This window comes from Alteromonas salexigens, from assembly GCF_025628895.1.
Taxonomy (GTDB): domain Bacteria; phylum Pseudomonadota; class Gammaproteobacteria; order Enterobacterales; family Alteromonadaceae; genus Alteromonas; species Alteromonas salexigens.
Map to the genome: position 1 here is coordinate 57,672 of NZ_JAOTJC010000008.1, position 57,671 is coordinate 115,342.

Annotated in this window: 59 protein-coding genes (2 of these 59 cut by a window edge); 37 read left to right on the forward strand and 22 right to left on the reverse strand. The window is 50.7% G+C overall.

The features are described 5' to 3' along the window. Positions 1-1,556 carry the 5' portion of a flagellar hook-length control protein FliK gene (locus tag OCL06_RS09755; RefSeq protein ID WP_262993996.1) on the reverse strand. 496 nt of this gene lie to the left of the window's left edge, so 1,556 of the gene's 2,052 nt are visible here — the first part of the coding sequence; it begins with the start codon at positions 1,554-1,556; its stop codon lies off the left edge, out of view. Positions 1,557-1,727: 171 nt separating this feature from the next. On the opposite strand from OCL06_RS09755, the gene ccmA reads away from it, so the two are divergent. The 10 genes from ccmA to OCL06_RS09805 are packed head-to-tail and all read left to right on the forward strand — an operon-like array spanning position 1,728 to position 9,630. Next, the gene (gene ccmA / locus OCL06_RS09760) at positions 1,728-2,345 is read left to right on the forward strand and encodes a cytochrome c biogenesis heme-transporting ATPase CcmA (protein ID WP_373318479.1); all 618 of its coding nucleotides are present in this window, start codon (positions 1,728-1,730) and stop codon (positions 2,343-2,345) included. Then, positions 2,342-3,010: a heme exporter protein CcmB gene (gene ccmB, locus OCL06_RS09765; RefSeq protein ID WP_262994000.1), complete on the forward strand. Its 669-nt coding sequence runs from the start codon at positions 2,342-2,344 to the stop codon at positions 3,008-3,010. Before ccmA ends, ccmB begins: the two co-directional genes overlap by 4 nt. Then, a complete protein-coding gene (locus tag OCL06_RS09770; RefSeq protein WP_262994002.1) occupies positions 3,010-3,768 on the forward strand; it encodes a heme ABC transporter permease in 759 nt (252 codons plus the stop codon). The genes ccmB and OCL06_RS09770 overlap by 1 nt, the downstream gene beginning before the upstream one ends. Then, the gene (gene ccmD / locus OCL06_RS09775; protein WP_262994004.1) at positions 3,758-3,982 is read left to right on the forward strand and encodes a heme exporter protein CcmD; all 225 of its coding nucleotides are present in this window, start codon (positions 3,758-3,760) and stop codon (positions 3,980-3,982) included. Before OCL06_RS09770 ends, ccmD begins: the two co-directional genes overlap by 11 nt. A 25-nt stretch (positions 3,983-4,007) precedes the next feature. Beyond that, entirely contained in the window at positions 4,008-4,478 is a 471-nt protein-coding gene (gene ccmE / locus OCL06_RS09780; RefSeq protein WP_262994006.1) for a cytochrome c maturation protein CcmE, read from the forward strand. After that, positions 4,475-6,478, forward strand: a complete 2,004-nt coding sequence (locus OCL06_RS09785; RefSeq protein WP_262994008.1) for a heme lyase CcmF/NrfE family subunit — start codon at positions 4,475-4,477, stop codon at positions 6,476-6,478. The genes ccmE and OCL06_RS09785 overlap by 4 nt, the downstream gene beginning before the upstream one ends. Then, positions 6,475-7,083, forward strand: coding sequence for a redoxin family protein (locus tag OCL06_RS09790; protein ID WP_262994010.1), 609 nt, complete (start codon positions 6,475-6,477; stop codon positions 7,081-7,083). The genes OCL06_RS09785 and OCL06_RS09790 overlap by 4 nt, the downstream gene beginning before the upstream one ends. Beyond that, the gene (locus tag OCL06_RS09795) at positions 7,080-7,529 is read left to right on the forward strand and encodes a cytochrome c-type biogenesis protein (RefSeq protein WP_262994012.1); all 450 of its coding nucleotides are present in this window, start codon (positions 7,080-7,082) and stop codon (positions 7,527-7,529) included. Before OCL06_RS09790 ends, OCL06_RS09795 begins: the two co-directional genes overlap by 4 nt. Next, entirely contained in the window at positions 7,526-8,782 is a 1,257-nt protein-coding gene (gene ccmI / locus OCL06_RS09800) for a c-type cytochrome biogenesis protein CcmI (RefSeq protein ID WP_262994014.1), read from the forward strand. The genes OCL06_RS09795 and ccmI overlap by 4 nt, the downstream gene beginning before the upstream one ends. Then, complete coding sequence (locus OCL06_RS09805; protein WP_262994852.1) at positions 8,782-9,630, forward strand: MlaA family lipoprotein; 849 nt, start codon at positions 8,782-8,784, stop codon at positions 9,628-9,630. Before ccmI ends, OCL06_RS09805 begins: the two co-directional genes overlap by 1 nt. 67 nt (positions 9,631-9,697) lie before the next feature. Here the strand turns inward: OCL06_RS09805 and galE are convergent, their stop codons facing one another. From galE to OCL06_RS09845, 8 genes are all read right to left on the reverse strand, one after another. Beyond that, complete coding sequence (gene galE, locus OCL06_RS09810) at positions 9,698-10,717, reverse strand: UDP-glucose 4-epimerase GalE (protein ID WP_262994016.1); 1,020 nt, start codon at positions 10,715-10,717, stop codon at positions 9,698-9,700. Further along, complete coding sequence (locus OCL06_RS09815) at positions 10,714-11,013, reverse strand: DUF6170 family protein (protein WP_262994018.1); 300 nt, start codon at positions 11,011-11,013, stop codon at positions 10,714-10,716. Before OCL06_RS09815 ends, galE begins: the two co-directional genes overlap by 4 nt. An 87-nt stretch (positions 11,014-11,100) precedes the next feature. Next, entirely contained in the window at positions 11,101-12,627 is a 1,527-nt protein-coding gene (locus OCL06_RS09820) for a peptide MFS transporter (RefSeq protein ID WP_262994020.1), read from the reverse strand. A gap of 217 nt (positions 12,628-12,844) precedes the next feature. Beyond that, on the reverse strand, positions 12,845-13,957 hold the full coding sequence (locus tag OCL06_RS09825) for a KpsE/RkpR family capsule polysaccharide export protein (RefSeq protein WP_262994021.1): 1,113 nt from the start codon (positions 13,955-13,957) through the stop codon (positions 12,845-12,847). 22 nt (positions 13,958-13,979) lie between these two features. Then, a complete protein-coding gene (locus tag OCL06_RS09830) occupies positions 13,980-14,636 on the reverse strand; it encodes an ABC transporter ATP-binding protein (RefSeq protein WP_262994023.1) in 657 nt (218 codons plus the stop codon). Further along, the gene (locus OCL06_RS09835) at positions 14,633-15,412 is read right to left on the reverse strand and encodes an ABC transporter permease (RefSeq protein WP_262994025.1); all 780 of its coding nucleotides are present in this window, start codon (positions 15,410-15,412) and stop codon (positions 14,633-14,635) included. Before OCL06_RS09835 ends, OCL06_RS09830 begins: the two co-directional genes overlap by 4 nt. Positions 15,413-15,420: 8 nt before the next feature. After that, positions 15,421-17,175, reverse strand: a complete 1,755-nt coding sequence (locus OCL06_RS09840) for a polysaccharide biosynthesis/export family protein (RefSeq protein ID WP_262994854.1) — start codon at positions 17,173-17,175, stop codon at positions 15,421-15,423. Between the two features lie 56 nt (positions 17,176-17,231). Next, complete coding sequence (locus tag OCL06_RS09845; RefSeq protein WP_262994027.1) at positions 17,232-17,594, reverse strand: hypothetical protein; 363 nt, start codon at positions 17,592-17,594, stop codon at positions 17,232-17,234. A gap of 356 nt (positions 17,595-17,950) precedes the next feature. Here OCL06_RS09845 and wecA point away from each other — a divergent pair, with 356 nt between their 5' ends. From wecA to galU, 4 genes are all read left to right on the forward strand, one after another. After that, positions 17,951-19,015 (forward strand): UDP-N-acetylglucosamine--undecaprenyl-phosphate N-acetylglucosaminephosphotransferase, encoded by a 1,065-nt coding sequence (wecA, locus tag OCL06_RS09850; RefSeq protein WP_262994029.1) that lies wholly within the window; start codon positions 17,951-17,953, stop codon positions 19,013-19,015. Positions 19,016-19,091: 76 nt separating this feature from the next. After that, positions 19,092-19,994, forward strand: coding sequence for a glycosyltransferase (locus tag OCL06_RS09855; protein ID WP_262994031.1), 903 nt, complete (start codon positions 19,092-19,094; stop codon positions 19,992-19,994). Beyond that, positions 19,994-20,851: a glycosyltransferase family 2 protein gene (locus tag OCL06_RS09860; protein ID WP_262994032.1), complete on the forward strand. Its 858-nt coding sequence runs from the start codon at positions 19,994-19,996 to the stop codon at positions 20,849-20,851. The genes OCL06_RS09855 and OCL06_RS09860 overlap by 1 nt, the downstream gene beginning before the upstream one ends. Before the next feature lie 332 nt (positions 20,852-21,183). After that, the gene (galU, locus tag OCL06_RS09865) at positions 21,184-22,077 is read left to right on the forward strand and encodes a UTP--glucose-1-phosphate uridylyltransferase GalU (protein ID WP_262994034.1); all 894 of its coding nucleotides are present in this window, start codon (positions 21,184-21,186) and stop codon (positions 22,075-22,077) included. Between the two features lie 58 nt (positions 22,078-22,135). Here the strand turns inward: galU and OCL06_RS09870 are convergent, their stop codons facing one another. The 7 genes from OCL06_RS09870 to queF form a co-directional block, all read right to left on the reverse strand. Next, the gene (locus tag OCL06_RS09870; protein WP_262994036.1) at positions 22,136-22,441 is read right to left on the reverse strand and encodes a ComEA family DNA-binding protein; all 306 of its coding nucleotides are present in this window, start codon (positions 22,439-22,441) and stop codon (positions 22,136-22,138) included. 168 nt (positions 22,442-22,609) lie between these two features. Then, the gene (locus tag OCL06_RS09875; protein WP_262994038.1) at positions 22,610-23,617 is read right to left on the reverse strand and encodes an isocitrate dehydrogenase; all 1,008 of its coding nucleotides are present in this window, start codon (positions 23,615-23,617) and stop codon (positions 22,610-22,612) included. Between the two features lie 243 nt (positions 23,618-23,860). Then, positions 23,861-25,522: an HDOD domain-containing protein gene (locus OCL06_RS09880; RefSeq protein WP_262994040.1), complete on the reverse strand. Its 1,662-nt coding sequence runs from the start codon at positions 25,520-25,522 to the stop codon at positions 23,861-23,863. Positions 25,523-25,525: 3 nt separating this feature from the next. Next, positions 25,526-25,900: a DUF3192 domain-containing protein gene (locus OCL06_RS09885; protein WP_262994042.1), complete on the reverse strand. Its 375-nt coding sequence runs from the start codon at positions 25,898-25,900 to the stop codon at positions 25,526-25,528. Positions 25,901-25,983: 83 nt separating this feature from the next. After that, entirely contained in the window at positions 25,984-27,348 is a 1,365-nt protein-coding gene (gene ppnN, locus OCL06_RS09890; RefSeq protein WP_262994044.1) for a nucleotide 5'-monophosphate nucleosidase PpnN, read from the reverse strand. Next, positions 27,345-28,859 carry a GGDEF domain-containing protein gene (locus OCL06_RS09895; protein WP_262994046.1) on the reverse strand — a complete coding sequence of 505 codons (1,515 nt, stop codon included), beginning with the start codon at positions 28,857-28,859 and terminating at the stop codon, positions 27,345-27,347. The genes ppnN and OCL06_RS09895 overlap by 4 nt, the downstream gene beginning before the upstream one ends. 70 nt (positions 28,860-28,929) lie before the next feature. Beyond that, positions 28,930-29,778, reverse strand: coding sequence for an NADPH-dependent 7-cyano-7-deazaguanine reductase QueF (queF, locus tag OCL06_RS09900; RefSeq protein WP_262994049.1), 849 nt, complete (start codon positions 29,776-29,778; stop codon positions 28,930-28,932). An 87-nt stretch (positions 29,779-29,865) separates the two neighbouring features. Between queF and syd the strand changes: the two genes are divergently transcribed. Further along, positions 29,866-30,420, forward strand: coding sequence for a SecY-interacting protein (syd, locus tag OCL06_RS09905; protein WP_262994051.1), 555 nt, complete (start codon positions 29,866-29,868; stop codon positions 30,418-30,420). Here syd and OCL06_RS09910 read toward each other — a convergent pair. Beyond that, positions 30,407-30,706 (reverse strand): hypothetical protein, encoded by a 300-nt coding sequence (locus OCL06_RS09910; RefSeq protein WP_262994053.1) that lies wholly within the window; start codon positions 30,704-30,706, stop codon positions 30,407-30,409. The genes syd and OCL06_RS09910 overlap by 14 nt on opposite strands. 245 nt (positions 30,707-30,951) lie before the next feature. Here OCL06_RS09910 and OCL06_RS09915 point away from each other — a divergent pair, with 245 nt between their 5' ends. From OCL06_RS09915 to OCL06_RS09935, 5 genes are all read left to right on the forward strand, one after another. Beyond that, entirely contained in the window at positions 30,952-31,314 is a 363-nt protein-coding gene (locus OCL06_RS09915) for a DUF3192 domain-containing protein (protein WP_262994056.1), read from the forward strand. Between the two features lie 146 nt (positions 31,315-31,460). Beyond that, positions 31,461-32,105 (forward strand): GNAT family N-acetyltransferase, encoded by a 645-nt coding sequence (locus tag OCL06_RS09920; protein ID WP_262994058.1) that lies wholly within the window; start codon positions 31,461-31,463, stop codon positions 32,103-32,105. Between the two features lie 247 nt (positions 32,106-32,352). Then, entirely contained in the window at positions 32,353-32,919 is a 567-nt protein-coding gene (locus tag OCL06_RS09925; protein WP_262994060.1) for a DUF3015 family protein, read from the forward strand. A 111-nt stretch (positions 32,920-33,030) separates the two neighbouring features. Then, positions 33,031-34,830: an Lnb N-terminal periplasmic domain-containing protein gene (locus OCL06_RS09930; protein WP_262994062.1), complete on the forward strand. Its 1,800-nt coding sequence runs from the start codon at positions 33,031-33,033 to the stop codon at positions 34,828-34,830. 143 nt (positions 34,831-34,973) lie between these two features. Then, on the forward strand, positions 34,974-35,912 hold the full coding sequence (locus OCL06_RS09935) for an alpha/beta hydrolase (protein WP_262994064.1): 939 nt from the start codon (positions 34,974-34,976) through the stop codon (positions 35,910-35,912). Positions 35,913-36,793: 881 nt separating this feature from the next. Here the strand turns inward: OCL06_RS09935 and OCL06_RS09940 are convergent. Then, positions 36,794-37,099, reverse strand: a complete 306-nt coding sequence (locus OCL06_RS09940) for a DUF3301 domain-containing protein (protein WP_262994067.1) — start codon at positions 37,097-37,099, stop codon at positions 36,794-36,796. Between the two features lie 3 nt (positions 37,100-37,102). After that, positions 37,103-38,140, reverse strand: coding sequence for a DUF3549 family protein (locus OCL06_RS09945; RefSeq protein ID WP_262994069.1), 1,038 nt, complete (start codon positions 38,138-38,140; stop codon positions 37,103-37,105). Between the two features lie 137 nt (positions 38,141-38,277). On the opposite strand from OCL06_RS09945, the gene OCL06_RS09950 reads away from it, so the two are divergent. From OCL06_RS09950 to OCL06_RS09960, 3 genes are read left to right on the forward strand one after another with little or no spacing between them, the layout of a single operon-like run. Continuing rightward, positions 38,278-38,583 (forward strand): YqcC family protein, encoded by a 306-nt coding sequence (locus OCL06_RS09950; RefSeq protein ID WP_262994071.1) that lies wholly within the window; start codon positions 38,278-38,280, stop codon positions 38,581-38,583. Beyond that, complete coding sequence (locus tag OCL06_RS09955; protein WP_262994073.1) at positions 38,576-39,304, forward strand: pseudouridine synthase; 729 nt, start codon at positions 38,576-38,578, stop codon at positions 39,302-39,304. Before OCL06_RS09950 ends, OCL06_RS09955 begins: the two co-directional genes overlap by 8 nt. Positions 39,305-39,327: 23 nt before the next feature. Then, positions 39,328-39,777 (forward strand): flavodoxin, encoded by a 450-nt coding sequence (locus tag OCL06_RS09960; protein WP_262994075.1) that lies wholly within the window; start codon positions 39,328-39,330, stop codon positions 39,775-39,777. 80 nt (positions 39,778-39,857) lie between these two features. Here the strand turns inward: OCL06_RS09960 and dapD are convergent, their stop codons facing one another. From dapD to map, 3 genes are all read right to left on the reverse strand, one after another. After that, positions 39,858-40,682, reverse strand: a complete 825-nt coding sequence (gene dapD / locus OCL06_RS09965) for a 2,3,4,5-tetrahydropyridine-2,6-dicarboxylate N-succinyltransferase (RefSeq protein ID WP_262994077.1) — start codon at positions 40,680-40,682, stop codon at positions 39,858-39,860. Next, on the reverse strand, positions 40,679-43,327 hold the full coding sequence (gene glnD, locus OCL06_RS09970; protein ID WP_262994079.1) for a [protein-PII] uridylyltransferase: 2,649 nt from the start codon (positions 43,325-43,327) through the stop codon (positions 40,679-40,681). The genes dapD and glnD overlap by 4 nt, the downstream gene beginning before the upstream one ends. Before the next feature lie 171 nt (positions 43,328-43,498). After that, the gene (gene map / locus OCL06_RS09975) at positions 43,499-44,293 is read right to left on the reverse strand and encodes a type I methionyl aminopeptidase (protein WP_262994081.1); all 795 of its coding nucleotides are present in this window, start codon (positions 44,291-44,293) and stop codon (positions 43,499-43,501) included. Between map and OCL06_RS09980 the strand changes: the two genes are divergently transcribed. From OCL06_RS09980 to lpxB, 14 genes are all read left to right on the forward strand, one after another. Then, positions 44,283-44,459 (forward strand): hypothetical protein, encoded by a 177-nt coding sequence (locus tag OCL06_RS09980; protein ID WP_262994083.1) that lies wholly within the window; start codon positions 44,283-44,285, stop codon positions 44,457-44,459. The genes map and OCL06_RS09980 overlap by 11 nt on opposite strands. A 165-nt stretch (positions 44,460-44,624) precedes the next feature. Then, complete coding sequence (gene rpsB, locus OCL06_RS09985; protein ID WP_262994085.1) at positions 44,625-45,356, forward strand: 30S ribosomal protein S2; 732 nt, start codon at positions 44,625-44,627, stop codon at positions 45,354-45,356. Between the two features lie 124 nt (positions 45,357-45,480). Continuing rightward, a complete protein-coding gene (tsf, locus tag OCL06_RS09990) occupies positions 45,481-46,353 on the forward strand; it encodes a translation elongation factor Ts (RefSeq protein ID WP_262994087.1) in 873 nt (290 codons plus the stop codon). Between the two features lie 188 nt (positions 46,354-46,541). Then, positions 46,542-47,282, forward strand: a complete 741-nt coding sequence (gene pyrH, locus OCL06_RS09995; RefSeq protein WP_262994089.1) for a UMP kinase — start codon at positions 46,542-46,544, stop codon at positions 47,280-47,282. A 17-nt stretch (positions 47,283-47,299) separates the two neighbouring features. After that, the gene (gene frr, locus OCL06_RS10000) at positions 47,300-47,857 is read left to right on the forward strand and encodes a ribosome recycling factor (protein WP_262994091.1); all 558 of its coding nucleotides are present in this window, start codon (positions 47,300-47,302) and stop codon (positions 47,855-47,857) included. An 8-nt stretch (positions 47,858-47,865) separates the two neighbouring features. Continuing rightward, positions 47,866-48,645, forward strand: a complete 780-nt coding sequence (gene uppS / locus OCL06_RS10005; protein ID WP_262994093.1) for a polyprenyl diphosphate synthase — start codon at positions 47,866-47,868, stop codon at positions 48,643-48,645. Positions 48,646-48,697: 52 nt separating this feature from the next. After that, complete coding sequence (locus tag OCL06_RS10010) at positions 48,698-49,561, forward strand: phosphatidate cytidylyltransferase (protein ID WP_262994096.1); 864 nt, start codon at positions 48,698-48,700, stop codon at positions 49,559-49,561. Further along, complete coding sequence (gene ispC, locus OCL06_RS10015; protein ID WP_262994098.1) at positions 49,562-50,743, forward strand: 1-deoxy-D-xylulose-5-phosphate reductoisomerase; 1,182 nt, start codon at positions 49,562-49,564, stop codon at positions 50,741-50,743. Beyond that, complete coding sequence (gene rseP, locus OCL06_RS10020) at positions 50,743-52,095, forward strand: sigma E protease regulator RseP (RefSeq protein ID WP_262994100.1); 1,353 nt, start codon at positions 50,743-50,745, stop codon at positions 52,093-52,095. Before ispC ends, rseP begins: the two co-directional genes overlap by 1 nt. 57 nt (positions 52,096-52,152) lie before the next feature. Beyond that, positions 52,153-54,630, forward strand: coding sequence for an outer membrane protein assembly factor BamA (gene bamA, locus OCL06_RS10025; RefSeq protein WP_262994102.1), 2,478 nt, complete (start codon positions 52,153-52,155; stop codon positions 54,628-54,630). A 50-nt stretch (positions 54,631-54,680) separates the two neighbouring features. Continuing rightward, entirely contained in the window at positions 54,681-55,196 is a 516-nt protein-coding gene (locus OCL06_RS10030; protein ID WP_262994104.1) for an OmpH/Skp family outer membrane protein, read from the forward strand. A gap of 177 nt (positions 55,197-55,373) precedes the next feature. Next, complete coding sequence (gene fabZ, locus OCL06_RS10035; protein ID WP_262994106.1) at positions 55,374-55,823, forward strand: 3-hydroxyacyl-ACP dehydratase FabZ; 450 nt, start codon at positions 55,374-55,376, stop codon at positions 55,821-55,823. A 1-nt stretch (position 55,824) separates the two neighbouring features. Beyond that, a complete protein-coding gene (gene lpxA / locus OCL06_RS10040; RefSeq protein WP_262994108.1) occupies positions 55,825-56,595 on the forward strand; it encodes an acyl-ACP--UDP-N-acetylglucosamine O-acyltransferase in 771 nt (256 codons plus the stop codon). A 1-nt stretch (position 56,596) separates the two neighbouring features. Continuing rightward, positions 56,597-57,671, forward strand: partial view of a lipid-A-disaccharide synthase gene (gene lpxB / locus OCL06_RS10045; RefSeq protein ID WP_262994110.1) — the 5' portion only. The gene runs 80 nt beyond the window's last position; 1,075 of the gene's 1,155 nt are visible here — the first part of the coding sequence; its start codon is at positions 56,597-56,599; the stop codon falls past the right edge of the window.

Consider the following 57,671-nt stretch of genomic DNA (forward strand, 5'->3'; position numbering starts at 1 on the left):
ACGCGGCCGGCCGCGGGTTTACCCTGGGCACCCCCGCCACCGCCCACCAATTTATGCAGCATTTGATCTGGCGCGTCGGCCTGGGTCTGCAAACCTGGCTGGCGGTTAATCGCCCGGCCTGCCAGGGTGACATGAAGTAGCGCTACCAGTCCGGCTACCATGCTGTTCGAAGTGGCCGGGTTCATTAACTGGGTGGCGGTCAACGGCAGCGTCGGGGACGCGAACAACGCCTGCAATTGCTGCGGAAGCGGGCTACGGGGATTGGCAGATAATTGCCCCGCACTGTCTTTATTTCCCTCTACCTCCCCTGCGCCGGGCAGTGCCGGCATTGGCGTCATGGCCTGTAGCGAAGACAGTAACTTTGCCACAGCGGGTTGGGAGGCTGGACTCACACTCCCTTGCGCATTTTTTAGGTTTTGAACAAGTAACACCAGCGCCTCCCGGGTGGAGCCGGTGTCTTTCAGCAGTTGCCGGGATAGGGCAATAATTTGCTGATGAACGTTACGTTGCTCTTCACCTGACAAGTTAAACCGAGGCGGCGTATCCGACGTTCCCTGTCCGGTGACAGTGGCCTGCTTAGAAGGCTGACTGATATCACCGATCTGCTGCAGGCGGGGAAGTTTTGTGAACGACGTTTCCGGCAACACTGCTTTGGACAGCATGGGGAGGGCGCTTTCAGCGTTGCTCGTTGCAGGCAGTGTGAGGCTCGCCACCGGATGTAACTGCACCCGCGAAGCGGTTGCCGTCGACTGATGTATCTGAATATTGCTGGCAGTGGCGACAGCCGGACTTCGCACCCCAGTGACGGGGCCAGGGTTCAACAGCGCTTTTAACGCAGGCGGTGGCGCACTACCCTCCTTGGTCGTTACTATTAACCCCTGCTGGTGCAAACGGGCATTCACTACCGAATCAATAACCGGCGGGGTTATTGCGGAGGGCTTGAGGTTGAAAGTTGGCGGCGCAGCCTGTAGTCCACTGTTAAGGCGAGGCTGGTCAGGAGTAAGCGTTACAGACCAGTTCCCTTTGCTGTTGATGCTGGCTTTCACCGTAACAGGGTCACCGGGTTTTAGTGTGTGACTGGTCTCACTCAGCGGCAAACGCAGTGCAGGCGCCCGGCTTTCGCCTTTTACATGCAGCTCAATCGCGCCGGATGAAACAGCGGCTACCGTGGTGGTCACGCTGAACTGGGTAGCCGGCTGCGCAGATATCGCCTTCGTCACATGGCGGGTGAGCGCGGCTTCGAGCTTGGGCGACAGTGGCTGCTCTGTCTGGGTTTGTTGCTGGCTGAGTATCACGCCGGTATTAGGCTGCTGCGACGTTCTGGCAATATAGGCCTTGTCAGGCACCGGTAACGTCGCGGGCGCTTTTACATCGAGTTTAAGTGACGCGCCTGCCGAGGGCACGCCAATGCGAAGGACATGCTCCGGTAAACGGGCAATAGTTATTTTTGCCGCGGTGGCCAGGCTGGCCGCCTGCGCCAGCTTATCAGCGGTGAGCGAGGCGACATTCTGCCTGGACGTAGTCAGGCTGGCAATGTCGGGGATCTGAATATTCATATGCTGTTATCGGCAGTGGCTGTGGGTCATTGAGCGTCGCCCGTCGCGGCTGTAAGCAGTAAATCACATTTTCTAAAAATTCGCTAACGCGGGAAGGATGCGAAGTCGGCTGGGTATGGTAGACTTACCGGCAATTTTTTTGAGCTAAAAGGTGCCGGCTTGACTGGGCTTGTGGCGACGTCGCTTACCTGTATTAAGCGTGACCGCGTTCTATTTGAAAATTTAAACCTGCAGTTGCAGACTGGGGAGCTGATGTACCTCAGGGGGCCCAATGGAGCCGGCAAAACCAGCCTATTGCGCTTATTGACTGGCTTGAGTATGCCGGAGGCCGGAGAAGTCACCTTTAATCATGCGCCGGTGCAGCATAGCGAGTCTCAATTTTACCGGCAAAGTATCTATCTCGGTCACAAAAGTGGCCTGAGCAGTGCGCTGAGCGCGCTGGATAATCTGACCTACTGGTGCGCACAGCATCAGGTGACAGTGACCGAAAGCCAAATAGTGAACGTGCTGGACGTGGTCGGCGTAACAGGACTGGAAGATATTCCGGTGGCCATGTTATCAGCTGGACAACAACGTCGCGTCGCCCTCGCCAGGTTATGGCTTAAGCCAGCCCGGTTTTGGGTACTCGATGAACCGTTTACAGCCCTGGATACAGCAGGCGTGGCCTTGCTGGAGACGACCTTTAAAAAGCATGTAGATGAAGGCGGTGCCATTATCACCACGTCTCATCAACCGTTAAGCGCCAGGGCGGGCACCCATCGTTATTTCGATTTGGAGTACCGTTTTTGAGAGCCCTCTACCGCGGCGTGTTAAAACGCGAACTGGCACTGGCTTTTCAGCATCGCGCTGAGCTCGTCCAACCCCTGATGTTTATGCTGATGGTGGTCACCCTGTTTCCGCTGGGGATTGGGCCGGGCCCGGAAACCTTACAACGAATCGGCCCCGGTGTTATCTGGATTGCCGCTATTCTGTCTTCTTTGTTAGGCATGGAGCGGCTGTTCAGAGAAGACTTTCAGGATGGCAGCCTGGAACAACTGATGCTCTCGGGTCTGCCGGTGTCGCTGATAGCCGCGATCAAGGTATTCACCCACTGGTTAGTCAGCACCGGACCGCTGCTGATCATGTCCCCGCTGCTTGCCATGTTTTTGAACCTGACACTGGATATGTATGTAGCGCTGTTGCTTACCCTGTTACTCGGCACCCCGTTACTCTCATTTGTTGGCGCTATTGCGGTTGGGCTCACGGTGGGCGTTCAGCGTGGCGGGATCCTGCTGGCATTGCTATTAATTCCGGTATTTATTCCGTTACTGATTTTTGCCACCTCTGCGGTGGATTCTGCGGCCCTGCAATTACCTTATCTGCCACAACTTGCTATCATAGGCGCCATGTTGTTGTTGGCGATCGCTGTATCTCCGTTTGCAATCGCGTATTCGCTGAGAGTGAGTCAGAACTGATGTGGAAGTGGTTACACCCTTACGCTAAAACCGAGCGTGCTTACCAGTTATGTCAAATCCTGCAACCCTGGTTCTGGGCAGGTGCCTTATTGTGCCTGGCGGTAGGCACTGTATGGGGTTTAGCGTTCGCGCCGCAGGATTACCAACAAGGTGATTCTTTCCGCATCATTTACATTCATGTACCGTCTGCCATTCTGTCGATGAGCACCTATGTAGCAATGGCGGTCGCCGCGGTTGTGGGGCTGGTCTGGCAATGGCGCACTGCCTTTATGGCGATGATTGCCATGGCGCCGGTGGGCGCAGTGATGACGTTTATTGCATTGTTTACCGGTGCGGCCTGGGGCAAGCCCATGTGGGGCGCGTGGTGGGTATGGGACGCCCGGCTCACTTCAGAATTGATCTTGTTGTTTTTATACCTTGGCGTCATTGCCCTATATGGGGCTTTCGATGACAAGCTGCAGGGCGGCAAGGCCGCCGGCGTCATGGCGCTGGTGGGGGTGGTTAATGTGCCCATCATTCACTATTCGGTCGAATGGTGGAATACGCTGCATCAGGGCGCCACTATCAGCAAGTTTGATAAACCGTCAATTGCACCGGAAATGCTGTGGCCGCTGTTACTGAATTTATTGGGCTTTGCGCTATTCATTGCGGCAGTGACTGTGATGCGCATGCGGAATGAAATTATTCTGCGCGAAATGCAGCGGCCCTGGGTGAAAGCGATGGCAGACAAGGCCGAAGGAGACCGCCATGCAGTTTGAAAGCTTTGCGGCGTTTCTTCATATGGGCGGCTACGGGTTTTACGTGTGGCTGTCATTTGGAGTAACGGCAGTGGCCATGGTAATTTTGGCCGTTACCAGTCATTACAATCACAAAAAGTTACTGCGTCGGGTGTTGGCTGAGTCAGCCCGGCAGGCACGTATAAAAAAAGCAAGACAACGTACCGGCGATAACGTGGTACAAACCACAGAATAACCAGTTGGTGTAGAGAGTTGTATTCATGAATCCCAGAAGAAAACAAAGACTGGCCGTTGTCGGTACAGTCGCCGTGCTGGTGGCAGGTGCCATTGGCCTGATGTTGTATGCCTTAAACGACAGCATTGATCTGTTCTACACGCCATCAGAAATTATTGAAGGCAAGAACGGCCAAAAACCGCAGATAGGTCAGCGCTTGCGCATCGGTGGCATGGTCGTGCCTGGTACGGTCTCCCGGGACAGCGAATCGCTGGCGGTAAGCTTTGATCTGGTCGATACCGGCCCACCGGTAACAGTGACCTACAGCGGCATTTTGCCGGATCTGTTCCGTGAAGGGCAGGGCATTGTGGCCACTGGGGTGCTGGTATCGCAAAACGCCATTAAAGCGCAGGAAGTACTGGCCAAGCACGACGAAGAATACATGCCGCCGGAACTGGCGGAAAAAATGAAAGGGATCCGCCACGTAAAGCCTGACAATGCAGGGGGACAACCGTGATCCCAGAGCTAGGCAATATCGCACTTACCCTGGCATTTGTACTGTCGGTGCTGCTTGCGGTTTACCCCTTGTGGGGCGCACAGCGTCAACATGACACCCTGATGGCTACCGCCAAACCTCTGGCCATCGGGCTATTCATTTTTACCGCGATTGCCTACGGATGTCTGACCTACGCCTTTGTGGTGGATGACTTTTCGGTGGCCTATGTGGCCCAGCACTCTAATAGCAAGCTACCGCTGTACTACAAGGTGACGGCGGTGTGGGGAGGCCATGAAGGCTCATTCCTGCTGTGGGTGCTGATGCTGTCTATATGGACGGTAGCCGTAGCAATCTTCAGCCGAGGCATCCCCCTGGCGATGGTTGCCCGCGTATTGTCTGTGCTGGGGATGGTGTGTATTGGCTTCTACCTGTTTATGTTGCTCACCTCGAACCCGTTTGACAGCATGTTGCCTTTTTTCCCGGTCGACGGCAGAGACCTGAACCCCTTGCTGCAAGACTTCGGCATGATTATCCACCCCCCTATGCTGTATATGGGCTATGTGGGGTTTTCAGTGGCCTTTGCGTTTGCCATTTCTGCATTAATTTCCGGCCAGCTAGATTCCACCTGGGCGCGCTGGTCGCGTCCCTGGGTGATTGCCGCGTGGGCATTCCTCACCGTGGGCATTGCACTGGGCAGCTGGTGGGCGTACTACGAGCTAGGCTGGGGCGGCTGGTGGTTCTGGGATCCGGTAGAAAACGCCTCGTTCATGCCCTGGCTGGTGGGAACGGCCCTGATGCATTCGCTGGCGGTGACGGAAAAACGAAAAGTCTTTAAATCATGGACTGTGCTGCTGGCCATTGCTGCCTTTTCACTGAGTATGCTGGGCACCTTCCTGGTCCGCTCCGGCGTCATCGTATCGGTGCATTCGTTTGCCAGCGACCCAACCCGCGGGTTGTTTATCCTCGGGATCCTGGTGGTGCTGTCCGGATTAGGGCTGGTGTTGTTTGCGCTGCGTGCATCGCAATTGCGCTCCCCCGGTCGTTATCAGCTGTTTTCCCGGGAAGTGTTGTTGATGGGCAATAATATCTTCCTGTGTGCGGCTACGCTGGTGGTGTTACTGGGTACCTTATTACCATTGGTGCACAAAGAGCTGGGCCTGGGCTCCATATCAGTGGGCGCGCCCTTCTTTAACCAGATGTTTACGCTGTTAATTGTCCCCTTTGTGCTGGCACTGGGGCTGGGGCCACTAACACGCTGGAAACAGCAAAAGGCTGCGGCGATGAAAAAGCAGCTGCTCATCGCTTTTGGTCTGGCCGTTAGCGCCGGGTTGCTGGTCAATGTTACTTACGACGCCCCGACGTACCTGGCTGTACTGGGACTGGTGCTGGCTTTCTGGATATTAGTGTCGTCAGTACAGGAAGTCATGCAGCGTGTCTCTGCCATACCTGATGACAATCTGTCGGTAGTGGCCAGACTCAGACAATTGACCCCCAGTCACTGGGGGATGATCCTCGGTCACGTTGGCTTCGCGGTGACGCTGATAGGTATAACGCTGGTGTCTAACTACGAGACAGAGCGTGATGTACGCATGCAAACAGGAGAGACCGTCACACTGGGGGAATATCAGTTTACGTTTACCGACCTGGTTCGTCGTGACGGCCCTAATTATACCGCCGACGTGGGCATTTTTGATGTCTATCGTGACGGTAATAAGCTCGTGCATCTGGAGCCAGAGAAGCGCATGTACACGGTACAACGGATGCCTATGACGGAAGCCGGCATTCATACCACCCTGACCCGGGACTTGTTTATTGCGCTGGGTGAGCCACTAGATGATGGTGCCTGGGCCGTGCGGATTTACATCAAGCCGTTCGTTATCTGGATTTGGGGTGGAGCAGCCATCATGGCTCTAGGCGGTGTGTGCTCTATCTCGGATCGCCGCTATCGCATGGCCAAGGTCGCCCGGTTTAAGCAAGCTGTGGACAAGCTTACCCCGGCAACCAGTGGAGAAAGTGCATGAGAAAATTACCCTTAGTGGCTATTCCGCTGGTGCTGTTTGTACTGCTGGTGGTGTTTCTGTTTCAGGGCTTGTTTTCGGATCCCCGGGCGCTTGATTCACAGGCGACCGGCAAGCCACTGCCAACGTTTGAACTACCTGACCTGATGGATCCGGACATCACGTATACCCAGAGCAGCTTCAAAGGGGATGTGACCATCCTCAATGTGTGGGGTGTGTGGTGTGTGACCTGTGCAGTAGAAATGCCTTATCTCACTGAGCTTCGCCAGCAACAAGGGGTTAGGTTCGTCGGGCTGTACTTTGATCAGGACCTGGATCCCGACTTCGGGACGAAAACACTTAGCCGGGTGCAGCAGGAAGTAACCAATATGCTGGCCCGGTTCGGTAATCCCTATACATACAATATTTTTGATGTGTACCGGGATACGTCGCTGGACTTAGGGGTCACCGGCGCACCGGAACATTTTGTTATCGACCACCACGGTGTAATTCGCCTGCATCATGTGGGCGATATTAATGAACGCGTGTGGAACAATAAGGTGGGGCCGGTATACCGCAAGCTCGTTGCAGAGATGCAGCAAGCGTCTGCACAGGCAGGTGAGCCATGATAGTACGTCAATACGGGTTACTGTTATTACTGCTTTTGAGTACTGCGGTGATGGCGGCGGAAGATAATTTTGCGTTCGAGGACCCCAGTCAGCGGGCTGCCTTTTTGCGGCTTACAGAAGAGCTGCGGTGCCCCATGTGCCAGAACCAGAATATTGCTGACAGCGATGCCATGATTGCCCACGATATGCGGCGCAAAATTTACAGCCTGCTGCAGCAGGGGCAATCTGAAGAACAAATCATAGACTATATGAAAGCGCGCTACGGTGATTTCGTGCATTATCAGCCACCGGTGAATGCCGCGACGTTGTGGTTGTGGGCACTGCCGGTCATTTTTGCGGGGGTCGCTGTGATGGTAATAGTACGACGCCGACGTCCGGAACTCCCGGAAGATATGGCAGCGAAACTGGCGAAAGCTGATGAAATGCTAAAACGGGAGCAAGAATGAGCTGGGCTGAGTTTTACCTGATTGTATCGGGTCTGCTGACACTGGTGATTTTGTTAGTCGCGTTTCCGTGGCTGAAACGCGCCAATCACGCAAAAAAAGACAGTTTAAGTAATACGCAGATCATCCGCCAACGGTTAGCTGAATTAGATCGCGAAGCCCGTGAAGGACTTATATCAGAGCGTGATAAACGTCAGGCCAGTGATGAACTGAAATTGGCGCTGGTGGACGAAAGCCACTTCACCCATACCAAACAGGGGAAAGCGACCCTGCCGCTGATAGCCGGCGGTGTAGTTGCCGTTGTGGCAGCTGGCGTGGTGTACTGGCATGCGAACCAGATGCAACAGGTGATGAGAGCGGAAGCCGCCATCAGTTCCCTGGGGGAGTTAAGTGACAAGCTGCGTAGCGGGGATATGCAGAATTTTACCTCGGAAGATGTTGCCAATCTGGCGCTGGCCATCCGTACCCGCTTACGCTCTGCTCCTGAAGATGATCAGGGCTGGATGTATCTTGGCCGTTTACAGATGGCACTGGGTCAGGACGCGCAGGCGTTGGAAGCCATCCAAAAAGCCATGGCGCTGGTGCCTGCAAACCGCCAGTATCGAATTACCTATGCTCAGGCCCTGATGGCCACTGGCGATGAAACCCGACTTCAGCAAGCGCAACAACAGCTCCGACAACTTTTGGTGGCTAACCCTGCGAATGACAATCTGGCGCTGATGATGGCGGTGGCGTCGGCACAATTAGGTGATGCACTGAACACCCGTAAGTACTTTGACCAGGTAAAAGACAAACTGGCGGCAGACAACGACATGCGTCAGCGTTTGCAACAACGGTTGGCCGAACTGGAACAACGAACAGCAGGCGCTCCCTCAGCCCCGTCGCAACAGCCGCAAACCGCGCAGACCGGATTCGAGTTAACAATTTCACTGGCAGAGTCATTGGCAGCTTCGCTCCCGGAGACTGGTTATCTGATTGTGTTTGCGCAGGACGCCGAGTCTGATAACCGCATGCCTGCAGCGGTCATTAAAATGCCGTTACAATCTTTTCCTGTTTCTGTCACGCTCTCTGAGGATAATGCCATGATGCCCGATTATTCACTGGCGCAGCTTAGTCAGGCCATTGTTACTGCGCGCATATCCGCAGACGGTGATGTAGCTGCGGCGCCCGGTGAACTGCAGGGCCAGACTGTTGTGGACGTGGAGACCGGCAAACGTAACTCTTTAACTCTCATCATCGATAAGGAACTCATGTGATATCACTGAACCGCGCGGCCCTGTTCAGCCTGCTTTTCTCTGTTGTTATTCTGGGCGGCTGCGCCTCGCAGAACGCTGAACAACAAGCCGCGGCAGAAACCAATCAGCAAGGCGACCCAAGAGATCCACTGGAACCGGTTAACCGCCTCATGTGGGATTTTAACTGGGAGGTGCTGGACACGTATTTGATCCGGCCTGTCACCGTAGGCTATGTGACAGTCATGCCCCAGTTTGCACGTACCGGCCTGGTTAACGCGGCGAATAATATTCAGGAGCCGGCCAATTTCTTCAATAACCTGTTTCAGGGCAAAGTGGATAAGAGCATGGACAGTCTCACCCGGTTTGTGGTGAATTCCACAGTGGGTATCTTCGGCACCATTGATGTGGCGACGAAAATGGGCATAGAAGCAGAAGAAGAGGAATTTGGTGAGGTGTTAGGCGTATGGGGCGTAGACACCGGCCCTTTTTTAATGCTGCCTGCGCTGGGGCCGAGCGATCCACGCAGCTTTAGTGGTAACGTGGTCGATGGCATGTACTACCCCATGGCGGTGTTAAACAGTAACTTCGCCATTGCCCGCTACGTGATTTCTGCCCTGGAGAGCCGGGCTGCGCTTATTGAACAAGAGCAGCAGCTGGAACAGGCTATCGACGATTATGCCTTTGTGAAAAACGCGTACTTTGAGAACCTTGAGTTCCGGGTGACTGACGGTAAAAGCGGTGACAAGGCCTTAGACGACGAGCAGTTGGAAAGCTTTGAGGAATTTGAATCTATGCTGGGCGACTATGAAGCTGACGCTGTCAGTGAAGAAGACGACAAGACCGAAGTGCAGGACGAACCCGGGCGCTGATACCCATTGGTAATCGCCAATAAAAAAGCACCGCGCGCGGTGCTTTTTTTGTGTCTCTTGCCCCGGGCTATTTGGGATAGCCGGTGGGATTATTCGACTGCCAGTGCCAGGTGCTGGAACACATTTCTTCCAGCGTCTTTTCGGCATGCCAGTTAAGCTCAGTGGCGGCTTTGGTCGGGTCGGCATAGCAGCTGGCGACGTCACCGCTACGGCGTGGGGCGATGGCATAGGGAATGTTTCGGCCGGAGGCCGCTTCAAATGCCTTCACCATTTCCAGAACCGAATAGCCCTGACCGGTGCCCAGGTTATAGATATCCAGACCCATGTTCAATGCCAGTCTGTCCAGCGCCTTTAAGTGACCATTGGCTAAATCTTCCACGTGAATGTAATCCCGCACACCGGTACCGTCAGGCGTATCATAGTCGTCGCCAAACACGCTGAGTTGCTCCAGTTTGCCAGTAGCGACCTGGGAAATATACGGCATAAGATTATTCGGAATGCCGTTGGGATCTTCACCAATCTGGCCAGAGGGATGGGCCCCTACCGGGTTAAAGTAGCGTAGCAGCACGATATTCCAGTCATTATCTGACTGGTAAAGGTCAGTCAGGACATGCTCAACCATCAGCTTGGACATTCCATACGGATTTGTAGGGTGACCGGTAGCCATGCTTTCGCGCAGGGGTAAGGCAGCAGGGTCGCCGTAGACAGTCGCTGACGAGCTGAATACCAGGTTCTTTACGTTGTGCTTGCGCATCACTTTACACAGCGTGAGCGTGCCGTACACGTTGTTCTCGTAGTATTCCAGTGGCTTTTGTACCGATTCACCTACCGCCTTCAGACCGGCGAAGTGGATCACCGAGTGAACGTCGTGCTCACTGAAAATATCATCAAGCACTGCAGTGTCACGAATGTCACCCTGCACAAAAGTCACGGCCTTGTCGGTGAGCGCCTCCACCCGACGCAACGACTCCGCACTGGAGTTAGACAGGTTGTCCAGCACTACCACAGCAAAGTCTTGCTCCAGTAACTGCAATACCGTGTGGCTACCAATATACCCGGCGCCGCCGGTAACTAAAATGGTCTTCATGTTCTCTCCTTGGATGGATCAGGCAAATACTTTGCACTAAGGGAATACTGTAACGGCTTCACGATTAAAGGATAAAGCAAAAACACCAGTGCCGCCCATAACAATGAGTGCCAGTTCTCAACTGTGCGCAGGATGAGAACGAACACCGGTACGATTATCAGTAATTTCAGCACATTCAGCAGCGTTTTCTCCGGTACGGTCAGCTTCTTGGAGGCGTGATCCAGTCGTTCAATGCGTTCGGCAAGAGGCAGTCCTGCCAGGCCGGGTATGTGTCGGGTGGAAAAATAAAATCGCATAGGGTGCCCTAAAATAAAAAACCGCCGGAGAACATACTCCGGCGGTTATTGTATGCAATTGTGGCTGCGGATAAAACCGCAGAACACTTATCCTTGCTGTGGAACCGGGTGGGGTTCGTCGGTGTGGTCTTTGTCGGCCAGCTTTTCCCAGTGACGGGTCTTCAGTGACAGCAATAAGGCAACAATACCGATAGCAATACTGAACAGGCTGATTTGCAGGTACAGGTTCGGCATTTCATCCAGACGGCTGGGGTCGAAGTTCCCCGCCAACAGGCCCGCAATCACGTTACCGATAGAGTAGGTGAGTACGAACACACCCATCATCTGGCCGGCAAAACGTTTTGGCGACAGTTTACTTACTGCACTAAGTGCGACAGGGCTCAGGCAGAGCTCACCTACAGTGTGCAGGAAGTAAGTCATTACCAGCCAGTAGGGCGCCACCTTCAGGCCGCTGGCCGCGATTTGCGCGGCGAAGAACATCACGATGAAGCCGCTGGCCATGATGATCAGGCCAATAGCACATTTCGCGCCGTAAGAGGGATCCATCATCCGTTTACCCAGATTAATCCATAGCGCAGCAAAGAAAGGCGACAGAATGATAATGAAGAACGAATTGGCAGACTGGAACCAGGCTGGTGGGATCTCAAAGCTGCCCACGATACGGTCAGTGTAGTCACGACCAAACAGGTTCAGTGATGAACCGGCTTGTTCAAACCCGGCCCAGAAACATGCTGAAGCCACACAAATCAGCAGCAGCGCACCCATGCGCTTTTTCTCAGCACTGGTGAGATCACCTAAGAAATAAATGCCACCAAAGTACAGCACAAAGATGGCAGTGAAGCCCATTGCCACATACTTAGCAACCACGACCGGATCGATAATCATCACCCCGATAGTGGTAAGGAACGTGACGGCAGCCAGTGCACCCAGCGCCAGAATGATCACCGACCAGCTGCGGGTTTTCGCTTTGGCAGATAACTGTACGGCAGGGCCGTCTGACACGGTGGACAGTTTAGACAAGGTCATTTTGTATTGGATAAGACCAATCAGCATGCCAACTGCCGCGGCACCGAACGCCCAGTGGTAGCCCATGTTCGGGGCCAGCCAGCCACAGACCATGTAGCCAATAACCGAGCCAATGTTGATACCCATGTAATACAGGGTGTAGCCACTGTCACGACGGTTATCGTCGTCAGAGTAAAGCTGCCCCACCATGGCACTGATATTGGGCTTTAACAGCCCGGTGCCCAGTACTACCAGGATAAGGCCGATGAAGAAGGTGCTGTGGGAAGGGATCGCGAGCACAATGTGTCCGCACATGATGATGATGCCGCCATACCAGACAGCCTTTTGCCCACCCAGTAAGCGGTCAGCTATCCAGCCGCCGGGTAAGCCCATGAAATATACGGCCCCGGTATATAAGCCGTAGATGGCGGTAGCAGAGGCGACCGTGAAGGCCAGGCCTTCCTGTTGGAGACTGGCGGTCATGAATAATACAAGTAGGGCACGCATGCCGTAATAGCTCATCCGCTCCCACATTTCTGTGAAAAACAGCGTTTGCAGTCCGCCGGGATGGCCGAAGAAGCTGGTATCGTTAGATGATTTCGTAGTCACAATAGAGTTCCGTTTTGATTATCTTTCTTATCGGTCGGGGCAGTCTTTGCAGCCCCGTTATTATCGAGTCCTGAAGAGGATACGTCGTTATACTAAAGGATTGCACACGACACAAGGCGAGATGGCCATTTGGTTAGCGGACAAATGGAAAGCGCCTGCCTGATTAGACAGGCGCTTGTGCGTCGTTTAAAGGTGTTTTGTGAGTCGTCCCGGGAACTTACAGCTCACGGATGGTAGCAATGACAATGCGGACAATGCCGTAGAGCACAAACAACACAACCGCGAACAGGGTGAGGTTATAAGTTACCTGTGGATATTGATTGTCGTCAGGTTCGGTTGGTGACTCAATAGTAACCAGATGCTGAAGTTTCTGGTAAGTCTCTACCCGGGCATTTTCCAGCGTGATAAGCGACGAAGAAAACGCCTGAATAGCCAGTTCCAGCTGTACCTTCAGACTGCTGTACTGTGCCATCAGTTCAGTTACCGATAACGCATCAGTATCTTCATTGGTGCTGATTTTTTCTTTCTGCTCCGCCAGTTGCTGCTCCAGTGCCCGAATTTCGCGGCGTGTATTGATCATCTCCGGCGCGGAGTCGGACATCATGGTGCCCATAGTGCGAAGCTCCGCTCGCTTCTGAGCGAGGGTGGCCTGTAACGAGAACGCAATTTGCTGAAACGCGGCGCCTTCAGCTGTGGGATCCAGTACATCGTATTTGGATTGAAAGGCCAGCAGCTCAGTTTTCGCCTGTTGAAGTTTGTTTTCTACAATGGCGTGTTCACCCTTGGCAAACTCCAGCTTGGATTCTGCCAGGTTGTTGTTGATGGCATTGATGAACTTTTCAGCTTTCGCGACGATGGTCGCATTAATCAGGGTGGCGTACTCAGAGGTGAATGCCCGGGTTTTCAACGTGATCACACCCGAGGTTGAGTCAACGGCAACTTCAATGTGGTCGAGATAATACTGGTAGAAATCTTCGTCACTGTGAAAGCCAGACAGGCTGCTGAATATGTCCGCCTCATCAGAAGTGTAGTGTTCCCGCAACTGAATAGCATTATCCAGATGTTTCAGCATGTCGGCCGACTGCACATAGGCTTCGATGATCTGGCTTTCGTTAGTGGCAGCGGTACCGGAAACGCTGGCCATTAATAATGATGACGGGTCGAAACTGCTGCCGCCTTCACTGGATTTCACAATAAGCTGACTTTGACTTTCGTATTGGGGCGCGGCCCAGACAACAAGATAAAAGGCATAGAGCAGCCACGGCATGATTAATAGCAGGGTTTTGTGCTGCTTCACGAAAGCGTTAATTTTTCCTAGCGCGTTATTCACTATTCACTTCCTGTTAATTCTGTTATTTGCTTTCCTGGGTATAGACACTGATGCCTTCTTCCAGGTCTGCGTAGTAGGTCAGTTTGCCCTCGTCAATGACGACCGCAGACGTACAAAATTCACGGATTTGGTCTAGCTCGTGGCTGACCATAATCACCCCTGCCTGCTCACTTTTCTCTTTCAGACTGGCACGGGCTTTTTTTCTGAAAATGGGGTCACCCACCGAGGTGGCTTCGTCAATCAGGTAGATATCAAAATCGATATTCATGCAACAGGCAAACACCAGCTTGGCGCGCATCCCTGATGAATAATTTTTAACCGGTAAATCGAAGCGTTTGCCCACTTCGGCAAACTCCTGCACCTTTTCTTCGTATCTGGCTAGTGAGCGTACATTGTTAATGCGGCCGATAAAGCGGGTGTTTTCCCGTCCTGTCATTTGGGGATGAATACCGGTTTGTAATGCCACCGGCCAGGACATGGCTTTGTTGGTGACAATACGACCGCGATCCGGGTATTCACTTTTTGCCAGTAACCGGAACAGGGTAGATTTACCCGTGCCGTTTTTACCCAGGATAGCGACGTTATTTTCAGTGGGAAAGTCGAAGTTAAGATCCCGGAATATATACTGAGGCCCCAGTTTACTTGGATAGCTCTTTGTCATGTTTTCAATGCGTATCATCGGGCCAGCACCTTCTTCCAGGTGATGTGATATAAGCAAAGCGCCAGGAACAAACAGCCTGCAGTGGTTTCAACAGTATAAGCCAGGTCAACCCCTTGGCTACCGTATTTGGGGAAACAGGCGTACCGTGCTAGTTCAACGAAGTGAACTATCGGGTTCCAGGTAAGATAAGGCCAGTACTCTTCTGGAATGTCTTGTAGACTAAAGAATATGCACGATATAAAGAGGAGCGGCCGCATCATCATCGATTTGATTTTATCAACCTCTGGGACAAATGCAGCGGCTATACCAAACATTAAGCCCACAGAGATGCATTGGATCCATAATAATGAGAACAGCACAATCAACAACAAATAGTTATCTACGGAAATACCGTCACCCACCAGGTATAGCGCTAACGCCAGCAGCGCTATTACTACCACTTTAATCGCAACTTCTAAAAAGCCAGAAGTCACAATTGCAGACATGGGTTGAACCTGACGAAAAGCATACAGAGGTTTATTTTTTCTGATAGACATCGACACGCTTTGAATTCCCGTGGTGTACGACTGCAACCCGACTAAACCAATCATCATAAAATGAAAAAGTGATATGCCATGAATATCACCTTCATTTAATAAGCCTCGAAAGAACGACAGAGCCAGTATAAAAACAAAGGGTTCAAGAAACGCCCAGCTCAAGCCAAACTTATCATTAAACTTACTCTGTAACTCACGCAGGAACAGTGCAAAGATCACTGTTCGCCATGCGTAAAGTTGTTGTTTAAGCGTAACCATGACGCGGGTTAGTTCGTCGCAACGTTTGCGGCAACCGCAATCTGGTAAATGATTTGGGTGATGTCTTTAACGGCCTGCAGTGACTTGGTATCGATAGCAGGGAGTACCACCACCTGATCGCCGGCTTCAAAGTTCACATCGTCGTCACCCACTGCGGCGAAGTCTACCGTGCCGTTTTTGCGGATAACCAAAATACGATCGTCGTCAGCACGTTGGGTAAAACCACCGGCCCAGGCCACATAGTCTTCTGTGGTTGCATTTGGATTAAATACCACTGACTGAGGTAACAATACTTCTCCACCAACATGCACCAAGTCGGTGATTTCGGGGATCACAATGGTGTCGCCTGGCTCCAGCAATATATTTGCAATGTCGCCATTCTGTGACACGATGACTTTTCCTACCGGTTCAACCTGACGGGCCCGAGCCACGTAATCAGAAATTAACTGGGCTTCTTGCACACGAATAGAGCCTTCCCCGGTGGAACTGATGGGGGCTGTGTATACACTGCGCTCGAGACGTTGCAAGGCTTGTTCAATGATGTCTTTTTGCTTCTCCGCCACGCTTTCTCTTAGCAGATAAATACTTTGAATATCGGAGAGAGAACGGTCGATGGCAATACGGTCCAGTACGTCAAGTAAACGTGTACCTTTATCCACCATCACCTGCGATGCCCCTTTAAAGGCTCCCGCCACATTAATACGATAAATTTGCGGTTCGTGATCGTCTACGTATTCCACGTTATCGCCAGGCTTCAACGTAAGGTTGGCGAACTTTTCGAGGGTCAAGTATCGGGCGAACTCTTTATTATTTCTTACCCCGGCTACCGACACGTGACTGATAAATTCCCCCGGACGAGAGAAGTAGTTAACTGTACTGCCAATGAGCTCTTCGTCGGTGAATTCGAAGGTAAAGCTGTTACGGGCACCGGTTTCTACCACTACCGTATTACCAATGGGATGAACCAGAATGGTGTCGCCATCCTTGAATGACAATTCCGGCATTTTACCGCTGCGGAAAAACTTATAAAGATCAGCGGTGGCGATCACTTTATCGTCACGTATGACGTCAATTTTACGGAAGCTACCACGCTGGAAATCTATCCCTCCGGCCCGTTTAAGGTAATAGAGCACGCTGTCTGAGGCCAAGCCTGCATATTGACCGGGGCGCAATACCGGACCGGCGATAAACACGGAAACCGGTGTTGAAGTAAGCAGGTTGACATACACATTAACATCGTTGGTATAAACCTGGCGAATACGTGAAGATACCGTCTGGTTCACGCTCCCTGCTGGGGTATTGGCCACGCGGATGGGACCGATATTGGGAATGAAGATATTGCCCTGGTTATCCACCGTAACAACATCCGAGTAGTTTACGGCGCCCCACAGCCAGATAGATATTTTGTCGCCAGGCGCCACCAGGTAGTTGTCGTTCATGCCCGTGGTGCGTTCAGACTCAAAACCGCCGATGAACAGGTTGGCCGCAAACGGTGGGTTGCTCATTGCTTCTTGCTGGGGGAACACTGTCTCTACCGTGGGTTCGCCGGGCAGGGTCTGCCCATTGCGCGGTTGCGTGGCATACTGGCCCGTGGAAGGCAGAGAATTCGATGACCCCGGTAACGTTCTACGGGAATTAATGGACATAGGCGTAACTGACTGGGCACCGGACGAGTTGCCGGAAGCGCTTTGACTCTGAGCCTGCTGCTGCAGCTGTCTGAGCTGCTCGGCCGTTTGCGCGTTTACGGTAGCTGAAAACGCCATCAACAAGAGTGAAAGCGTCGCCAAAAAGCGACATAAAGAAGTAAATACTGACACGATTAGTAGCTCTCTGTGTGCTTAACGAGGGGCGATAGCATGACCCATTGGCCGCTACGCTGGCAAAGTGTGCGCTCGGTGCCCGGCATCATCTCGTCTGACGACAGCGTCAGCGTACGACATTCTGTACCGGTTGCAGAGACATATGCGGCCTGAACCTGATAAGTGCGACTATTGAGCTGCACTCGGTTGCCTATATCGAGATTACCAGTGGGTGTGATAATTGCATCTCTGTCCAGAGAATAAGCAAGAGACGCATGCACCAGGGGTACATCGGCTTCTACGCTGGCGGGTGCAGAAACGCAGCCACCCAGCCAGGGCAATGTCAATGCTGCACAGAGCATATGAGAACGCATACTTAACATTGTGTTATGTCCATATCCCAAATTGGCGTAAGGATACCACAATACATGACAAATACATGCCAGAGTAACGATGTAACAGTCATGTGGTGATTTTTTGCCCTCATTCCTAAAGGGATAGAGACTTCGATCGATGTTTTGTAATATTTTTACAGTGCAAGGGTGGTGTCGTTGATGATAGTTGACTATTATATGCAGGATTTTTTATACCAGCGCGTGTCACGTTTTGCACGGGTTGGCGTTCATATAACCCTGAAGGACGCTATTTCCAAAATGGAATTTCCCCCCAAGCCGCGCTGTTTGCCAATTGGAAGTTGTAAAAGCTTTAAGACGAGTCAGTCCTGGGAAGCTCTGTAGCTATGTTTGATTATCTGCAAATTGTGCCGCTGTTTACCGCCTTCATCGTGGCCCTGGTGCTGTTGGTAGTGATGACCCCGCTGGCTCACCAGTTCGGGTTGGTTGATCAACCCAACGTCCGTAAGCAACATTCGGGTATGGTACCACTGACCGGTGGTGTGGCCATTTTTATGGCCGTATTGGTGGCCAGTATTGCTACCGATGTCTGGATGAAAAACAATCCCTTATTTTTTACTGCATCGGCCTTTATCGTCTTACTTGGGGCCTTAGATGACAGGTTCGATCTGAGCGCTAAGGGGCGCTTAATGTGCCAGTTTGGTGTGGCATCCATCATGGCCTGGAGTGCACAGAACTATATTACCTCGTTGGGCGATATTATGGGCACCGGCGAAGTCTTTCTTGGCGTAAGTGGTTACTTTTTTACCATCGTGTGTGTGGTAGGAGTGGTGAACGCATTTAACATGATCGATGGCATCGATGGTTTGGCAGGCGGCATGAGCCTGGTAGTGTTAATGACTGTCGTTGGGCTGTTGCTGGCGACCGGCAACGGCAGTGCGGTGATGGAGCCACTGATCATTATGGCCGCGATTGTACCTTTTCTCGCCTTCAACCTCAGCTGGAAAGGCTTTAAGGGCAATAAGATATTTATGGGTGACGCCGGCAGTATGTTTGTCGGCCTTACCATTGTGTGGTTGCTCGTTGATCATACTCAGGGCAGTGAAAGTGCATTCCGCCCCATCACGGCTGTGTGGCTTATCGGGCTGCCACTGATGGACATGGCCGCAATTATGTATCGTCGTGCCAGAAAAGGGCAGTCAATGTTGCGGCCAGACAGAAAGCACCTGCATAATATTTTCATGCGCGCGGGACTCAGTTCCCGTCAGTCGTTAGCCGCCATCCTGTTTCTCGGCGCCTGCTATTGCCTTGTCGGCGTGTTGGGCGAGGTTTATGCGGTGCCGGAAAGCATCATGTTTTGGGGGTTTATAGGCCTCTTGGTAGTCTATAGCTTTGTGATCCAGAACATCTGGACCCTGATCCGGGCGGTTAAGCGGGTGGTTAGCAAATAATCTTTTAGTGGCCGCTTATGCATAAATTCGGGCTTTCGCCGGTTTTTTCTGGTATTTTCCCCCCAAAATAACCTTTATGTCGGTACCCCGTTTGTCGAGCCAGTTTAACATTCTGCATAATCGCTTCCCGCACAGTGCGACGCCCACTGTGGTGGCGATGAGTGTCTATCATGGCGACAATGTGGAGTGGGTCCGCGAAGCAATTAATAGTATCGTCACCCAGATCTACCGCAAATTCGTCTTTATTATCGTTATTGACGGTGAAATACCCGTGAAAATGATGAACTTAATAAAAGACGCTGCATTCGACGATGAACGCATCGTAATTGGCCAGAATGACAGCAATCTGGGTCTGGCCAGCAGCATGAATCATGCGATTCAATGGGCTATGTCACTTAATCCCCGTTACTTTGCCCGCATGGATGCTGATGATATTAGCGTGGCCAACCGCCTGGAACGCCAGATCAGTTATATGGATAAGCACCACAATATTGCGGTGCTGGGGTCTGCCCTGCAGGAAATTAACGAACAGGGTGTACATGTCGGCGCACGCGTGATGCCGGCCAACCACCGTCAGATTACATATCTTCTCCCCCGTCGGTGTACCCTCAATCACCCAACCGTGGTGATCCGTTTTGATGTGTTTCGGGCCGGCTTTTTGTACCAGGGCGAACTGAAAAACACTCAAGACTACTTCTTGTGGGTGACCTTGGCCGCCAACGGATTTATCTTTCGCAACCTTAAAGATCGCCTGTTGAAATTTCGGCGGGTGAATGATTTTTATAAGCGCCGTGGTCTGAGTAAATCGCTAAACGAATATCGTGCCCGGTTGTATGCGATGAAAAAACTACGCAGGTTGACCGTATGGAACCTGTTCTATGCAACCGCAGTACTTTGCTTGCGGCTCATGCCCTCCAAAGTGGTAAAAATGGCGTATCGCCTGGACAGGCACTTACTGGATCGGATAATCAGACACTAATGATTGGCGCGGTCATTATTCTTTATCACCCCGACATCCGCCATGTGATGAAAATGGTGGAAGAGTTAAAGCAGGTCGTTAAAAATGTGGCCTTAATTGATAACTCGCCGGTGGCCAGCCAGTTTCCAGCCGATGAATACATTGATTACCTGCACTTCCCGGACAACCTGGGCATTGCAGAGGCGCAGAACAAAGGCATTGAACTGATTGCGGCGGTGGGTTGCGACCGGGTGCTCATCCTCGATCAGGACAGCAATATCACTGCAAGTATCGTGGAGCGGCTGGCCGACCACCTTAAACATACTACGGGCACTGGCAGCCAGGTAGCGGCCGTCGGTCCTATGTTGATTTGTGAGTTTTCCAATCAACAAGTGAAGCCAAGACTGCAGAAGGCTATGTCAGTTAATAACAACCTGGCCGAAGTGAAACAGATCATTGCCTCTGGCATGTTGATCCCTTTATCTGCTTATCAGGTAATAGGCCCCAAAGAGTCAGCATTGTTTATCGATGGTGTGGACCATGAATGGTGCTGGCGCGCCCGCCAGAAAGGCTATAAAGTCTACCAGGCACTGGATGTAGGTATGCCCCATAAACAGGGCGATGCGCGCAGAAAAATACTGGGGCTGACGTTTAAGCAAGGCTCGCCGGTAAGACTGTATTATCAGGTTAGGAATGTGCTGTTGTTATCGCGTCGCTCATATGTACCCGGTTACTGGAAGTGCCGTCACTTACTCGCGCTGCCAGTCAGGTGGGCTGTGAACCGCTGGCATTTCCCTGAAGGCAAGACGCGGGGGCGCTACTTTATAAAAGGGTTTATCGACGGCCTGAAAGGCAAGGCCGGAAGAGTAAGACATTAAGCATCTCGCCGTGTGTGGACTCAGGCGAAGCACTCCGAGTGTTGCTGAGCGGCAACAAGGGTCCGTCGGGTAGAGAGAGCTATACGCCGGTGCGCTATCGTAAGCTGCCAAACCCTTATGGTGAAAATCACTGCAACAGTGCAATTGCACATAAGCAGGGCACCCAGGATAAATGAAGGGTGGATTGGGCGTTAAACTAATTTAGAATAGCAGGCCTGACGAAAAGGCAGGCCTGAGCTGGCAGACGCCTGTTTATATCAGCGGGAATAATGGAATATGGATTGCATTATTACGCAATTGATCGTGGATTATCAGTACAAGGACACTAACTTATGAGTCAAGTGAAGAAAGCCGTTATACCGGTTGCCGGTTTGGGCACACGCATGTTGCCTGCTACAAAAGCGATACCGAAGGAAATGTTACCGGTAGTAGACAAACCGCTCATCCAGTATGTGGTGAATGAGTGTGTCGCGGCGGGCGTGAAAGAAATTATTCTGGTGACTCATGCCAGTAAAAACAGCATCGAAAACCACTTCGATACCTCGTTTGAGTTAGAGGCGACGCTGGAAAAACGGGTGAAGCGCCAGTTACTGGAAGAAGTGCAGTCAATTTGTCCGAAAGACGTGACCATTATGCAGGTACGTCAGGGTGTGGCCAACGGATTGGGGCATGCGATTTTATGTGCCCGTCCGCTGGTAGGGGATGCCCCCTTCGCCGTAGTACTGCCAGACGTTATCATTGATGATGTAGCCAGTAACCCGAAAAAAGACAATCTGGCCGACATGGTTGCCAAGTTCAACACCAGCCGGGTAAGTCAGGTGATGGTTGAACAGGTTGCGCAGGAAGATGTGTCTAAATTCGGTATCGCAGACCTGGATGGCGCCGATATCAGTCAGGGTGAGTCAGCCAAGATCCATGGTATGGTTGAAAAGCCAGAACTGGAAGATGCGCCGTCAGACTTGGCGATTGTAGGCCGTTATGTCCTGTCTGAAAAAATCTGGGATTTACTGGAGTTCACTCCGCCAGGTGCAGGCGGTGAAGTGCAGCTCACTGATGCCATCGATTCATTAATGAAGATGGAGCAGGTAGACGCCTATTACATGAAAGGCAAAAGTCATGACTGTGGCAGTAAGCTGGGTTACATGAAAGCAAATGTAGAATATGCATTGCGTCATCCTACCCTGGGTGAAGAATTTAAGGAGTATCTGGCCAGCCTGAAGGGTTAACCAGAACGTTGAATTCCAGTGAATGAAAGGCTCCCAAGGGAGCCTTTTTAGTTTGTACTTAGTGTTCACGCACAGTGAGATGCCCGGCCAGTTTCGCCAGCATTTTTTCACCAATGCCTTTTACTTCCGTGAGCTGTTCCACTTCCACAAACCGGCCGACTTCGTCCCGGTAGTCAATAATGGCCTGCGCCTTGCGCTCGCCAATGCCTGGCAGCGCCGTTAGCTGTGCCAGTGTTGCACTGTTGAGATCCAGTTTAGCCGCTTGCATCTGACTCTGATCACCGGATGTTGCTAACGCCGGGGTCGGTAAACTTGAGATTGCACCTGCACTGAGAAGCAGCAGTAAGGGAATATATTTTTTCATCATCGTTCCTTAATGGTTCGCGTACATCATTGTACAGGGCAAGTGTATACCAACAGACAGGGATAGCAGGGCGGGGTTTAGGACAGTTTTTTCTGGCGAGAGGGTGTGACAGGGGGACAGATACAAAAAAGGGCCCGTCGGGCCCTTTTTAAATAACCTGGTGCAGACTTACAGTCTGTCCAGCATTGCCTGTGTAAACTCGGTGGTACCGGCTTCGCCACCCAAGTCACGGGTAGTGCGGTCGCCACTTTCAATTACGTCTTTTAGTGCACTGCGGATTTTCTCTGCTTTATCACCCATGTTCAGGTATTCAAGCATCTGAATGGCGGCCAGGATAACCGAGGTAGGGTTAGCCAGGTTTTTACCAGCGATATCCGGTGCAGAGCCGTGTACGGCTTCAAAAATAGCGCAGTCTTTGCCGATGTTAGCACCCGGCGCCATGCCCAGGCCACCGACCAGACCGGCACACAGGTCTGACAGAATGTCACCGAACAGGTTGGTCGTTACAATGACATCGAACTGATGCGGGTTCATTACCAGCTGCATGCAGGTATTGTCTACAATCATCTCTGATGATTCGATATCCGGATAGCGTTCACCCACTTCCCGCGCCACTTTCAGGAACAGGCCTGAAGTTGACTTGAGGATATTGGCTTTGTGAACCGCAGTCACTTTCTTACGGCCTTCACGGCGTGCTAATTCGTAAGCGAAAGTCACAATCTCTTCGGCGCCTTCACGGGTAATTTTGCTAAGTGCTTCAGCTTCGTTGCCGTCTTCTGAAACCACCTGACCAAGACCAGAGTACATGCCCTGGGTGTTTTCACGCACGGTAATAATATCAATGTCTTCGTAACGTGCTTTGGTACCTTTGAAAGACAACACCGGACGTACGTTGGCGTACAGTTTGAACTGTTTACGCAGGCTCACGTTAATTGATGTAAAGCCCTCGCCAACCGGCGTAGTAAGGGGGCCTTTCAGGGCAACCTTATTTTTGGCAATCAGATCCAGCGTGTCTTGGGGCAGTAATTCACCGTGATTTTCCAGTGCCATAAGGCCCGCATCGGCATAGTCGTACGCAAAATCGCAACCAACCTTGTCCAGAATTTTCGTGGTTGCGTCAATGATGTCTGGGCCAATGCCGTCACCGCGAATGACAGTAATGCGTTGCTGAGTCATGTGGAGGGATCCTCTGATAATCTGTTAACTCTTTCGTTAGGTTCTTAAATATTAGTCTGGCAACACGATTAAGCCTTAGGTAAGCATCTCTTACAGGCACTTACGTGACAGGATGAGTGCATTGGGTAGTGATCCGCGCTGCTTCAGCGCCACCCGAATGCAGGTGTCGGGCCAGATGCCGCGTATTCTATAGGATCACGGAAGTGAGAGATAGTGATCAGACCAATTTAATCTGTGAGATTGTCAGTTCACTAACGGGCAAAGAAGTTGTGGCGCCAGATCATGACGTAACGTCTTTTCTACGTCCGGTTGCAATGACAATACATCCAGTGATGCAGTGATGGCGCCAGCGACACTCTCGGCGGCTTGACTGTTGGCGAATAGCCAGCTCCTGGCCCACACCACCGACAGTAACAGCAGGGCGTGTTCCTTGCGCAGTGACCGGGGCACGTCGTCCGGGTGTTTACCCGCATGGTGTAGCAATGCCCGCCAGGTAGGGCTCTGGTGCCAACCCTGCGCTAGATCGCTGACCAGGGCTGGCCACTGTTGAGACTCTTTCAGGGTAAACCAGTCTTTCATCTGGATACCCGCCTGGCGTTTGAATGGCAGGGTTGTCATCACTTTCAGGGCCGGCAACATAAAGAGTGGGGCGCATAACAGGCTGGTTACCAGCGCGGCAGACTGGCTGGTAAACCGCGTACGCGTATGGGTGGATAACAGCCCGGCAATGCCTGCGGCCACTACCGCCAATGTCTGGCACTGTGCAAGCAGAGGAAACTGATGCTGGGTAAGGCGCTGTGACAATGCTCGCTGGGTAAGCATGTCACCTACCCGCTCTGTTCCATAGGTGAGGATAGCCTGTTTAACATTCCCCACCGGCAACTGCAGCCGGTTGTCATTGCTGGCCGCCTCCCGCAGAAACTGACTGAACACCGGCTCCCGCTCTACCATACCGCTAAGCTCACTGATATCGGTATCAGGTAGCTGTAAAGCATCAATTATTTTAAGCAGGCTTGATGGGGGGCGGTTTACCGGAAAGACCACGGGAAAGGCGCCGGGGCCCGACGCATCTCGGTTTGGCTGACAGGCACAATAATACTGCCACCACTGATGGAATGGGAGTGGTGCCGCGGACCATGGCTGTAAGGATAAAGTGGGCACCCACTGATGTTCACCAGTCAGAGCTCCATTGCTGCCTGCCGACAGTTCGCTGCGTCGCTGAATGGCCGTGTGGTTACCGCTCACTGCCAGTACCAGTGCTTGCTGATTATTTGCGTTTACCCAGCTGCCGGGCGAAACCTCGCTGAGGCTTTTCAACAGGCTTCCCAACATCGCCTGATAAGGCGCGCTGGTGTGCACAGTAGCCAGTGGTTTAAAGCAGCCATACAGCGATTGTCTGGCTAAGTGTCGGGCCAGGTAGGTGGCAACTAAACCCAGCTGTTGCCAACGAGAGAGAGTAGGGCGCTGTAATAGCTTCACGCCATCGGGGTGCACCAGGGCTTTACGGATCGTTAATAAGTCTGACCATATCTCTAATCCCCGCTGCCGGCAAAATACCGAGAGGGGCCTTAAGCGGGCAAAGGCTTGCTCCTGTGGTTTATCCGCACACGCTTGCACAGCCACGAGCGCGGCCAGTATATGCTGAAGTGTATGTTCGTTGGTACGCTGCAGTATCCCCAGTGAGGTAACGGTAATGCATGCACGCAGTGAAAATGAGGAGGTGGCGGAGCTGTCAACCAGCTTTATATAAGCTAACGCAGCATCAGGATTTGCACGGCAGGCAGTGATAACCTTTTTTGCGGTATGCAGACAAAGTTCCGGGAGACGCTCCTGGGGGGCAGTAAATAACTGCTGCTCTACGGTAGCCAGATTGTCGGCCACCTCGGCAAAGGGGTGATCGGTCATGCATCAACTCTGTTGATAGCTTTGATACGCCCCTTCTCCCCACGCAATTAACTGATCGTTTTCAAATAACAGTGGCGTGCATTCGTCCTGAGTTGTCAGACCATCGGCACGCACGTGTTGGGTGCGATAGAACATCACCTGAATGGTGGTGCCGTTTTCCATTTTGGCTTCGGTAATATCCGGTGAGCCCAGCAGTGCTAACACCTCTTCACGGGTGCTGCCCAGCTTGAGCTTGGTGATCTGTACCTTGTTGTATTCTTCGCGATCCTGCCAGTCCATGTTCTCTGGCTTATCGGGGTAAAAAGATAACACCAAAAATACAAATAACGCGTACGCCGCCGCTCCCAGCGCTATTAACCGAATAACCTTGCTGTTCATCCTTCGTCACTTATTGCGTGCTATTCCTTATAGTGTACCGTAAAAGCGTCACTATAAGGAATGCTAAAACGTAACCAGATACGTCATTTACCGCGTGAGATGGTATAGCACGGCTTGTACTCACTGCCGGGCAATTTCATGCGCTGTTGTGCAACGAACGACTTCAGCAAACCATCAATGCGCGTCATCAGGTCGGGGTCACCCGTCAGGCTGAACGGGCCGTGCTCTTTAATTTGCCTGATCCCTTCTGCCTTAACGTTACCGGCAACAATCCCAGAGAACGCTTCACGGAGTACTACCGCCAGATCGGCCACATTCTGATCCTGGTGCAGCGCCAGGGCGCCCATGGTTTTATGGGTGGGCACGAAAGGGCGTTGAAACGGCGGATCAATTTTCAGTGACCAGTTGAAGCTGAAGGCATCTCCCATTGCGCGACGGTATTTGTTTACTTTCTCCATGTCGGCGCGCAGGGTGCGGGCTACTTCCGGGGGATCGTCCACAATGATCTGGTATTTACTCTGTGCGGCTTCGCCCAGGGTTGCGCCTATGAACTCGTCGATCGCTTCAAAGTAGCCCTCAGAGCCAGCCGGGCCGGTAAGGATCACGGGGAAAGGTTGCTGGGCATTGCGCTCGTTCATCAATATACCAAGCAGATACAACAACTCTTCGGCAGTGCCGACCCCGCCCGGGAAAATGACAATGCCGTGAGCAATGCGCACGAACGCTTCAAGCCGCTTCTCAATATCGGGCATGATAATGAGTTCGTTCACAATGGCGTTGGGCGGCTCGGCTGCAATAATGCTGGGCTCAGAAATACCGATGTAGCGGCCTTTTTTGTACCGTTGTTTGGCGTGCCCAATTGCGGCCCCCTTCATCGGACCTTTCATTGCACCGGGACCACAGCCGGTACAGATATTCATTTCCCGCAAGCCCAGCTGGTAACCCACTTCCTTGGTGTATTTATATTCATTGAGGTTAATGGAGTGGCCACCCCAGCAAACGATGGTATTAAGTTCATCATTGCCTTCCAGTGCCTTCGCATGGCGTAGCATGTCAAAGACCATATCAGTGGTACTGGGACCGTCGACTGGCGCGGTTTGATGTAAAAAGGCGTATTTATTGCCCATGTATAATAAGTCGCGCAGGACGGCAAATAAGTGCTCATGCACACCATGCACCAGCTTGCCGTCTACGAAGGCTACCTCGGGCGGATTGATCAGTTCTATTTTTACGCCGCGTTCCCGGCGGATAAGTTTGACATCGAAGTCGTCGTACGGGGCAAAGAGCACCTCAAAATTGTCTTCATCAACGCCGCTGTTAAGCACTGCCAGGCAGCAATTGCGAAACATATCGTATAAATCACTATGGGTAGAATCCTGAAGCTGTGCGACTTCTACCTGAGAAAGCTGACTCATCCACCCAACCGGGTTTAACTGCACTTTTTTCATAACGTCGTTTCCTGATCAGTGATCACACAATTGCGGCCGCTGCGTTTAGCCTTATAAAGATTTGTATCGGCGCGGTTGAATACTTCGTCCGGCGTATCGCCGGCTTTCAGGCAGGTACCGCCAAATGATGCGGATATAATGACTTTTTCCTGTTTGAACTTAAAGGGAATATCAGCTAAAGAAGCTCGTAATGCTTCGAGCTTTTTCTGCAAGCCGCTGCTATCTACCCCAAGTAGTAACATGACAAACTCTTCACCGCCCCAGCGGGCAATAAAGTCATCTTTGGAGAGGTTTTTCCGCAGGTGGCGGCTGACCACCTGCAAGGTTTTGTCGCCGGCAGCATGTCCAAACCGGTCGTTAATTGACTTAAACAAGTCAATGTCGGCGACCGCTAATGCCAGCTTAACATTCCCATTTTCCGCTAACGCAAAGGCCCGTTCAATTCGCTCATTATAGGCCTGCCGGTTGGGAAGACGGGTTAGCGAGTCAGTCTGGCTGGAGACGATTTGTTCTGCCAGTTTTTTTCGATAGGACTGTGTCTGACTTTGCAGACGGGTTAGTTGTCCCTGCATGGAGGCCAGTAGTTTCAAAAGTTCGTGTTGTTCGTCCTGTTCGGCCTGGGCGCGCTCGGACAATGTGGAAGATACGTTTTTGACATATTGCTGGGCCTGACGTTTGAGGCTCTCAAGCGACTCACTATGGTTAACAGCATCTTCCATAGTTTCCAGCTGTGCCTGCATTTGTGCAGTGCTGGCTTTACGGGTAGCAAAACTGGCCTTCGACAAGTCGATGGTTTGCGATACGTTCTGTGACACCTGCCCAAGGCTTTTGTGCAGGCTCTGAATGACCTTGCCAGACAGACTGGCTTCGCTCATAGCTTCCTGCACTATCATCCGAATGATCACCACACAGCTTTGCAACAACTCTTCTTCCTGCATGCCCTGCGCTAATTTAGCCTGGATGGTCAGTAGTTGCTCATCATCAGGTCGCTTGCGGGCATAATTTTTAATAAGCAAATTAAGCTCATCGAGAATAGCGTGGTAGTGGCGCGCGTTTTTTTCTGGCTCAGATTGAGGATTTGCTGGCTTGGGGCTGGCAGCTTGCGCGTTTACGGCGAAAAAGCGGGTAGCCTGCCGGTACAACGCCAATACCGCGAACAGGTCCTGAGCAGGCTGGTTCAGCTTAACCAGTAACTGTGCCGCATTTTGTTGCACGCCAGACGACTGCGCCACTTTCTGTTGAAACGCTTTTACATCGGTTTCCAGATCATCAATAGACTTGTTCACCACTTCGCTTGTGGACGCATGGGCATTTTGCAGTTTTGTGCCCAGCTTATTAATGCTCACCGTCGCCAGTGTGTAGTTGGGGCTGCCAGCCAGATGACCACGGAGCGTTTGCAGTTCGTTATCGATATCGCTGGACAGGCCTTCATAAAATTTCGTCAGACGAATAATAAAGCGGGTCAGCGTCTCGGCGTGATTCTTCAGTGACTGAAGCTGTTTTCCTTCCATAAGCTACATTCCTCGGGGTAAGCATGTCTGCCTACCCTTAGTGTGACACAGAAAAAAAGGTTCTTCTTCTTTATTGTCTGGCAAGTCTATGATTCGGATAAGGCTTTTCAAAATTTGAACGGAACGGATTAATATCCAACCCTCCCCGGCGGGTGTATCTTGCATTCACGGTAAGCTTGTCAGGCTGACACTTTGCGAGAATATCGCAATAAATGCGTTCGATGCACTGTTCGTGAAATTCATTGTGCTGGCGGAAGCTAATCAGGTACTTCAGCAGACTGGCGTGATCTATCGCCGGACCAGTGTAACGAATCTGAATAGTGGCCCAGTCGGGCTGACTGGTGATCAGGCAGTTAGATTTCAGCAAGTGACTCACCAGGGTCTCTTCACGGTGGTCACTGCCCGTGGCAAGCAAATTGGCGTCCGGCTGATACTGATCGATGGACACATCGATATCGTCGATAACCGTTCCTTGCGGCTCTACCATTTTCAGTTGGTGAAATTGCTGTGGTGTCCACAATGTCACGTTCACTGCTACCCCGGCACACGCCGATAAGTCGCTTTGCAGTGTTTCGCGGACGTTGTCGATACTATCAAAGTGGGTCTGATTGAAACTATTTAAGTACAGCTTAAATGATTTCGACTCAATAAGATTGGGAGAGGTAACCGGTACATCGCAGGTTAAGATGGCCACCTGTGGCTTGCCTTTTTTATTCAGCCACGACAACTCATACCCAGTCCAGATATCCATGCCCTGAAAGGGCAGGTTTTCGGCAGTCAGGCCTATCGAGTCGCGATTCAGCGAACGCGGCACGCCTTGTAGCAGGGCAGGGTTGTAAATTTCTTCGTAAGTTACGCTTTGGCCCAATGTGAGTCCCTGAGGGGTTTCAAAGGGCGTAGAGTTAGACTGTTTGTTCATGATCACCGGTATGTTATGCGACCCGGGGCCGCTTGACTTTCAATGGTAGCGTTATAGTGTACCGCAAAACTATTAAGGACTCATATTATGACAACGCCCGTTACCGACGCTTTGCAGGATTTTGTTGCCCGCTACCAATCCGCTGCACAGCAGGCTGGTCAGCCTCTGAGTACAGAGTATGACAGCGCCTGGCCGTCGCCGTGTTATCAGGGGAGCGGCGCAGAGGGTGAGCAAGTCCGCTGGCAACCCACGCCACAAGCCGGTAATTTAAGCTTCCATAACGTTGAAGAGGCGTTATCCATATCACTGAACCCTCAGTATTGTGAGTTCTTCACCAGCTTCTACAGTGACAATCTCACGGCAAAAGCGGAGCAAGGGGCATGTGAATTACTGCAGGTGTGGAACGAACAAGACTTTGAACGATTACAACAAAACCTGATTGGTCACTTACTGATGAAGCAGCGCCTTAAACAGGCGCCCACATTATTTTTTGCCGTTACCGACGAAGAAGATTTTATTCTGACGGTGGATAACGCTTCAGGTGCCGTAATGCTCGAACAGGTGGGTAAACCACCGCAGCAGCAGGTGGCGGATGATTTAGCAAGTTTTATCCGGACGCTGGAGCCTCTTATTCAGTCGTAGGCTGCAATTGCTGCAGGCGTTGTTCCAGCAACGCCACCGCTTCTTCCAGTTGCACAATCCGCTTCTCCATGTCTTGGAGCTGGTCTGTCTGGCTGTGCACTGGCGTTGAATCCTCTTCGGGCGCCTGACGACTGCCTTTAAACGCTTTTACTGCCGCAATTGCCTGCGTAACACTCACCGTAAAAGGGGCTTTTGCCCGTAGCATGGCAATGGTAGGAGGTACGCCTTCTTTTTGTAGTTTATGGCAAAGCATTACCAGTTGTTGTACCGAGTCCTGATGGGTCATTGACGACTCCTTTATAAACCAGCCCAAAAGCATACCGCCCTAGTTGCTAATCACAAGGCGACTCTCTGGCTAGCGTGGTGAAAAATTAATGATGAATATGGCTAAATAATGGCGGTATTCACAAATTAATTGTGGCTCATCTTTTTCGCGAAAATCGTAAAGCCAATAAAATCAGAAGGTTATGTTCTGGCCTTAATCTTGATTAGGCAATGTCATAAGAATATTACATAGCACAAGGAAACACGATGAAACATCTGGCACTTATATTAGCACTTACTGCCCCTGTCGCTCTTTCAGGGTGTGTGATCGTCAGCGGAGATACCGACAGTTACTCTAAGGGAGACTGGGAAGATCGGGAGTACAACAACCGCAAGCATATTTCTCAGCTTGAACTGGACATGACTTACGAGTCAATTATTCGCAAAATGGGTGTGGCAGATTTCAATGAATTACACCAGAAAGCCGACGGTACGTATCGGGTGTTGTTCTATCGCACACAGCGGACAATGGAAGACGGCCTGACCACCAAAGACGAATGCACGCCGCTGGTGTTTAAAAATGGCAGTCTGATTGGGTGGGGCGACAGTGCCTACGCGCACATCGGCTAAGCGAAAACAGAAAGGCAATTAACAACTGTTTAACAATTGTGCGATTTTCCGCTACAGTGTGTGTTGGGTTGCGGGCGCAGTAGTCCGCCATCAATGGCAACCGGTATCGTACCGGCTGCCATTTACGCATGTACAGGAGAAACGCTATGACCGCTGCTATTGCCCAATTTCCACCAGTGAACCCGGACAACGTCAATGCGGTTTACCTGACTGCAGACGATCTCAAAGTCGCGGCCTCAATTCTGTATAACGCCTATTTCGATGACCCGTTGTTTGTCGATATTTTTCAGGCCGAGAAAGAAGGTTATGAAAACCGTTTACGCTCGGCCATTCGTGAAGAGCTCAATGCGTTTTGGGTAGCAGAGCAACCTATGATAGGGCTATTTGAGGGCAAACGCATGCTGGCGGTAGCTTGTATGATAAGCCCGGATGCTGCGTTTGGCGCTGGTCGGTACTGGCACTGGCGACTCAAGATGTTACTGACAGCCGGCCTGTTCGGCACTCGCCAGATGGTGGAGAAGGAAGAGCGGGTGCGGGCCAGCATACCTGCCAGCGATTATCATATGCTGAGTTTTATCGCGGTCCACCCCGATCACCAACACCTGGGCATTGGCCACAAACTTATGGGCGCCATTGATAGTGTGCTGGAAGAAGACCCGAAGAGTGAAGGGGTTGCAGTGTATGTGACCCTGCCTAAATGCCGGCCCTTTTTTGAGGATGGTCGCTATCAAATGGTACGTGATTTAGAAGTGGGCCACGTCACCGGACAGGTCATGTTCAGGCCGAAATAGCGCTTTACCCAGTGGAAAGCCGCTGCGTTTGATAGCCTGTCTGGAGCTAAGTAATCCTTATCTGTAGCCTGTAGCGAAATCACGTGAGGCGAAGGTCGAAAATAAGAGTACTCTTACTTGCTCCACTTCTACATTTAAAAGTTTTTTTTAATATAACGCGCTTCTATTATCACGTTTAGTCTAGATCAGCCAATATCACTAGACCAGCTTTACATCTCCGTTATGTATGTTCGGCTCGGAAATCGACTTGGCTGACGAGTTTCTGTATCGCGCTCTTAAATTATCTAAAAATTTAGCTACCAAAAGCAAAACTTATTTTGTACGATATTTAGGAATCTTTGGATTCATTAAAATAAAAAATAATGGAGAGAACATGAAAAAGGTATTTCTTAGCGCGTTTGCGACTGCAGTTTTAATGGCTTCTACTGCTCCAGTAATGGCTGCCGAAGACGGTCAGGTTGAAAAGCTGAACCCTTGGAAACATTGCGGCATCGGTGCGGCAATTTTTGATAACAACGGTACAGCCGCAGCAATTTCCAACATCATCTGGGACTTAGGTACTACAGCCTTGACTACTGGTACTGCTTCAGAAGATATGTGTAATGGCGAGCGCACTAAAACAGCGATGTTCATCAATGAAAACCTTGACCAACTTGAGCTTGAATTAGCTGTTGGCGAAGGTCAGGCTCTTGAAGCTGTAGTCGCCATGACTGGTGGTGATGTGGTTTCAATGCGAAATGCCCTGAATAGTGCAGTAGATGGAACACGCGTAGAAAAAGCTCAAGCTATCTATTTTTCAGCCTTAAACGGTTAATCATAGTATAAAGCTTATTGCTAATTCGATGTTCAAAACCGAGCTTACAGCTCGGTTTTTTCTTTCTTTTTTATAAGCAGCTTTTCTTAGTCGTCACGATAGCCTATCAATATGCGAAGTTTGCAAGCTCTACTCATTCTTTTAAGCGTTACTTTCTATGCAAATTCACAGACGCAAAGCGATTTAAGGATCCTTGCTGAGAGCTGGGAATGGAAAAGGTTATTACAATACAACGAAGCAAACGTAAGCGATATTGAGTCAAAAGCTTTCTTCTTATCTCCTGACGGTCAGTTTGATCCATATTCTGAGCTAAAGACATTCATAGAGCATGCATCAGAAGTAATGGCCTGTAGGTTTCCCGCCAGATACGCTTTTGCACAACATCACAACCTTGTGGGTTATTATGATTTAGCCAACTGTGATGATTTCACCGAATTTATGAGGACAAGTGAACCAGAAGGCGTAACGTTGATCTTTGCCGATGGCTACCTCAAAAACCCGGCAAGCTTTCACGGCCACTTATTTATTCGCATTGACCAGAGTGGAAAAGGAGATGGGCTATTAGCTACCAGCTTAAATTTTGGAGCAATTGTCCCAGATGATGACGACCCGCTTACATATATCGTGAAAGGAATTTTTGGCGGATATGATGCTAGATTTTCGGCACAGCCGTTTTACCGTCACCATATTTCTTATGGGCAGCAAGAACTCCGCGATTTATGGGAGTACAAATTAGATCTCACCCCCTATAAGAAGCAGTTGCTTACCGGTTTACTCTTCGAGTTATCTCAAATTAAATATCAATATTTCTTCATAGACGAAAACTGTGCCTATTTTGTTGCACGTGCGTTAGAGATCGTTGCCCCCGAGTTTCTTGTAAAATCATCAGATAAAACGGTGATCCCTTCCGAAGTCATCAAGTCTGTAATGAGTGCTGGCGATCAGCAGATGGTGAGCGAAGTCACTCTTATAAAAAGTCAGCAAAAAAAATTCCAAAACCATTTTCATGTCCTCACAAAAAGGCAGCAAGTGGCACTCGCCGATTGGATAAAAAGAGACAAAGGCCTCTTTGATGGATTATCTAAGCCTTCTCAGAAAAAAGTGCTGATAACACTAGGCTCTTACTATGCGTTTAGAATTCAGCAGTCACCGGATAATGAAAATTTGAAACAAGCAAGACGCGATGTAATAAAGTCGCTATTGCAATACGAACCCGGTAACACTATTAAGCTGGAAGAAGAGCAACGTGTTTATCCACACGAAGGGCAAGCTGCCGCACTGCTAAGAACTGAATTGTTATCTTTAGATGGCAACCTTGGCGGGAAAATTACAATGAGACCGACATACTATGACCGAATTCAGCCCTCTGGGGGTAGACCGAATCAATCTGCCATGGCAATGGGGCAAATCGGTTTCTATTTCGACAATGATCATCTAGAACTTGATCACCTTTATGGTATTCATGTTGAAAGCTTCGATATTTCAAGTACCGGGGTTGAGGGAGATGGCGGCGAATCATGGACATTGACCCTTGGTGCTCAGAGAAATCGTTTGCGCTCAATTGATGCAAAAGTTGCCGCGTTTGTTGCTGGTGGCTACGGAATCGCAACTAAATGGCGTGGTATTGTTCCCTACCTCTTTGGGCATGGCCGTGTACATATGAAAGAAACGGAACGTGATAATCACTCCTTAACCGCCTCGATGCGTGCAGGGTTAGAATGGAGATGGTTTGGTGAGAAAGCTTTTTGCGAAGCTGAGAAGCCTTTTTCAATAACAACCTCCGTCACCAGTCAGGACTTAATTGGTCGTTGCCACCTGTCATTAAATTCAACTAATAATTCTGATTTTCGTTTCACAGTCGAAGCCCAAAATACATTGTTAATTTCTTTAGCTGCTAGCATATATTTTTAAGTGGCGGACAAAATCATCGTATCAATTGTGCTTTCACAACCAGCGTTCTACAGAAAAGAGCGCGTCAGTTCGCCAATGTTCATATCTTAAACGTCTCAAAGAACTATTTTTCAGCCAAAGCAGTAAGAATTGAAGTCGACGATATGTCGGCTACATTTAAATTAAGGCTAAATGCTGAGGAAGTTTTTATGAGGGTATGCGTAGTGTTAGTCAGTCTCCTATTGCTATCTGGCTGCCAATCACTCTTTTTCTGGCCCACACAAGGCTTAGTTAACTCACCACAAGAATTTAGTTTTGAGCGTGAAATTGTACTAATCGAAAACACTGAAGGTCTTAAGTTACATGGTTGGTATTTGAATGCGAGGCCCTCAGATAGTAAGCACAATGGAACAATCTATATTTTACACGGAAATGCCTCAAATTTAAGTTATCACATCGCTAACTTTTACTGGCTAATTGATCATGGGTGGAACGTCTTTATGCTGGATTATCAAGGGTTCGGACGTTCAGAGGGTGAACCAACGTTTGCAGGCATTATTGATGACGCGCTCTTGGGTTACAACTGGCTGCGCGATAAACATGGAGAGAATGAAACTATAGTTGTGTTTGGGCAGAGTTTGGGCGGTGCGGCTGCTATTGGTTTTGCCTCGAAAGCTAATCAGGCTCCAGACGGGCTGATTGTTGATAGCACATTTTCTTCACATAGACAGATCTTTCGCGAGACCTTAGCTAAGTCCTGGCTATTCTGGAGTTTTCAATGGCCACTCTCGTTACCTATAAATGACGATTACGCACCGAAGAAATTAATTCAGCAAAGTCAAAAAATTCCCACTCTCATTATTCATAGTCAAGCGGACAGTCTTATCTCTTTGGAGCACGCAAACACTCTGTACGAAAGCGCAACTGCACCGAAAATGCTTTGGATTGATGATAAGAGCGAACATGCACAAATCTGGAGAAGTTCTACATGGAAAGATAGGTTGGTATGCCAATTAAAACGTTGGCCTGAGTTAAGGGACCCCGAAAAAGTGTGTGATTCATCTCGCAAGAACGAAGTCGTTTTCGCGAATAGTTACTTATAAACGCAGCGCAGGCCTCAGCAATAGATTACAACTATCATGAGTCTTTCTTGGCATGGTTTAGAAATTCGTTTAGCTGTTATGTGAAAAAGATAAACTAAAATAGTTTGAGCACGAGGCCCCCCATTTTTTCCCATCTGTCTTAAAGCTTTGTACGACATCTCCTACAAAATTGTGCGATATAGAACAAAGATCGCTGACGCTGTCATTATACTTTAGTATAAAGCTATTGATAATATTAGACTTTTTGTTAATGAGTGAAAAACGATCACTTTTTTTAGCTAAAATTTTTGTAATTTGATGTAGCAAAGAATCCTCATGGATCTACTATATAAACGTCACAAGGAAACACGACGAGTCAGGATGACTAATGGATTACTTGGACAACCCAGGATGGGGATACCGGCACGGGAAGGCAGGTGTCAGTGGATGACAGGAAAAGGGAATGCGGTCAGGATGGCAGCAGGACTTCTCAGGGATCCAGATTGCGCTCAGGATGATGCGCCGCCAGGATGGCACACCGCCAGCAGGAAGCTGATTCGGACAGGCTCAGGATGAGTAACGTTACCTAAGGAAAGGTAGCTATCAGGGAATGATGATAGGAACACGTTGAAGGAGAAACGCACGGACAACTTCAGGAAGAAGATTACTGCATGGAGGATGTGCAGTTAAATCACGGAGTAAAGGAAAGGGACCTGCTTAAGGATGAGTAGCTCGCACAGGATGTTGCGAGACAAGATGGAAAGGGGCGTATAAGGATTTTGATCGGGATGATTTAAGTCGCAATGGAACGCTGAGAAGGACACTCAAAATTCCTAAAAAGCGGTGGCGTAAGCTACCGCTTTTTTCATTTCTGTTCCCACAGTTTTGTCCAGCTACTGGTCTTAGTTCACCCGGTATGGTGGCAGTACGGTCTTTGCCACATAGGTGCCCACGAAGTGAATTTCACCGGTATAGCGATCTTCACCGTTGCCGGAAAACTCAAACAAAAACTCACTGTACCAGTCAAGCTTACCGCGTTTGGTATAAAGCCTGGTTTTGCGTCTGGCAATGGCCAGTAACTGTAAGCCATGCTGGTTACAATAGTCGCGGGCATACGCATTAGCCCGCTCACTGATACTGCGTATACGCCAGAACTGAAAAACCACCAGGCCTATTACCAGCCACAGGGTAAGCTCTCCCAATGTCATCGCTCAGCTACTCCGGGTTTGCTGGAAAAGGCGGCCAATAGCGGCAGCCAGTTGGGGGCTGCGATTTTCGTCACGAAGCATCAGCAGAACCTGACTGCGCAACGACGGGATCTGCACCAGGTCAGCAAACAAACCACTGAACAGCTGGCCATCCAGAGACTCGCGCTCGTCGACTTTTGCCACTGCTTCGAAAAACTGCTTGGTCAGGGCGGCGTCGAACTGGGTGAAATGTCGGGCGGCAATTACACTCAGACTATCTATGTCTAATTCATGGTGACTAAGCAAACCTGACACGCTGCGCGCAAGTGTAGGCTGATGCTCCGTCGCCGCAACTCCTCTTAACGCAGCCAGGTTGACTTGCTCACCGCTTTCCAGCTTACTAAAAAACACACCTTGTAACCTGTCGCTTACAGGTACCGCTTCACAGGCCTGCATGAGGGCATCCTGAAAGGCAGGGTTAAACTGGTCAAAATTGTTAATCAGGCTGGACTCGAGCTCGCTGTCGGTGAGCTGGAAGGCAAGATCAGCAATTCCCTGAATCGGGATGGATTGCCAGTCTGTCTCGGATGGGTTCATCGCATACTCACGGGCCAGCGCAGCTCCCTCTGACAACGGCAGCGACAGCATGGCTTTTATTTTGGCATTGCATTGGGCCATTTGAGATTGGGGCGGCACAAAGGAATATGGGTTGTCGGGCAATTTCTCGGCTTTTTCCGAGTCATCGGCGAGACTGGAGCCCAACGCGTCCACAATAATTTCCAGAAAGTGATTACGCGAGGCGGTAACCAGTAACCCCTGTTCGTCCAGCGGGAGCTTTAAAAACCAGATGTAATGCTGATTTGCGGCCTGAGTATTCCAGAAAACGATGGCAAACCATGCGTGTTGCTGACGTGGTTTAGGGGCAGGCACAGTGCCGTTCTCTATATCCAGGAACGCTTGTGCGGAAAGTTCGTCTATGCCGCGGCCCAGATCTAATACCTGAAAATTGGTGCCGGCATGCAGTAAAAACTCACTGATTGATTCAATAGTTGAGGCGCTCATGCTTGGTCTGATACTCCTGCCCAAAAAGAGCGCTATTCTACCAACCCCACACTGCATTCGCTACCACGGCGGTACAGGCAATTTTTTTCGTAACCCGATATACTTCGCCGCTTTGTGAGTGTCATTAAGAGGCCGATATGGATCAGGCAATGCAATTATTGAATACGCTGGAACAGCAATTAAGGCACGCCGGCTTATGGTCGCAACACGCGCCGGTGCAAGGCGTGGACAGTCATGTCCCGTTTGCTGCCGATATCATGCCGTTCCAGCAGTGGTTACAGTTTGTCTTGCTACCACGTTTGCGAGAACTGTGTGAACAAGATAAGCCGCTCCCCTCCATGGCGGTAGCACCGGCTGCTGAAATGTATTTACCTGATGAGACAGCCATAATAGACACTTTAACACAGCTGGACAGGCTCGCAGCGGGCACCGAGCATGACTGACCTGACGATACTGCATCAGGATGATCACCTGGTCGCCATCGATAAACCACCCGGTCTGTTAGTACACCGCAGCCCACTGGACAGGCACGAAACCCGTTTCGCGGTGCAACTTCTCAGAGATAAGATTGGCCGTCATGTGTATCCGGTGCATCGGCTAGACCGGCCAACATCCGGGGTGTTGTTATTTGCCTACTCCGGTGCCACGGCCAGTCATCTGGGTGTACAGCTTATGCAAAAGCAGGTACGCAAACAGTACCTGGCTATCGTACGCGGCCATCTAAGGGGCAGTGGCCGGGTTGATTATGCATTACGTTACCGTTTCGATAAAATTGCCGATAAACATCGCCGACAACAGCTTACTGCGCAGTCTGCACAAACCGAATATACCGCTTTGGCCCACTATGAGGTCCCGCTGTCGTCCGGCCGGTATGCCAGTTCCCGCTATTCGCTGGTGGCCTTATCGCCCCTGACCGGCCGTAAGCACCAGCTTCGTCGCCATTGTGCTCACCTGCGACATCCGATCATTGGCGATACTACCCATGGCGACGGAAAACAAAATAAATTCCTGCGCCAGGCATTTACATTTGAGAATTTGGCCTTAAGTTGTACTCAACTAGGATTTTCGCACCCGGTTACCGGGCAATGGACAAACATTCACGCCGGGGTTCACCCTGCCATGCAATCGTTATTAAATGACTGGCAGGCGTATCTGACAACCTAACCCGGGCAATAAATGAGGCAGGCATGACAACACTGAAAATATTTGTAGGTACCGTTTACGGTAATGCTCAGCATGTGGCTGAGGAAGTAGAGAAAAAACTGCAGGACGAGGGGCTGGCCTGTGAAGTACTGAGCGATCCCGAGGTTACCGACTTCAGCGACGCGGACTCAATTCTGGTGGTAACTTCAACTACCGGGCAGGGCGACTTACCGCCTAATCTGGAGTTTGTGTATTCCGACTTAAAAGATGAATTTCCGCTGCTGAACGGCAAGCCTTTCGCTGTAGCGGCACTGGGCGACAGCAGTTACGGTGAAACTTATTGTGGCGGTGGCCGTCAGATGCATGAGTTACTGTTGGAGTTACAGGGTCAGCCGGTGGCGGATATGCTAGAAGTCGATGCCATTGAAACCTTGGAGCCAGAAGCGGATGTCACCGAATGGGTGCTGGGCATTAAAGATAAGTTATACGCGTAAGGCAGAGAGGTCATTCTGGCCTTTCATTACCCAGAAAAAAAGCGGCTAAGTAGCCGCTTTTTTGATGTAAGACATACGTGTTATTCGGCGCTGCGCAGCAAGGCGTTAATACCCACTTTTGCACGGGTTTTCGCGTCTACTTTCTTCACGATAATGGCTGCATACAGGCTGTAACTGCCGTCTTTACCCGGTAAGTTACCCGGCACCACGACAGAACCTGCCGGCACCCGGCCGTAATGAATTTCACCAGTTTCACGGTCATAAATACGGGTGCTTTGACCAATGTAAACGCCCATAGAAATAACGGCGCCTTTTTCCACGATGACACCTTCGACAATTTCAGAACGGGCGCCAATAAAGCAGTTATCTTCGATGATAGTGGGGTTGGCCTGCAGCGGCTCCAGCACGCCACCAATGCCCACTCCACCGGATAGGTGTACGTTTTTACCAATTTGTGCACAAGAGCCTACAGTGGCCCAGGTATCTACCATCGATCCTTCATCCACAAAAGCACCGATGTTTACGTAAGAGGGCATCACCACCGCATTCTTACCGATGTAAGTACCCGTGCGCACTGCTGCGGGTGGCACGATACGGGCGCCTTCAGCAGCGAACTGTTGCTCGGTGTAATTGGCGTACTTAAGAGGAACCTTATCGTAATAGCGGCTTTCTGCACCGTCGATAACAGCATTATTGTGCAGGCGGAAAAATAACAACACTGCCTTTTTCAGCCACTGGTGAACCACCCACTCACCGGCAATCTTTTCAGCTACGCGGGCTTTACCGGTGTTAAGCAGGTCTATCGCGTCGGCTACGGCTTGCTTAACGTCTTCCGGCGCGGTAGACGGGGTAATGGTATCTCTGTTTTCAAAGGCCTGCTCAATAATGGCTTTTAATTCATTCATGGTATGGTGATATCTTCAAGTTGATCGAGTTTAAACAGGATTTGTTTTTTCAACGCTACCTGCTGGTCTTGGTTTAATGGTTTGCCAGCGTCATTGCTGACGATAAAAATATCTTCTGCGCGTTCGCCAATGGTCGAGACCTTCGCCAGCCGCAGCGTCACGTTACAGTCGACAAAGGCGTGACCCACCTTGGCGAGGATCCCGGGCGCGTCCAGTGCTTCCAGCTCTATCAGTGTAGCTTCATCCCCCACAGTAAAAAACCGTATTTTGGTGGGGACATCCAGCTGACGCATCTGGCGGGGGAGTTTGCGCCGATTGTCATGGGCCCGGCCTGGCTTCTCCAGCTGATCGTGGATGGCCTTCAACAACGTTTGAATTCGGGACGAGGACAAGCGCTCGCCGTCGTTTTCAAGCACCAACAAGCTATCAAAGACATAACCGTCTTTGGTAACGGTCACGTGGGCGTCATGAATAGAGCAGTTCCGGCTATCCAGCACTGAGGCCACCTGCGCGAATAACGCTTTACGATCTTTGCCATAAATCAGAACTTCGGTGCCGCCTTTGGCGCTATTATCATTCGCCGTGACCAGCAGCCGGGTGTCCTCGCTATCCATCCAGTCCATCTGCGCGCGAATAATCTCCTGGGTATGCCAGGCAATCTGGGCGGGCTTAAAGCGCACAAAATAATCGTCATCCAACCTTGCCCACAGCGCATCGACGGCACCCATATCCAGGCCGTACTCAGTGATCATCTGGCGGCTCTGATGTTTGTGCATATCCACCCGCTCATTCAGTGTCACCTGACATCTGAGGCCATTATCCAGCGCCTTTTGTGTCATCAGGTACAACTCACGCAACAGGGAGGCTTTCCAGTCGTTCCAGAGGTTGTCGTTGGTGGCGCGAATATCGGCAAGGGTCAGCGCGTACAATAAATTCAGATGGGTGTGACTGCGCATCTCGCTGGCAAATTCATTGATCACATCCGGATCGTAAATATCACGGCGCTGCGCCACGACTGACATTAGCAGATGATTTTCAACCAGCCAGCTTATCAGTTGCGCGTCTTCACTGGGCAAGCCGTGGCGACTACAGAATTTCTCTACATCCTGGGCGCCTAAAGTGGAGTGATCGCCGTCCCGGCCCTTGGCAATATCATGAAAGATCGCGGCAATATAGAGTATTTCAGGCTTATCAAGATGGCGGCAAATGCGACGACAGCGCGGAAACTCGGTGTTGTCGGGGGAGAAGTAGTGATTAACATACTTCACCAGTCGATGCGTGTGTTCATCTACCGTGTATGCATGAAACAAATCGAATTGCATCATGCCCACAATGGCGTCCCACTCCGGCAGGTACGCCTGCAATATGCCATACTGGTGCATGACATCCCATGCGTAGTCGAAAAAGTGCGGGTGACGAAACAGCAGGATTAGCTTATTGCGGCACAACTCCCGTTCCACAAAATAGGCGGTTTCAAACTTGCGGTGTGCATCACGTAACTGCCGGATACAGTCTGTTTCCAGCCCTTTAACATCAGGCGTATCGGCAATCAGCTTTAAAAAATCGAGAATGTCTTCCGGCGTTTCAAACACATTTTCTGTGCGCGGCGCAATCATGCCATCCAGTAAACTGAACTGGCGATTGATGTGGGTGGTGGATTGTACCGTCTGATTCAGCATGTCATAACGAAAGCGCTGAAGCAGCATTTCGTTCAACTCCGATACCCTGCGCACTACCCGGAAGAAATCGCGCATCATGCGCTCTACCGAGACTTTCCCTTCATCACCATAACCCAGCATGCTTGCCACATCTGGCTGGTAATCAAACAGTAAGCGGTTTTCACTGCGCCCGGCGACCAGATGCAAGGCACAGCGAATTTTCCACAAGTGCATGCGGCAGGTGATGAGTTCACTGTGTTCCTGCTCAGTGAAATATCCATGCCCCACCAGGTTCCAGCCGTCGTACTCTTTAAAATGTTTCTTGGCCACCCAGCCGATGGACTGGATATCCCGCAAACACCCCGGATTTTCTTTTACATTAGGTTCGAGGTTGTACGCTGTGCCGTTAAACTTCGCATGCCGGGCCTTCTGTTCATTATACTTAGCAGCAAAAAACGCCTTACTGGTCCAGGTGTTGCGGCCGTTCACTTCTTCCCAGAGTTTTTCAAACACTGCTTCACTGCCACTCAGCAACCGGCTCTCGACCAGGTTGGTGGCAATGGTAATGTCATCTTTAGCCAGTTTCACCGTCTCTTTAATGGTTCTGACTGACTGCCCCACGTCGAGTTTGATATCCCATAACAAGGTAATGAAACGGCCAATCTTTTCTTCGGTTGAAGCGTCAAGTGAACGCTTACTTACAATAAGCAGATCGATATCGGAATAGGGCTGCAGATGGCCCCGCCCATAGCCGCCCACCGCGCAGAGTGCGAGGTCGGGGTGTTCTGTCAGACCAAACAAGTCCCACAGGTGGCAAAGCAGGGCATCAACAAACTGTGCGCGACCGGTCACCAGTTGATTAACCGGCGTGGTATCGAAGGCGTCCTGGAGCCACTGGTAACTGTCGCCTACGCACTGCTTGATAGTGGCCAGGTCATCGACGCTTTCGATGGTATCAATATGTTGAATCAGAGGTTGCAGAGTCAAATCAGGCCCTTCGCACAAATGTCGTAAAAAACCGACAGGCACCATAGCATGAATTGAAGCAAAATCGCAGTAGGGGAGTTGCGCATACTGACCACAAAAAAGTGAATAGATATGCCAATAGGTTATAGCGAAGCTGAGCGCTTGCGAGCCGTGGCCCGCAAGCGTAGATGATTAGTCGTGATTAATGACCCGGGGAAGATCTTCTTCATCGCGCAGAGTGAGGACTTCTACGCCGGTTTCAGTAACCAGCAGCGTGTGTTCCCATTGCGCACTGAGGCTACGATCCTTGGTAACGACCGTCCATTGATCCGGCAAAATTTTCGAATAACGTTTTCCCGCATTGACCATGGGCTCTATGGTAAAACACATACCGGGTTTTAATTCGTCACCGGTGCCCGGCTTGCCATAATGGACAATTTGCGGATCTTCGTGAAACCCAGCGCCAATACCGTGACCGCAGTATTCCCGTACTATTGAATAGTTATGCGACTCCGCGTGAGTCTGACAGGCATGACCGATATCACCCAGCGTCACGCCAGGTTTAACCAGCTTTATCGCGTTGTACAGTGCTTCCTGGGTAACGCGGATCAGGCGCTCAGCCAGAATGCTGGGTTTGCCTACCACAAACATTTTCGACGTGTCGCCGTGGTAGCCATCTTTAATTACTGTGACATCAATATTCACGATGTCGCCGTCTTTGAGCTTTTTATCCGACGGAATGCCATGGCAAATACAATGGTTAACCGAGGTACATATCGATTTAGGGAACGGGGGATGCCCGTAATTCAGCGGCGCAGGGGTTGCTCCCTGTACGTTAACGATATAATCGTGACACAGCGTGTTGAGTTCGTCAGTGGTTACTCCTTTTTTTACGTAAGGAGTAATCATGGTCAGCACGTCAGAAGCCAGTTTGCCGGCAACGCGCATCTTCTCTATTTCTTCAGCGGTTTTAATTATGGCAGCCACTGTTATCCTCTATCTGATCTTATCTACGGTTGCGCGCAAAGTTAATGCGGCACATGAAATTGCCCGCTATGTTAACGGTTATGGCAGTTTGTGTATAGTCGCAGACCGGTTTCACGGCGGCGACACTGCCGGTAAAACTTGTGTTAAAGACCCGCTCGTGGTATAAAGCGCCCGCCTTGAAAAACTGTACGTACCAGCGGTGCAGTACGGTCACTTTTGAAGGTACGATTATTAACTAAAACACACATACACTGTGACTTCTTGTCGGGGTGTCCGCGCGGCGGATCGACAAAAAGGGTGTATGGAGGCCTAACCCCAAGAGGAAAATAAAATGGCTAACGTTTCTATGCGTGACATGCTGAAAGCCGGTGTGCATTTCGGTCACCAAACCCGTTACTGGAACCCAAAGATGAAGCCTTATATCTTTGGTGCTCGTAATAAAGTTCATATCATTAACCTTGAAAAGACAGTACCTCTGTTCAATGACGCATTGAACTACATGTCTGGCGTTGCTGCTAAGAAAGGTAAAATTCTTTTCGTAGGTACTAAGCGCGCTGCCGGTGATGCTGTGAAAGAAGCTGCACAGAAATGTGACCAGTTCTATGTAAACAAGCGTTGGTTAGGCGGTATGCTGACAAACTGGAAAACAGTTCGTCAGTCTATCAAGCGTCTGAAAGATCTTGAGCAGAAAAGTCAGGACGGTACGTTCGAAAAGCTGACCAAGAAAGAAGCGCTGATGCTGCAACGCGAAATGGCCAAGCTGGAAAACAGCCTGGGCGGTATTAAAGATATGGGCGGTCTGCCTGACGCAATCTTTGTTATCGATGCCGATCACGAGCACATTGCAGTTACTGAAGCACGCAACCTGGGTATCCCGGTTGTAGGTGTTGTTGATACCAACTCAAACCCAGATGGCGTTGACTACATCATTCCAGGTAACGATGACGCGATCCGCGCTATCCAGCTTTACCTGGCTGCGGCAGCAGATGCTGTAAACAGCGGTCGCGAAAGCAATCTGGAAGTACAAGCTGAACAAGACGACTTCGTAGAAGCGGCTGAGTAAGCAATTAAACACCGGTAGCGAGGTAGCAAGCTAAGGCTGACACCTTCGCTACTCGAACGTGTTTGAAGGGGCGGCTTCGCCCCTTTTCCTATCTAATTTAAATTTAATGCTGAGGAATTGAAAAATGGCAGTGACTGCAGCACTAGTTAAAGAACTGCGTGAGCGCACAGGCGCAGGCATGCTGGACTGTAAAAAAGCGCTGGTTGAGACCGATGGTGACGTTGAACAAGCCATTGAGAACATGCGTAAATCTGGCCAGGCAAAAGCCGCTAAAAAAGCAGGCCGTATTGCCGCTGAAGGCGTTATCCTGACTAAAGTGTCTGGTAACCGCGCGACCATGCTGGAACTGAACTGTGAAACTGATTTCGTTGCTCGCGACGACAGCTTCCTGAAGTTTGGTAACCAACTGCTGGACGTAGCCGCAGAAAACAACATCAACGACATGGACGCACTGAACGACGCTGAAATTGAAGGCGGCAAAGTCGCTGAAGTGCGTGAAGCACTGGTAGCGAAAATCGGTGAAAACATTGCGCCTCGCCGCGTGATCAATGTTGAAGGCGACAACCTGGGTGCATACGTGCACGGTGGCCGCATTGGTGTTATCACCATCCTGAGTGGCGGTGACGAAGAGCTGGCTAAAGACGTTGCAATGCACGTTGCTGCTGCCAGCCCACAGTTTGTTAAGCCAGAAAATGTGCCTGCAGAAGTGGTCGAGAAGGAAAAAGAAATCCAAATCGAAATCGCTATGCAATCAGGCAAGCCAGCAGAAATTGCTGAGAAAATGGTTGCCGGCCGCATGAAGAAATTCACTGGCGAAGTCAGCCTGACAGGTCAGCCTTTCGTTAAAGATCCTTCTATTAGCGTGGCTGAACTGCTGAAAAACAACAGTGCAGACGTAATCAACTTTATCCGCTTTGAAGTGGGTGAAGGCATCGAGAAGAAGTCTGAAGACTTTGCAGCAGAAGTTGCAGCACAGATGGAAGCGGCCAAGAAATAATTGGGCGTTTGACTTTTGCTATCTGTGATAGTCGGATACACTACGAGCACCTCTTCGGAGGTGCTTTTTTATAAGCCGGCGCATGACCTGAAAATCCAGCCAAAGCGCGGTCAGAGAACGAGCCGGTTTGTCATATGTTTCCTGGCAGAGACATACGACAAGCCGAGTTCATGAGGACATATCGAACAATGAGTATCACACCGAAATCTGCATACCGACGCATTTTATTAAAGCTGAGTGGCGAAGCGCTTATGGGCGAAGAAGGCTTTGGTATTGATCCGAAAGTGCTCGATCGCATGGCGCAGGAAATCAAAGAACTGGTTGAACTGGGTGTGCAGGTTGGCCTGGTAATTGGCGGCGGTAACCTGTTCCGCGGCGAAGGGCTGGCTAAAGCCGGCATGAACCGTGTAGTAGGTGACCACATGGGCATGTTGGCTACGGTAATGAACGGCCTCGCTATGCGCGACGCCCTGCATCGCGCGTTTGTGAATGCCCGTCTGATGTCAGCCATTCCGCTGAACGGCGTGTGTGACGCTTACAACTGGGCAGAAGCCATTAGCTTGCTGAAGTCGGGCCGGGTGGTTATCTTTGCTGCCGGAACTGGCAACCCGTTCTTTACCACTGACTCAGCCGCCTGTCTGCGCGGTATTGAAATTGAAGCTGATGCCGTGCTTAAAGCCACTAAGGTTGACGGCGTTTACAGTGACGATCCGGTGAAAAACCCCGAGGCGACATTGTACGAGACACTGACTTATCAGGAAGTGCTGGAAAAAGAGCTGAAGGTCATGGACTTATCCGCGTTTACGCTGGCCAGAGACCACAGCCTCCCTATTCGTGTATTTAACATGAATAAACCAGGCTGCCTGAAACGGGTAGTAATGGGTGATAAAGAAGGCACCCTGATTGATCACGCTGAAAGCATTAATTAAGAGATAGGAATCTAACTGTGATTAACGAAATTGAAAAAGATGCGCAAGAGCGCATGGACAAAAGCATTGCTGCACTACGTGGGCAGATGAGCAAAATTCGCACTGGCCGCGCGCACCCCAGCCTGCTGGATGGCATTATGGTGCCTTACTATGGCGTGGACACTCCATTGAAGCAGGTCGCCAACGTGGTTGCAGAAGACAGCCGTACGCTGGCGCTGACTGTGTTCGATAAGAGTGCAATTCAGGCTGTTGAGAAAGCCATTATGCAGGCCGACCTGGGTCTGAACCCAATGAGTGCCGGCGCAGCCATTCGTATTCCGCTGCCGCCACTGACGGAAGAGCGTCGTAAAGACCTTATCCGCGTAGTACGTAATGAAGCAGAGCAGGGACGGGTTGCCATTCGGAATATCCGCCGTGACGCAAATAGCGACATTAAAGAGCTGCTGAAAGAGAAAGAAATCAGTGAAGACGAAAGCCGCGCTGCTGAAGAGAATATTCAGACGCTGACGGATGGCTTTATCAAGAAAGTTGATGCCATGCTTGCTGATAAAGAAAAAGAACTCATGGAAGTATAAGAGCCGGCATGATTGGAAAGCGGTCAAGCCAGAAAACGGCAAAAACTGAGGAGCCGGACAATACGGCCGGCCCTCAGCACGTGGCTATCATTATGGATGGCAACGGTCGTTGGGCGCAAAAGAAAGGGAAAATTCGTACTTTCGGCCACAAGGCCGGCGTAGAATCGGTGCGGGCAGGGGTGCGATTTGCGCGCCGCGCCGGCATTAAATCACTTACCCTGTTCGCCTTTTCCAGTGAAAACTGGAAGCGCCCCGAGGAAGAGGTCAGCGTACTGATGGAACTGTTCAACCTGGTGTTGAACAGTGAAGCCAAACGTCTGCACAAGAACGGGGTGCGCCTTAAGGTGATTGGCGATGTGGAGGCCTTCGACAGCAAGCTGGTGGATAAAATCCGCAAGGCCGAAGCCATGACCGCCGATAATCACGACCTCGTGTTGAATATTGCTGCCAACTACGGTGGCCGCTGGGACATTGTTAACGCCGCACAGTCGGTAGCCCAGTCGGTGGCCGAGGGTGAACTCAATATCTCAGATATTAATGAAAATATATTCAACCGCTACACCTCTACTGCAGATCTTCCCGAGCTGGACCTACTAATCCGAACCGGTGGCGAGCACCGCATCAGTAACTTCTTACTGTGGCAGTGTGCGTATGCCGAACTCTATTTTACCGACGTTCTCTGGCCAGACTTTAACGAAGATGTATTCCAACAGGCAGTTGATGATTATAAAATTCGTCAACGTCGGTTTGGTCTGACCGGTGAACAGGTCACCACAGCGAGTCGCTGATTCCTGTGCTTAGGTACAACACAGGCCTGAAGACAGGAGCTAACAGTCTATTATGCTAAAACAACGAATTATAACAGCATTGATACTCGCGCCCGCGGCGCTGATTGCCATTTTGTTTCTGCCGATCGTATGGTTTCAGATTGCCATCGCCGGAGTAGTGGCGTTAGGCGGCTACGAATGGGCCAATATGTCAGGCATGCGCGAGCGGCCTAAGAAAATCATGTATATGATTGCCACCTTTGTCATCTGTGTACTGATGTCACTGGCGGTGGATACCACCATGATTTGGCACCAGGGACAATTGCACTGGTTCTTCCACACAATTCTGACCGTATCTATCGTATGGTGGGCCGCGTCGTTGATCATGGTGCTGGCGTATCCTAAATACACACGCTTCTGGAAGAACAGTCGCAGTGTGCGTACCTTGTTCGGATTCCTTACGCTGGTCCCTACCTGGGTGGGCGTGGTTGCCCTGCGCACCAGTTTATACGATGTTGACCCTACCTATGGCGCGTCGCTGATTTTTTATGTATTGGGTATCGTATGGGCAGCGGATATTGGCGCATTCTTTGTGGGTGTGAAATTCGGTCGTCACAAGTTACGTCCGAACGTGTCGCCGGGCAAATCGCTGGAAGGCTTGCTGGGCGGTATCGCCGCCTCATTTGCCATCATTGCCTTCGCGGCGCTGCACTATCAGGTTGAGCCCTCTAGAATCTGGTTGCACATGTTAATTGGTGGCGTGACCGTAGCCGTATCGGCTTTGGGAGACCTCAATGAAAGTATGCTCAAGCGCTGCGCCGGCATTAAAGACAGTGGTCGCATTCTGCCGGGCCACGGCGGCGTATTGGATCGCATTGACAGCCTCACCGCGGCATTTCCTGTATTTGCGTTTTGTTACGTTACCTGGATGGCTTAGATGCAGACAGTAACGGTATTAGGCGCCACCGGCTCAATCGGTTGTAACACGCTGGATGTGATTGCCAGACACCCGGATGCGTACCGGGTCTTCGCAATTACCGGGCATAGTCAGTTAGAACTTCTTATGCAGCAAGCTAAGGTCTGCTCCCCCCGTTACGTTGTACTTGCTGACGAATCTCGTTACCAAGAAGCCAAAGCGCTGGCCAGCGAGTACGGCGTGACCGCTGATATCTTGTGTGGACCCGCTGCGCTGGAAGATGTAGCCAGTGCCGGGGAAGTGGATATTGTCATGGCGGCCATTGTCGGCGGGGCGGGTTTATTGCCCACGCTGGCGGCAGTAAAAGCCGCAAAGAAAGTACTGCTTGCTAACAAAGAAGCGCTGGTGATGTCCGGCGCACTTTTCATTGACGCTGCCCGGCAGTCCGGTGCTTCGATACTGCCTATCGACAGCGAGCACAATGCAATTTTTCAGTGCTTGCCACAAGATTTTAACTACGGCGACCTGGCCGGCTCGGGTATTCATAGCATTTTACTCACCGGCTCCGGTGGACCATTCCGCACCCGTGATCTGTCTACGTTCGCCGATATCTCAGTAGAGGAAGCCTGCAGTCACCCGAACTGGGATATGGGACGCAAAATTACTGTTGATTCAGCGACCATGATGAACAAAGGGCTGGAGTTTATCGAGGCCTGCTGGCTGTTTGGACTGGCTACTGAGGATATTACCGTAGTATTGCACCCACAAAGCACCATTCACTCTATGGTGCAGTATGTTGATGGCTCGGTCATTGCGCAGTTAGGCCATCCGGATATGCGCACGCCCATCGCTTATGGACTGGCGTGGCCAGAGCGCATCGAAGCAGGGGTGGCACCCCTTGATTTCAGTCAGTTGGCCGACCTTACCTTTGACACACCGTGCCCAGAGCGTTATCCGAACCTCCAACTGGCCATTGATGCCTGTAAAGAAGGTCAGGCCGCCACCACCCGTTTAAATGCGGCTAATGAAGTGGCAGTAGAAGCCTTCCTGAACGGGGCTATCCGGTTTACCGACATCGCGCGTGTCAATCAGGACACCCTCAATAAAATGGAACCTCTGACGGTAAGTTCACTCCAACAGATCCTTGAACAGGATCGCGCCGCACGGGAAGTGGCCCAACAGATTACCCGAGGTTTAACATAGTGTTTTCGTTTTTCTGGAGCCTGGCGGCGTTTATTGTTGCGTTAGGCATTCTGGTTGCCGTACATGAGTGGGGGCACTTTTATATTGCCCGTCGGTGCGGCGTTCAGGTTGAACGTTTTTCTATTGGATTTGGCAAGCCTCTGTGGCGGCGTACCGATCGTCACGGTACCGAATTTGTCATTGCCGCAATCCCCTTAGGCGGGTATGTCAGGATGCTCGATGGGCGGGTAGATGATGTCCCCCCTGAGCTTGAGCACAAAGCATTTAATAACAAAAGTGTTGGCCAGCGTATGGCTATCATCGCGGCCGGCCCCGGCGTCAATTTCCTGTTCGCTATCCTGGCTTTATTTTTGATGTATCTGGTAGGGCTGCAAACCGTGAAGCCGGTAGTGGGCAGTGTAGAGCCCCAGACCATTGCCGCTGAAGCGGGTCTGACTGCCGGTGATGAAATTATTCAGGTAGGCGAACGCAGCACACCCGACTGGGAAGCTGTGAATATGGAACTGGTGTCCAGGGTTGGCAATGGTTCTGCTACCGTAGTTGTACAAAGAAACGGCAGTCAGCAGCAAACCTACCAACTTTCCCTCGCAAACTGGAACTTTGACCCGGATAAAGAGTCTGCTTTAAACAGTTTGGGGATTACGCCCTTCAGGCCGAAACCCACTCTGGAAATAGCTTTTGTCGGCGAGGATACACCGGCACAGGCAGCGGGCTTGCAGGCGGACGATAAGATACTGGCGCTTAACGAAAAAAGTGTTGATACCTGGCAGGCATTAGTTGCTCTGATCACCGATAAGCCGGGCGAAACCGTCGCCATAACGGTACTTCGGGATGGACAGGAGCAAGTGATCAATGCCACCATTGCGCGTCGCGACACCCCGGAAGGTCAGAGTGGTTATCTGGGAGTGAGTCCAAATTCAGAACCGTGGCCGGATGGCTATGTGTTTACGCATCAGTACAACCCAATGGAAGCAATGGGCCGGGCTATCGATAAAACCTGGCGACTGATGACATTGAGCGTTGAAATGCTCGGCAAGCTGATAACCGGCGATATGTCGGTGAAAAATTTAAGCGGGCCCATTTCAATTGCCCAGGGAGCAGGAGTCAGTGCCGGAATCGGTCTGGCGTATTTTCTTAGCTTCCTCGCCCTGATTAGTGTGAATCTGGGCATAATAAATTTAATACCCTTGCCAATGCTTGATGGCGGCCACCTGATGTATTTTATTATTGAGTGGCTTACCGGAAAGCCTGTGCCAGAAGCCGCGCAGGAGTGGGGATTTAGAATTGGTGGTGCGTTACTTTTCATGATCATGGGGATCGCCATCATTAACGATATTACCCGCATCGTGTAATAACCGCGGGAAAAGAAAACGCGCTAACAGCAAACGCGGCCAGGAAAAGAAAAATAGATGAAGTTAAAACAGTTAGTAGCAGCCGGAATGATGTTATCCAGTGCTAGCTTAGCCAATGCTGCAGCACCTGAAAGTGAATTCGTCGTAGAAGATATACGGGTAGAAGGTTTGCAACGGGTGGCCTTAGGTGCAGCCCTCACGTACCTGCCTGTGCAGGTAGGCGACAAGCTTAACACCTTCAGAGTGACACAGCTGATACGCTCGCTATATTCCTCTACGCATTTTGAAAACGTAGAGATCCTGCGCGATGGCAACACGCTGGTGGTAAAGGTCGCAGAGCGTCCAACGATCAGTAACATCATCTTTGAAGGCAACGACGACATAAAAGATGAGCAGTTGCAGGAAAGTCTCGACGGCAATGGTATTCGCGTAGGCGAGCCACTGGACAAAACTGTCCTTACCTCGATTGAGAATGGCCTGAAAGATTTCTTCTATTCCATTGGTAAGTATAACGCCGATGTTACCGCCATTATTACGCCGTTACCCCGTAACCGGGTTGATCTTAAACTTCTTTTTGAAGAAGGCGATGCGGCGGAGATCCAGCAGATTAACGTGGTAGGGAATGAAGTGTTCTCTGATGCCGAACTCATGGAAGGCATGGAGCTGCAATTCGACACCCCCTGGTGGGACTTCCTGTCTGAGACGCGCTACCAGCAACAAACATTGCAGGGCGATATGGAAAGCCTGCGAAATTACTACCTCGACCGCGGTTACCTGCGCTTTAGTATTGATTCCACCCAGGTGTCCATGACTCCCGAGAAGTCTGGCATTTATATTGCGCTGAACGTCTCAGAGGGCGAGCAGTACACTATTTCTGACGTTGAGTTGGTGGGCGACCTGCTGGGTCACGAAGAGTACATAGAGCGGGTACTGCCACTTACGCCGGGCGAACTGTATAACCAGGCGGAAGTTACCTATACCGAAGAGTTTATCAGTAAGTATCTGGGTCGCTTTGGGTATGCGTATCCCACCGTCACCACGGTGCCGGATATTAACGACGAAGACAAAACGGTGAAACTGACCTTGTCAGTGGATCCAGGTAAGCGCATTTATGTGCGCCGCATCAACTTCCAGGGTAACTCGGTGACCGCCGATAAAGTGCTGCGTCAAAACGTATCGCAAATGGAAGGCACCTGGTTGTCTAACAGCATGCTAGAGTCATCAAAAGCCAGCATGTCGCGGCTGACGTATATGGAAGAGGTAGAGTATGAAACTGTGCGTGTTCCGGGTCAGGATGACAAAGTTGACGTAAACTTCAACGTTAAAGAGCAGCCGTCAGGTTCCTTTAACGCCGGTATCGGTTACGGTGACCGGACTAAGCTGAGCCTGCAGGCCGGTATTCAGCAGGATAACTTCCTGGGAACGGGCAAGCGAGTTGGTCTGAATCTGAGCACGGTGTCTTATCAGAAATCAGCACAGATTACCTATAATGACCCCTATTTTACTATCGATGGTATCAGCCTGGGCGGTACCATTGGTTATTCAGAGTTTGACGGTTCAGACTTCAACGTTATTCAGTACAACTCTAAACAGTGGTCAGTGGGCGCCAATATTGGTTATCCCATCAATGAATATAACCGCATTAATTTCGGTTTGACCTACGCCAATGTGGAGCTTTATAACCGCGGCTATTACGAGCAAACCGAACAATTCTATGACCAGTTTTTGAATGGTGACGATCCTGACGCGCCAATTGAATATCAAAGCTATCTGGGCAGTGTTAGCTGGAGTCGCAGTACCCTGAACCGCGGGGTATTCCCGACGGCCGGGTCGTCACAACGGGCGTCATTCAGCATTACTACCCCGAACTCTGATGTGAACTACTTTAAAACCGTGTTTGACGGTAAGTGGTACTTCCCGCTTTCCCGGGACCAGCGCTGGTCATTCCTGGCACGGATGCGCATAGGTTACGGTAATGGTTACGGTGAAATTAACGGCAATGAACAAATTCTGCCGTTTACCGAAAACTTCACTGCCGGTGGTGCCGACACCCTGCGTGGCTTTGAAAACAATACGGTGGGTCCGCGTGGTGTCATCCGCGTACCTTCTGGTGCGATTACGGGACCAGGTGGCGTGCAATATCCGTCTGACCCTTCCAACGATACCATTGGTATTTCCCGTCGAAGCCTGGGCGGTAACGCCATGGCGCTGGGCGGTCTGGAATTGATTGTACCCACACCATTTGTGGAAGAAGATATGGACAACTCGGTGAGAACCAGCGTGTTCGTAGACGTGGGTAACGTGTGGGATACAGAGTTCGATTACGATCAATACAGCGGTCTTGCTCAGTCAGACACCCGATATGGTGCGCTGATGGACTATTCCGACTGGACACAGTATCGTAGTTCGGCCGGTATTTCTGTACAATGGCTTTCACCAATGGGTCCGATGGTATTCAGCTTCTCAAGAGCGATACAGGAACGTGATGGCGATGATGCGAAATTCTTCACGTTCAACATTGGACAAACATTCTAATTCACCGGTAAAGTGCCGGAAACAATAAGACGCATAAAAAGGAGTTCCTTTTGAAACAGTTTGCAAAACATATCGCTGCGACCGCGATGTTAGGTAGTGCGCTAGTCAGTACGTCGGTAATGGCCGAGCAGAAAATCGGTGTAGTAGATGTACAGGGTGTGTTCCAGTCTATGCCTCAGGCAGCTGAAATTGAAAACAGCATTAAGGCTGAGTTCAAAGAGCAAATTGAAGAAGTGCAACAACTGCAACGTGACGGTCAGTTCTTCGCTGAACGTCTGCAGCGTGATGCCGCGACGATGAGCGAGCAGGAAAAGAAAGAGCTACAGCAAAAGATCCTGGATGTGCGTGACCAGCTTTCACAGAAAGGCCAGCCACTGCAGCAGAAAATTCAGCGCCGCACAAACGAAGAGCGCAACAAGCTGTTGGGTTTGATCAAGCAGGCTATTGACTCTGTTGCTGCAAAAGAAGGCTATGATCTGGTTCTGAATGCAAATTCTGTGGCGTTCGCCAAAGAAGAGCATGACGTATCAGAACAGGTACTTCAGCAGGTTGAGAAAACCAACTAAATCACACTAACGATATACCGTTTTTAGTGTAGAATTACCAAACAGACTAACATCGAAAGGTGTTGGTCTGATTTGTTTTTAACACGGAACAGCGTATGGTTGCCGCCGTTTAAAACGTCATGGCAACTTGGCACAGAGGAAGGCTTTGCGTCTAAGTTGTGGCATCAGGAGAAACTTTTGGCCAACTCACTCAACACCATCGATATTCAGGAAATCCTCGAACTGCTTCCCCACCGCTACCCATTCTTGCTGGTAGACAGGGTTACAGATTACGTCCTGGGTGAATCCATTAAAGCGTATAAAAACATCACCATGAACGAGCCTTGCTTTACCGGGCATTTTCCAGGTCATCCTATTTTTCCAGGTGTACTAATCCTGGAAGCGATGGCGCAAGCTGCCGGTGTACTTGGTTTTAAAACGATGGGCAAAAGCGACAAATTATACTTGTATGCAGGGATTGATTGCGCACGATTCAAACGCCCGGTCGTACCCGGAGATAAGCTGGAATTTGACGTGCAGCTGGTAAAAGAACGCAGAGGGATCTGGAAGTTTAAAGGTACGGCAAGTGTGGACGGTGAGACAGCGTGCAGTGCTGAATTTATGTGTGCAATAAGAGAGATGGTATAACGTGATCCATTCAACTGCAGTGATTTCAGATAAAGCCACTTTGGGCGCTAACGTCAAAGTGGGTCCTTTTTGTGTTATCGACGACGATGTGGTTATCGGCGATAACTGCACACTGACTTCACATGTGGTGATCCGCGGTCCAAGTAAAATAGGCAAGAACAACACCTTCTATCAGTTTTGTTCTATCGGTGAAGACTGTCAGGATAAAAAGTATGCCGGTGAGCGCACAGAGCTGACCATCGGTGACGATAATGTGTTCCGGGAAGGGGTAACTGTCCACCGAGGAACCATTCAGGATGACAGTATTACGGTCATCGGTTCACGCAACCTTATCATGGTCAATGCGCATGTGGCCCATGACTGCGTGCTGGGCAATGATATTATCCTGGCTAATAACGTCGCCGTAGCAGGGCATGTGCACATCGACGACTTTGCGATATTGGGCGGTGCTGTTGGTATCCATCAGTTTTGCAAAGTGGGCGCCCATGCATTCCTGGGCGCTGGCGGCATTATCCTGCGGGACGTACCTCCCTACGTAATGGTCAGTGGCCACAAAAATATTCCGCAAGGCATCAATTCAGAAGGCCTGAAGCGTCGTGGTTTCGAGAAAGACACTATCCAGGCTGTGAAACGTGCTTACCGGACCATCTACCGCGACGGTAATACCATTGAAGAAGCCATTACAAAACTGGCAGACAGCGCCGCAGAACACTCTGCAGTTGCTGATATGATAACCTTCCTTAAAAACGCTGAGCGCGGCATTATCCGATAATATGACCTCTCGCCCGATCCGCATTGGCATAGTGGCCGGTGAGCCGTCGGGTGATGTGCTCGCAGCCGGCATGATTGCCGAAATCAAACGTCAGCACCCAGATGCCATCATTGAAGGTATAGGGGGCACCCAGATGCAGGCCGCCGGCTGTCACTCGCTGTTCGATATGGAAACGCTGTCAGTAATGGGTCTGGTAGAAGTGCTTGCTCATCTCCCGGCTATTCTTAAAGTAAAAAAAGCGCTGCTGGCACATTTTGAAGCCAATCCCCCCGATGTCTTTGTAGGCGTGGATGCACCAGATTTTAACCTGCGAATGGAAAAGGCGCTCAAGGCCCGGGGGATCAGAACCGTCCATTACGTCAGCCCCACGGTGTGGGCATGGCGGGAAAAGCGGATCCATAAAATTAAAGCGGCAGTAGACCGGGTGCTGGGCTTGTTTCCGTTCGAACAGGAAGTGTACGACAAGTACCAGGTACCCTACACCTTTGTGGGCCATACTATGGCCGATGCCATTCCGCTTAAACCGGATCAGACCGCTGCCCGCGACACCCTGTTGCTGGCAACGGATAAACCGGTTTTTGCCGTATTACCAGGCTCCCGGCGTGGCGAGGTGGCGAATCTGTTACCGGTATTTACTGACACCATGAGAACTATCCGGCAACAGGTCTCCGACAGCCAATTCGTTATTCCTGCGGCCAACGACTTCCGGTTCGATGAAATCAATGCGTTCCTGGACAACCACTGTGATGAGACGTTGCCCAGAGCGTCGGTAGTCGTTGTAAACGGGCATGCGCGTGAAGCGATGATCGCCAGTGACGTTATCCTGCTGGCGTCGGGTACGGCCACGCTGGAAGCTATGTTATGTAAACGCCCGATGGTGGCAGCCTATAAACTGGCGCCAATGACTTACCGGATGATGCAGTGGTTGTACAAAGCCCCTTATTTTACCTTGCCGAATTTGCTGGCCAATGCAGAGTTAATCCCAGAACTGCTGCAGGAAGACGTAAACCCCATCACCTTGAGTGAGCAGGTATTGCGGTTCTACCGGCAGGATAACTCTGCGCTAATGGCCACAT

Bases quoted from the DNA above. Each gene is read 5' to 3' on its own strand.
- ccmI (WP_262994014.1), top strand. From the start codon at position 7,526: ATGAGCTGGGCTGAGTTTTACCTGATTGTATCGGGTCTGCTGACACTG.
- OCL06_RS09885 (WP_262994042.1), bottom strand. From the start codon at position 25,900: ATGAACAGCAAGGTTATTCGGTTAATAGCGCTGGGAGCGGCGGCGTAC.
- queF (WP_262994049.1), bottom strand. From the start codon at position 29,778: ATGAACAAACAGTCTAACTCTACGCCCTTTGAAACCCCTCAGGGACTC.
- OCL06_RS09880 (WP_262994040.1), bottom strand. From the start codon at position 25,522: ATGACCGATCACCCCTTTGCCGAGGTGGCCGACAATCTGGCTACCGTA.
- uppS (WP_262994093.1), top strand. From the start codon at position 47,866: ATGATTGGAAAGCGGTCAAGCCAGAAAACGGCAAAAACTGAGGAGCCG.
- rpsB (WP_262994085.1), top strand. From the start codon at position 44,625: ATGGCTAACGTTTCTATGCGTGACATGCTGAAAGCCGGTGTGCATTTC.
- OCL06_RS09770 (WP_262994002.1), top strand. From the start codon at position 3,010: ATGTGGAAGTGGTTACACCCTTACGCTAAAACCGAGCGTGCTTACCAG.
- OCL06_RS09855 (WP_262994031.1), top strand. From the start codon at position 19,092: ATGTCGGTACCCCGTTTGTCGAGCCAGTTTAACATTCTGCATAATCGC.
- ccmE (WP_262994006.1), top strand. From the start codon at position 4,008: ATGAATCCCAGAAGAAAACAAAGACTGGCCGTTGTCGGTACAGTCGCC.
- OCL06_RS09840 (WP_262994854.1), bottom strand. From the start codon at position 17,175: ATGGCGTTTTCAGCTACCGTAAACGCGCAAACGGCCGAGCAGCTCAGA.
- OCL06_RS09860 (WP_262994032.1), top strand. From the start codon at position 19,994: ATGATTGGCGCGGTCATTATTCTTTATCACCCCGACATCCGCCATGTG.
- OCL06_RS09815 (WP_262994018.1), bottom strand. From the start codon at position 11,013: ATGCGATTTTATTTTTCCACCCGACACATACCCGGCCTGGCAGGACTG.
- galE (WP_262994016.1), bottom strand. From the start codon at position 10,717: ATGAAGACCATTTTAGTTACCGGCGGCGCCGGGTATATTGGTAGCCAC.
- ccmD (WP_262994004.1), top strand. From the start codon at position 3,758: ATGCAGTTTGAAAGCTTTGCGGCGTTTCTTCATATGGGCGGCTACGGG.
- OCL06_RS09790 (WP_262994010.1), top strand. From the start codon at position 6,475: ATGAGAAAATTACCCTTAGTGGCTATTCCGCTGGTGCTGTTTGTACTG.
- ppnN (WP_262994044.1), bottom strand. From the start codon at position 27,348: ATGAAAAAAGTGCAGTTAAACCCGGTTGGGTGGATGAGTCAGCTTTCT.
- pyrH (WP_262994089.1), top strand. From the start codon at position 46,542: ATGAGTATCACACCGAAATCTGCATACCGACGCATTTTATTAAAGCTG.
- galU (WP_262994034.1), top strand. From the start codon at position 21,184: ATGAGTCAAGTGAAGAAAGCCGTTATACCGGTTGCCGGTTTGGGCACA.
- OCL06_RS09870 (WP_262994036.1), bottom strand. From the start codon at position 22,441: ATGAAAAAATATATTCCCTTACTGCTGCTTCTCAGTGCAGGTGCAATC.
- OCL06_RS09830 (WP_262994023.1), bottom strand. From the start codon at position 14,636: ATGATACGCATTGAAAACATGACAAAGAGCTATCCAAGTAAACTGGGG.
- OCL06_RS09935 (WP_262994064.1), top strand. From the start codon at position 34,974: ATGTCGGCTACATTTAAATTAAGGCTAAATGCTGAGGAAGTTTTTATG.
- OCL06_RS09910 (WP_262994053.1), bottom strand. From the start codon at position 30,706: ATGACCCATCAGGACTCGGTACAACAACTGGTAATGCTTTGCCATAAA.
- bamA (WP_262994102.1), top strand. From the start codon at position 52,153: ATGAAGTTAAAACAGTTAGTAGCAGCCGGAATGATGTTATCCAGTGCT.
- OCL06_RS09955 (WP_262994073.1), top strand. From the start codon at position 38,576: ATGACTGACCTGACGATACTGCATCAGGATGATCACCTGGTCGCCATC.
- OCL06_RS09845 (WP_262994027.1), bottom strand. From the start codon at position 17,594: ATGTTAAGTATGCGTTCTCATATGCTCTGTGCAGCATTGACATTGCCC.
- OCL06_RS09920 (WP_262994058.1), top strand. From the start codon at position 31,461: ATGACCGCTGCTATTGCCCAATTTCCACCAGTGAACCCGGACAACGTC.
- OCL06_RS09875 (WP_262994038.1), bottom strand. From the start codon at position 23,617: ATGACTCAGCAACGCATTACTGTCATTCGCGGTGACGGCATTGGCCCA.
- tsf (WP_262994087.1), top strand. From the start codon at position 45,481: ATGGCAGTGACTGCAGCACTAGTTAAAGAACTGCGTGAGCGCACAGGC.
- OCL06_RS09980 (WP_262994083.1), top strand. From the start codon at position 44,283: ATGGCAGCCACTGTTATCCTCTATCTGATCTTATCTACGGTTGCGCGC.
- OCL06_RS09945 (WP_262994069.1), bottom strand. From the start codon at position 38,140: ATGAGCGCCTCAACTATTGAATCAATCAGTGAGTTTTTACTGCATGCC.
- OCL06_RS09930 (WP_262994062.1), top strand. From the start codon at position 33,031: ATGCGAAGTTTGCAAGCTCTACTCATTCTTTTAAGCGTTACTTTCTAT.
- syd (WP_262994051.1), top strand. From the start codon at position 29,866: ATGACAACGCCCGTTACCGACGCTTTGCAGGATTTTGTTGCCCGCTAC.
- OCL06_RS09835 (WP_262994025.1), bottom strand. From the start codon at position 15,412: ATGGTTACGCTTAAACAACAACTTTACGCATGGCGAACAGTGATCTTT.
- OCL06_RS09960 (WP_262994075.1), top strand. From the start codon at position 39,328: ATGACAACACTGAAAATATTTGTAGGTACCGTTTACGGTAATGCTCAG.
- OCL06_RS09795 (WP_262994012.1), top strand. From the start codon at position 7,080: ATGATAGTACGTCAATACGGGTTACTGTTATTACTGCTTTTGAGTACT.
- wecA (WP_262994029.1), top strand. From the start codon at position 17,951: ATGTTTGATTATCTGCAAATTGTGCCGCTGTTTACCGCCTTCATCGTG.
- OCL06_RS09940 (WP_262994067.1), bottom strand. From the start codon at position 37,099: ATGACATTGGGAGAGCTTACCCTGTGGCTGGTAATAGGCCTGGTGGTT.
- OCL06_RS09950 (WP_262994071.1), top strand. From the start codon at position 38,278: ATGGATCAGGCAATGCAATTATTGAATACGCTGGAACAGCAATTAAGG.
- dapD (WP_262994077.1), bottom strand. From the start codon at position 40,682: ATGAATGAATTAAAAGCCATTATTGAGCAGGCCTTTGAAAACAGAGAT.
- OCL06_RS10010 (WP_262994096.1), top strand. From the start codon at position 48,698: ATGCTAAAACAACGAATTATAACAGCATTGATACTCGCGCCCGCGGCG.
- OCL06_RS09915 (WP_262994056.1), top strand. From the start codon at position 30,952: ATGAAACATCTGGCACTTATATTAGCACTTACTGCCCCTGTCGCTCTT.
- OCL06_RS09895 (WP_262994046.1), bottom strand. From the start codon at position 28,859: ATGGAAGGAAAACAGCTTCAGTCACTGAAGAATCACGCCGAGACGCTG.
- ispC (WP_262994098.1), top strand. From the start codon at position 49,562: ATGCAGACAGTAACGGTATTAGGCGCCACCGGCTCAATCGGTTGTAAC.